Here is a 56,466-nt window from a genome sequence, read left to right on the forward strand (position 1 = left end):
GAACGGGCATTGCGCGCGGGAAATCAGGCTGATCTCGCGCATTACGAAAAATCACCCCCGGTTCATCTGGCACAGGACGCAGGGAAGGGGTTTTGCAGACCTTCCTTAGCCGTACCCACTCCCACCCTTGCGGCAACTCAAACGGCTTTTCCTTGTCGGTGATGGGAGGCAGGGGCTTGTCGCGTCTGATCTGGCCGATGGCGATGAGACGGTCTTTCTCGGCGCGAATTTTTTGCAGCAGGGCGCTGGCGGGTTCGTCGGTGGGGTCTTGGGGCACGAGCAGGCCGCGCACGGCCAGTTGCAGCAGGGTTTGCTCCAGGGCGTCGATGGCTTCGGGGCGGTCCAGCAGCAGGTCAAAGTGCTGGGCCACGCGCTGCCAGTTGTCGGTCAGTTCTTCGGGCGTGGTGCTGGCGGTGAGCGTGCCCAGCAGGGTGCTGACCAGTTGGGCGTGTTGCGCGGCCTCCAGCTGGTCCTTGGCCTCCAGCGCATCGCACAGGCGCCTGAGGGCTTCGACGCGGGTGACGATGCGGGATTGTTCGGCGAGGGGTGGGAGCGCAATAACGATGCTGTTGAGTTTCGCCTGGTTCATCTTAGGCTGCGCTGTACCCGTGACATACGGCTCAAGCGAAATCGCGTTGATGAACAGCGCCAAATAGGTCATCAACTCTGGATGCGTCGTATCGATAACGTGCGCATGGTTGTTGACCCAGTACTTACCGTGCGCCAAAAACGCAATTGGAGTTGAACGGTTAATAAGGTTTGCACCGTCTTCCCCAATCAACAGCAATGTCTTATCGAATAGGAATCCATCGATCTTGTCGATCACGCCAGAGGCACCGTAGTAGTCATAGACTTTTGCTCGGTTCTCACGCTCCGATGATGAGACAGGAATACGCTCACCGTCTCGGTTGATTGAGGCATCGCCAAACCTCACCCACGCCCATCCCTGCGGCAACTCAAACGACTTTTCCTCTTCCGCAATCTCCGCCAGCGGCTTGTCCCGCTTGATCTTGCCCTCGGCCATCAGCCGATCCTTCTCCGTCCGAATCTTTTGCAGCAGCACACTCGCCGGTTCATCGGCTGGATCTTGGGGTACCAGCTTGCCTCGCACAGCCAGTGTGAGGATGAGTTCGCGCAGCTTGGCGACGCCACCAGGGGCGGTGGCGAGTAGCTCCATATTTGATAGCAGCATGCGCTTGTTCCTCAGGCGCTGGCGGCTGTTTTAGCTGTTAATGACTGGGCGAGGATGCCCTTGAGTTCGTCGCGCAGGGCCTGGGCTTCGGCCTGCAGGCGGGCGTAGTCGGCCAGCAGCGCGTCGGGGTCGTGGCTTTGCTGTTCGCCGACGTGGGGGTTCTTTTGGTCCAGGTTGTAGCCTGCGGCCTTGATCTGGTCGATGCCGACCTTCCAGGCCCGGTCGTTTTCCACGCGCGCGGCAAAGCCGTCGGCCTCGGTGCCCCACCAGGCTTTTTCGGCATCGAACTCGTCGATGCGGATGGGTTTGGTTTTGTTGTAGGTTTTGACGCCCTGCGGGTAGGGGTGCTCGTAGTACCAGATGTGCTGCGTGGGCTGGCCTTTGGTGAAGAACAGCAGGTTGGTCTTGATGCCGGTGTAGGGTGCGAACACGCCATTGGGCAGGCGCACGATGGTGTGCAGGTTGCAGTGCTGCAGCAGTTGTTCTTTGATGCGGGCCTTGACACCTTCACCGAACAAAAAGCCATCGGGCAGCACCACGGCAGCACGGCCATGGGGTTTGAGCAGGTGCTGGATGAGCACGAGGAAAAGATCGGCGGTTTCCTTGGTGCGCACGTCGGCGGGAAAGCCCGCCTCGATGCCCGGCTCTTCGATGCCGCCGAAGGGCGGGTTGGTGAGGATGACGTTGACACGGTCTTCCGGGCGATAGTCGCGCAGCGGGCGGGCCAGGGTGTTGTCGTGCACGATCTGGCTGGGTACTTCAATGCCGTGCAGCAGCAGGTTGGTGACGCATAGCATGTGCGGCAGCTGCTTTTTCTCGACACCGCGAATGCTGTTTTGCAGCACGGCTTCTTGTTCTGCGTTGTGCACCTGTTTGCGCAGGTGCTCGATGGCGCAGACGAGGAAGCCGCCGGTGCCGGTGGCCGGGTCCATAACGCTCTCACCCAACTGGGGGTTGGTCATGTCCACCATGAACTGGGTGACGGCGCGGGGGGTGTAGAACTCGCCCGCGTTGCCTGCGCTTTGCAGGTCCCGCAATATCTTCTCGTACAGGTCGTTGAACTGGTGGCGCTCGGCCTGACGGTTGAAGTCGATCGCGTTCAGCTTGTTGACCACCTGGCGCAGCAGGTGGCCACTTTTCATGTAGTTGTAGGCGTCTTCGAACACGCCGCGCACCACGTAGCCCCGCGGGTTGCGCTGTGGGTCAGCGCTCAGGCCCTTGAGGGCAGGGAATAGCTGCTTGTCCACGAAGTCGAGCAGTGCGTCGCCCGTCATGCCCTCGGCATTGGCTGCCCAGTTGCGCCAGCGCAGGTGCTCGGCCATGGGGCTTTGATAGTCGTCGCGGGTGAGTTCGAGTTCCTCTTCCAGCGCGTCAAACACCTTGAGGAACAGCAGCCAGGTGAGCTGGCTGATGCGTTGGGCGTCGCCATCCACGCCAGAGTCCTGGCGCATGATGTCTTGAATGGATTTGATAACGGGGGTGAGGTTGGACATCTAGGGTTAACGATCCAGAATCTTCTTTTTTTCGGAGGCGAATTCTTCTTCGGTCAGGACACCATTGACCTTGAGTTCATGGAGCTTGTTCAGCTCTTCAAATTTGTCGACCCCCGCTTTGTCGGTGGCGATGACGTCGATCACCGGGGGCGGCTGAAGGATAGGCTCATGCACCGGCCTCTCAGCCCGTCGCTCGCTGGGCCGCATGATGTTCTTGTAAACACCCAGCCCTGCGCCAATGACCGCACCCGCCATGGGCCCGATGAGCGGCACGGGGACGGCGATCACCGCGCCGATGGCGGCACCGGCGGCGGCATCTTTGGCCATGTCCGACTTCAATACGTCCTTGCCCAAGCGACCTACTTCCCCTGCGACCTTGCCCGCAGTGTCTATCGCCACGTCCGCTGACCGTTTGATGTCGGCAGCTTCGGGGCGCAGGTCGCGGGAGAGCTGGCCTGCTTTTGCTTTGGCCTTGTTCAGCATGTCTTTCATGTCATGTCACGTCACGTTGGTTGAGCCCGCATCCTGGGCCGAGAAGTACAACTCCCGCTCCAGGGTTTTCAGAGCGTTCACATATTGCGGCCGGCCGCCAAAGCTGCGCACCAGCTCCACGGGGCTGCCCAGGTCGGTGAAGGGCTGGAGTTTGAAGACTTCATTGCTTTCGATGGTGGCGATGCCTTCGTCGGCGTACTTGTCGAGCAGGGCGTCGAGCACCTTGCGGGCCACAGGGCCGTATTGGGTGAAGACGTTGCGCTTCTTGACGCGCTGGGCGCGCTCGCGGCGGGTAAGCGGCGGCTGGTCGTAGGCGACGTGCAGCAGCAGGTCGAAAGGGTCGAGGTCTTTGTCGACTTCAGCGGCCAAGGCGTCGATGAGCACGCCTTCCGCCTGCAGCTCGGCCAACAGGGCAGCCTTGCGGTCGGCCTGCTGCCAGGTTTGCAGGAAGTGGTCGAGCGAGTCGTATTTTTTGAGCAGGTTGATGCGGGTGTAGTCACGCAGGCTTTCGGTGATGAGCCTGCCGTCTGCGTTGAGGTATTGCACCCGCTCGCGCGCGACGGCCACGGTGACGTTTTGGCCCAGGGTGTATTTGCGGGGTTCGTCGGCGCCTGCGCCGGCCTCGCCCGGGCCTGCGGTGGTGGGTGGCCAGGCATCAGGACCCGTCTCAGCGGGCTGAGCAGTGGTGGATAAGTCCACCGGCGGGGGCGGGGCCATGGGCTCGCCGGGCTGGGGCTCGTACACCTGCACGGGTTCGCCGTCGAAGTCTTTGTCGGCAAAGAGTTCGGTAGCGCGCTTGAAGTCCAGGATGGTGAACCAGTTTTTGCCCAGGTCCTCGCGCAGGCGGGTGCCCCGCCCGATGATCTGCTTGAACAGCGTCATGGACTTGATGGTCTGGTCCAGCACGATGAGTTTGCAGGTCTGCGCGTCCACCCCTGTGCTCATGAGCTTGGAGGTGACGGCGATGATGGGGTAAGGCTTTTCGGGATCGATGAAGTTGTCCAGCTCGCGCTTGCCTTCGGTGTTGTCGCCAGTGATCTGAACCACGTACTTGGGCTGGCTGGCGCACAGATCGGCATTGGCGTTGCTGAGCGCCTTGCGCATGCGCTCAGCGTGCTCGATGTCTTCGCAAAAGACGATGGTCTTGGCGTAGCGGTCGGTAGCCTTCAAATACTCAGTGACCTTGGCGGCCACCACGGCATCGCGCTGCTCCAGAACGAGCCTGCGGTTCATGTCGGCGCCGGTGTAGATGCGGTCTTCGATGAGATGGCCGAACTTGTCGCGCTGGCCCTCGGTGGGGCGCCAGCCGAAGGTGTCTTTGTCGAGGTCCACGCGCACCACTTTGTAGGGCGCGAGGTAGCCGTCTTCAATGCCTTGCTTCAAGCTGTAGGTGTAGAGCGGCTCACCGAAGTAGTCGATGTTCGAGACGTCTTCCGTCTCCTTGGGCGTGGCCGTGAGGCCGATCTGTGTGGCGCTGGCAAAGTAAGTGAGGATGTCGCGCCATGCGGAGTCTTCGGCCGCGCTGCCCCGATGGCATTCGTCCACCACGATGAGGTCGAAGAAGTCGGGGCTGAACTGCTTGTAGATGTTGCGCTCTTCTTGCGTGCCGGTGACGGCCTGGTAGAGCGAGAGGTAGATCTCGTAGCTTTTATCGACGACCTTGGTGATCTTGTTCACGGCCAGATCCACGTCTTCCACGGTGACTTGGCCTTGGGCGTCTACCCGCTCCACGCCCTTGGCGTGGGGGCTGAGCTTGGCCATCGCGCCCTTGAAGGGGCGGAAGTCGTTGACCATGGTCTGGTCGATGAGGATGTTGCGGTCAGCCAAAAACAGGATGCGCTTCTTGGCCCCGCTTTTCCACAGCCTCCAGATGATCTGGAACGCGGTGTAGGTTTTTCCGGTGCCCGTGGCCATGACAAGCAGCACGCGGTTTTGGCCTGCGGCAATGGCCTCCACGGTGCGGTTGATGGCACCGAGCTGGTAGTAGCGCGGGGTTTTGCTGGGAGCGTAGTCAGTAGCGGCAATGTGCTCGACCGCAGGCGTCCAGCCCTTCCACGCGCAGTACTTGGCCCACAACTCGGCAGGGGTGGGGAATTGGTCCAGCGTGAGGTCGCGCTCCAGGACGCCATCCACCAGAGTGGCATCGCGGAACACGAAGCCGTCGCCATTGCTGGCAAAGCTAAAAGGCACGCCCAGCAGCTCGGCGTATTGAATGGCCTGGGGCATGCCCGCGCCGACGGAGTGCTTGGCGTCTTTGGCCTCCACTACCGCCAGCGGCACGTTGGGCTTGTGGAACAGCACGTAGTCGGCCCGCAGCATGGAAGCCTTGTCGCGGTGCGATGCCTGGCCGCGCACCACGACGCGGCCGGGGCGCAGCGTGTATTCGCGCAACATCTGCTCCATGGCGTTCCAGCCGGCACGGACGATGGCGGGCGTGATCCGCTTGTCGCAGATGTCGCTTTCACTCCAAAGATGCTTCTCCATCGCCTTGCCCTTTCCGCCATGGACATTGGCGGTACAGAAGGGCCCTCCCAAACGGGGATTATCGAAGAGATGCCCGAGGGCTCAGCTGCTGGGCGGCGGGACTTCCGCCACGATTCGCGCCTCCCCCACCGGCGCCAGCACCAGATGCTCGTCGTTGCTCACATACGGCACAAAGCCCAACTGCCCCCGCACCTTGTGGAACGGCGTGGCGAACTTGTCCACAAGCGGCGCGGTCACGCGGTCGAAGAAGGCGGTGTGGGGTCCACTGACGGCGTAGAGGGCTTCCGTGCGGCCCCAGCGCACCTTCCACTGGTTGCGGCTGCGCTGCACGCCCACGCGGATGTGCTCGTCCAGGCAGTGGCCCGTTTCCTTAAAGAACAGCGTCAGGCCGAAGTACAGAAAACCATCGTCGCCGACCTGCAGCCGGGGCGATAGCGTGGTGCCTTCCGAAGGCACGCGCTCCAGCCGCTCGTCGAGCACGTGGAACTCCAGATCAGTCGATCGGGCGCCCAGGTAGGTGAGGTAGTCCACCCGCAGCTGTTCGCCGAACACCTTGCACGCCTCCTTGTACTGGGCGAAGTCACGGCACCAGGCCATGGCCTTGGCGTGCAGGTCCTGGTAGAGGGTGGCGGTGGCGGCAGGGCTGGCAGACATGGAGGGATGGGACGTCTGAAGGAATTCCGACGAAGAGCCAAAACCTCGGCAGCAGGCGGGAAACGCCCGCCGGCCTGCGGCCGCATAGAGCGTGGGCGCGCCATGCAGCGGCGGCACCGGGTGCCAAGGCACTTGGCGGCGGGCGTTGAGGGCAGCAGGAAGCCGCCCGCGAAGGCGCCTGCGGCCTTGACCGTTACTCCTGCTTCGTCTGCTTCCAGATGCGGTCGGCGCGTTCCCACGCAGCCTTGGCGGCAGGTTCTGCGTCTTTCCAGTTCAGGCGGCTGGATTCGCGGTGATCGGTGTCCCAGCGGCGCTCCAGATCGGCGCGGGCTTCGTTCCAGTCGCGGCCACCGTCGATGACGTTCTGGTAGCCCGAGCGATAGGCAGGCGCGTAATCGTCGTAGTTGTAGGCCTCGGTGTAATAGGGCTCGCGGGCGTGGGCATCGCGCCAATAGGCGTCCTCGGCGGTGGGGTTGACGGCTTCGGCGGCGCCGTTGCCCGCCAGGCCTCCGACGACTGCGCCCACCACGGCCCCCACGGCCGTGCCAACCGGCCCACCGATGGAGCCGGCTGCTGCACCGGTGACGGCACCGCCCGCCACGCCGACGCCTGTGCCGATGGGATGGGCCTTGGCCGCGTCAGTGACGGACTCGGCGGTGCTGCGATCTGAATTCGGAAGGGTCATGGCGTGCTCCTCGGATGGGTTGAAAGTGAAACGGGGGTGCATTCACTGCCGTTTCATGGTGCACAGGCAGGGCCGCACGCGGCGTAGGTCAAGCGCGCTTGGGCTCGCCGGTCGAGGCAAGCGATCCGCACACGGCGATGGCGTTCTGGGCTGAAGACTTCACAGCGCGCCCATCGCGGCCGGCGGGCACAATCGCTGCGCCATGCGCTCTCCCATTTCCATCGTCAACATCGACAACCCCGCCACCTGGACGCGCTACCGCGCAGGCCTGTGCGACACCTGTGCGGCCAACTGCTGCACCATGCCGCTGGAGGTGCAACTGTCCGACCTGGTGCGGCTGGGTTTGGTGGATGCATTCGAGGCCGAGCATGAAGAGCCCCGCCGCATCGCCAAGCGGCTGGAAAAGGCCCGGCTGATCGACCACTTCAACCACAAGAACGTGGTCTTCACGATGGCCCGGCGGGCCAGTGGCGACTGCCATTTTCTGGATGCGGTCACGCGGCGCTGCACGGTGTACGAGCAGCGCCCCGAGACCTGCCGGCTGCACCCCCGCACGAAGAGCCCGAAGCCGGGGTTCTGCGCGTATGGGGCGGTGGCCATGGGGGTGGGTGCCCGGCGCTGAAGGTCTGGCGTGGCCGGACGGGAAGATCCCACAGGTCCCACCACCCGCCAGTGGGGCTGAGCCCGTCGGAGCCCGGGCCTCATGCGCAGGGCGAAGTCGCTGCCATGGTGAGTGCAGCGACTTCCGCTGCGCACAGCGGCCGGCTGCCAGCTGCCTCAACGGTCGTTCTTGTGGCTTTGGCTGCCGGCGCGGGCGTGCTGCTCGCTGCTGCCGCCACGGGTGCCCGACGAGCCGGTGTTGCCGCCGCCGTTACCGCCGCCATTGCCGCCGCCGTTGCCGCCGCTGGACGCATTGCCCTGGCCGCTGTGGCTCCTGGAGCCGGCGGCACGGGCTTCCTGCGAATTGAATTCGTGCGCGTTGCCCGAGGCATGGGCGGCGCGGCCGCCTTCGGCGGCGATCTCGCGCTGGCGTTGCGGGTCCATCGAGGCAAAGCCGCGGCCTGACGACTGGCCGCCCTGGTTGCTGTTGCCGCCATTGCTGCTGCTGTTGCTGCTGTTGCTGCTGTTGCTGCTGTTGCTGCTGTTGCTGCTGCCTTGGCTGCCACCCTGGTTGGAGGTGTGCTGGTTGCGGCCTTGGGGATTGTTGCTGGGCATGTGAACGCTCCTGAAGATGGAAGAAAGAGAGGGACAAAACACACGGTGGTCACCGTGTGCACATCCACCTTGCCGGGCGCGAAAAATCACTTCAGGTAGGCGCTGTCCGACGCAGCGGTAGGAGGGGGTCGCCCTCGGGTAAGCACTTGTTCGTCGCTCCAGGCGCCGCGAAACACCTGCTTTCGCCACGGATGAGTTGGGCGGCTGAAACGGCGCCTGTCATGCCGGCTCCACCCGGCAGGGCAGCGGAGCCTGCCAGGGTGCCGCGCCTGCTCCGCCTGTTCCGCCAGCCCCGCCCCTGCGTTCAACCCGGATCGGTGAAAGTGAAACCGCTGCGCCGGCCATCGACCAGCAACGGCTCGATGCGGTGGCCGTCCAGCCGCAGATCGATGGTGTCGTCCACCTCGGACAGCCCCATGTGCAGCGTGGCGCCTGAGGGGGCGGCGGCGAAGATGTCGTGGGCCGTCTTCCAGTCCAGCACCACGCGGGTCACCAGCCCGATCCGCCGCGAGGAGCGCCAGAAGATGTTGAATTCCTGCGGCACGGCCCGCTCCGCCGGCGCCGGATGGGCGATCCAGGGGCGCAGCAGCATTTCCTTCTCGCCGTTGAAGTACGTAATCGACGCCTTGTAGAGCTTCTTGTCGTCGGTGGGCAGCACGATGCGCGGCACCCAGCGGTAGCGCATCTGGTAGTTCTGCCAGGTGCGGGCGGAGGCCCGAGGGTTGAAATGGCGCGCGCGCATTTCCTCCCGGGTCACGGAGATGCCGGCGAAAAACTGCCGTGCGTATTCCGCGTCGTCCTGGATGCGCTCGGCGCGGAACTCCCCGATCTGGATGGACGTGAAGCCGAAGCAGAACCACACCACCACCATGCCCTCTGGCGCGAAGCCGAATACCACCTGCGACAGTGGCCGGTAGCTGGGCCCGAACCGGTTGTATTCGGCCTGGTAGCCGGGTTGGGCCGCCGTCTCGATGTAGGGTTGCAGCGGCTTCGTGGACGATTCGGAGTCGGAATCCGCATAGGCCCGGCCGACCAGTTCCTTCACGCGCTCGATCGGGAACCCGGCTTTCAGCCGATAGAAGACGTCTTCGTAGGGCGAGTAGTAGACGATGTTCGCGCCGACGGGCGTGCCGCGCTGCTCGGACCACCATTTGCCTGAGGCGCCCCACGTGCCCGAGGTGCTGCCGTACGGAAGAATCACGGGCGGCCCTTCCAGCGTGGGGAGGTCGCCCCCCAGCGGCGTGACCCGATACGCATTGGCCGGGTGCGACAGCTCCACGTTATAGACCGGCACCTTGCCGGGGCGGGCCGCCCACGCGGGCGGGCGCAGCAACAGCAGCCCCAGCGGCAGGCCGCCCAGGGCCAGCACGGCACGGCGATGGAGATTCAGGCGCATGGACGACGTCCTTTCACACATGTACGTTGCAATGACCGGATTCACCGGGTCGCGGCGAAAGAGCGTACCAGCGCGACGCATCGGCGCGGCAGCGTCCCACAGCCTGCGCGGCCCGTGGATGGTGTGATGCGGGGCGAGCGCGTAGGGCGCGCTCGTCACACCCTCCCTGGTCCTCGAACCCCATTCATCACCCCGACTTTTTCGAAGGAGAAACGATTCCATGGCCGCTGAAAAATCCGCATCCGTACATTGGGAAGGCGCTGGCAAATCTGGCGTGGGCCAGATCAGCACCGAGACCGGCGCGCTCAAGCAGGTGCCCTACGGCTTCGCCAGCCGCTTCGGCGACGACACGAAGAACAGCAACCCGGAAGAGATCGTGGGCGCTGCGCACGCGGCCTGCTTCACCATGGCTTTCTCTTTCGCCTGCGAAAAGGCCGGCATCTCGACCGAAACGCTGGACACCACCGCCAAGGTGCGCCTGGCCAAGGAAGGCGACGGCTTCAAGATCGACCGCATCGCGCTGACGCTGAACGCCAAGGTACCGGGCATCGACGAAGCCCAGTTCCAGAAAATCGCGAACGAAGCCAAGGCCAGCTGCCCGCTGTCCAAGGCGCTGGCGGGCGTGCCTGAAATCACGCTGACGGCGACGCTGCAGTCCTGATCTTCGCTGGTGCGGGCAGCCCGGTTCGGGTCGGGTCGGGCTGCCGACCTCTTGGCATCGAATCCCGGAGCTATCGTTGATGTAGCGACCGGACGGCTGCCGACATCGCACGGTACGCGCAGCCGTGGGTACTCCGCTGGTTCCATCGGCTCCCCAGCCATCCTCGCCTGATGAACTGTCAACAATGGAAAACCGCCGCGACCTGGAAAGGCCCGGCGGTTTTCTTGGCTGCTGCGATCAGAGGGCACGTCACGGTGCGGCTACGCCCTCCATACCGAGAAGCGCCCTATGCAGCACGGGGCGTCACTACTTCTGCTTTTGATAGGCGTCGTGCGCGGGCTTGCCGCGGTCGGTGTCCTGCAGGCCGCGCTCCACGTCACGGAAGGCCTGCTGCACGTTCTCATCGGGCGCGCCATCCGTCATGCCGACGGATTGGTCGCGCTCATGGGGCATCAGTGGTGCGGAGCCGTCCTCACCCTGGGTGGAGGCGTTGGGCGGAATCTCCTTGCGCGTCGTGTCCACCGACCGCTGGACCGAGGTGCCGGTGGCATCGGGCGGGGTCTTCGATTCCGGATCCTGCGGGGCCGGGCGCTGTGCTGGGGAGTCGGTAGGTTTCATGTCGGGGGCCTTTCCAGTGGGCATGCGTGATCGTAGGGGCGCCTTCCTGCCCGGAATGTAGGCAAGCGCGCAGGCCCGCTGCCCGGCGCGCGCCTGCGTGGGCGCGGCCGATGGAACGTGACGTTTCGCGCCGCGAGCGGTGCATGCGCTGGCGGCGCCATCCGGCCCCGGACATGTCACACTACTGTATGTCTCAACAGGAGTGGGCCGCCAAGGCCCTGCAGTCTTTCGATGCGGTGGTGTCGGCCACCGGGGGTTTCCGCAGCCGCGCGGGGCAGCGCCGCATGGCCGAGCAGGTGGCGCACACGTTCTCGCAGGCGCAGCTGGGCAAGGCGGAGGACGCCGATGCCGACGCGGCCGAATCGCCGCCCCCGCCAGCCCGCGCCATCGCGGTGGTGCAGGCAGGCACGGGGGTGGGCAAGTCGCTGGCGTACAGCGTGCCCGCCATCGCCATGGCGCTGGAGCGCGGCACGCGCGTGCTGATCTCCACCGCCACCGTGGCGCTGCAGGAACAACTGGTCAACAAGGATCTGCCGGCGCTGGCCGAGCGCATGGAACAGCCCTTTCGCTTCGCCCTGGCCAAGGGGCGCGGGCGCTACGTGTGCAAGCTCAAGCTGGAGCGGCTGGCGGGGGGCGGCGCAGCCGGCGGGGACGGGGCCGACGGGCATGACGACGACCTCTTCGCCGACGAGGAGGCCGAGGCCAACGCCCGCCGTCCGCGCCAGGAATCGGAGGCGCGCATGCAGTTCTACGCCAGCATGGCCGACGCGCTCGCCACCAGCGAATGGGACGGCGACCGCGACACGCTGCAGGCACCCCCCGAGCCCGAGGTCTGGAGCCCGGTGGCGGCCGAATCCAGCTCCTGCACCGGCAAGCACTGCCCGGTGTTCAGCCAGTGCACGTATTACGACCGGCGCAAGGCGCTGGTGGCCGCGCAGGTCATCGTCGCCAACCACGACCTGCTGCTGTCTTCCATCGGCGCGCGGCTGCTGCCCGAGCTGGACAACTGCCTGCTGGTGCTGGACGAGGCCCACCACCTGCCCGCCACCGCGCTGCAGCAGTTCGCCTGCGAGGCCGACCTGAGCCGCCTGAACTGGATCGACAAGCTCGCGAGCCGCGCCCTGCGCATCGGCGCGCTGGTCGAGGTGGAGGAAATAGCCGACGTGCCCGCCCACGCCGCCCGCCTGCGCGCCGCGCTGCAGGACGCGGCCCGGCTGGCCATGGAGGTCTACGGCGACGAGCTGCGCGCCCCGCGCCCGGCCTGGGGCGGCCGCGCCCGCACGCCGGCGCCCGGCATTCCGACCCGCGCCCGGGTGGCGGGCGGCGTGCTGCCGCCGGAACTGGTCGAGCCGCTGGCCCAGGCCGCGCACCATGCGGAAGGCTTCCTGGACGCCCTGCGCGCCATCTCCAAGGCCCTGCGCGCAGAGATTCGCGACAAGCCCGACGAAGCGCGGCGCCTGTCCACGCTGTACGCACAGCTGGGCGCGCTGGCCCCCCGGCTGGAGGCCGTCCACGAAACCGCCCAGCTGCTGCTGCAGGACACACCCGAGGGCGCGGTGCCCGCCGCCAAGTGGTTCACGCTGCAGGTCGACGGCGACTACATCGTCGTCAAGGCGCATGCCAGTCCGGTGCTGCCGGGCAACACGCTGCGGCACAACCTCTGGTCGGCCGTGCGCGGCGCGGTGCTGACCTCGGCCACGCTCACCAGCTGCGGGCAGTTCGATTTCTTCCTGCGCGAAGCAGGCCTCTTCGGCGATGCCGCCGTGACCACGCTGGAAGTGCCCAGCCCCTTCGACTACGCACTGCAGGGCACGCTGATCGCCACCGAAACCACGGCCGACCCGCGCGAGGCGCAGGCCTTCACGGCCGAGATGGTCGATGCGCTGCTGAGCGACCTGGCGATGGTCGAATCCGGCGCGCTGGTGCTGTTCACCTCGCGCGATCAGATGCGCCAGGCCGTCGATGCGCTGCCCACCGCCATGCGCGCCAGCGTGCTGGTGCAGACCGCCCTGCCCCGGCCGCAGTTGCTGGCACGGCACCGCGAGCGGGTGGCGAACGGCGAGCCGTCGATCATCTTCGGCATGCAGTCGTTCGGCGAAGGGCTGGACCTGCCGGGCGCGCTGTGCGAATCGCTCTTCATCACCAAGCTGCCCTTCGCCCCGCCCGACGACCCGGTGGGCGAGGCGCGCGCCGAATGGCTGCGCGCGGCGGGTCGCGACCCGTTCAGCGAACTGGTGGTGCCGGCCACCGCCATCCGCCTGGCGCAGTGGGTGGGCCGTGCCATCCGCACCGAGGAAGACCGTGCCCACATCTATTGCTACGACAAGCGGCTGGTGCGCACGTCTTACGGGCAGCGGCTGCTCAAGGGACTGCCGCCCTTCACGCTGGAGCGGCGGGTGTCTGCCTGAGGCAGCGCGACTGCAGCAGCAGTCACAGAGGCCGCGGCCACAGCCGCCGCCACACCAGCCGCCGCTGCCGTGCAGCGCCGCAGGTGCATACTCCCCCGCTTTTTGCGCCCGCCCAGGGCGCCAAAGGCTTTGCCCACCATGCCCCACACCACCCCTGCCTGCCCCCAGTGCGGCCTGGAGAACACCTACCCCGACGCCGGTCTGATCATCTGCCTCGATTGCGGCCACGAAGGGCCCCAGGCTGCGGACGCGGCGCAGAGCGATGACGCCTCCGAAGCTGGCGAGCGCATGGTGCGCGACGCGAACGGCAACCCGCTGGCGGACGGCGACGCCGTGATCTTGGTGAAGGACCTGAAGGTGAAGGGCGCAGGTGCCACGCTCAAGAAGGGCACCAAGATCAAGGGCATTCGCCTGGTGGATGGCGCCGACGGCCACAACGTCGACTGCAGGACCGATCTGGGCAGCCTGCTGCTGAAATCCGAGTTCCTGAAAAAAGCTTGAGCCACGGCCCGCGCAGGGGACCTGTCGGACGTGCCCCACAGCCTGCGGGGCCGCCCACCGACCCCTGCGCCATGCCGCGCGGCCTACAGTGAATGAACCCGATGCGCCCACCGAAATCCACGGCGTGGCGACCATCGATCCACCCGATCCATCCATTCACTCACGGGAGACTGCGCACATGAGCGACAACAAAGACACGCCCCACGCCACGCTGTGGAAGCTGATCAAGGACATCCGCTTCGGCATGTTCACGCACCGCCATGACAATGGCCAGCTGCATGCGCACCCGCTGACCACGCAGAACAAGGACATCGACGAGCAGTCGCAGCTGTACTTCTTCATTCCGAAGGACGGCGAGATCTACGCCCGCGTGCAGCGGGACAACCAGGTCAACGTGAACTACGCCGACCCTGGCGACGACAGCTACGTCTCGCTGTCCGGCAAGGCTGGGTTCATCGAAGACATGGCCAAGAAGGAAGCGCTGTGGTCGCCCATGGCCAAGGCCTGGTTCCCTGCCGGCGTCACCGACCCCAATCTGGCCCTGATGGCCGTGCACATCGATCACGCCGAGTACTGGGACGTGAAGGAAAACAAGATGCTGCAGCTGTTCAAGATGGCCACCGCCGCGATCACGGGCAAGCCGCCCACCGGCATGGGCGAGCACAAGGAACTCTCGCTGGGCTGACACCCATGGGATGAGCGCAGGCCGCTCTTCTTTTCTTCATTGCTTTCTTTTCCAAGGAGACATGCATGGCTGACCACGACAAGCAGGAACCCGGGACAGGCAAGGTCGAGAACGATCACAACCGCCAGGGCGATCAGGACGCGACGCAGAAGAACGAGGGGCGCCGCACGCCCGAGAGCCGCCATGACCGCGATGCGCACATCGGCAGCGGCAACCAGGTGCAGTCGCGCCAGGGCGGCGGCGGACCATCGACCGGTGGCGGCGGGCGCGGAGCGGGCTGAAAGCCGCAGGGAGTGCCCCTGAGGCATCGCAACTGTCCCAGGGCATTCCAAGGCGCTGACCCGGAGACCCCGCACCGCCACCTGGTGCATTGATTACGCACGCACGACCCCGCCCCATCGGCGCGTCCTCCAGGCGCCGATGGGGCGGGGTCTTTACCGCGTGCCGAACCGGCGTCGCGGCGAGGCGGGGACAATGGCGGCCATGTCGCAGCCTCCCACCATCGCCGTCATCGACTTTGAAACCACGGGCATGACGCCCGCCCAGGGCGCGCGTGCCACCGAGATCGCCATCGTGCTGCTGGAAGGGGGCCAGGTGGTGGACCGGTTCCAGAGCCTGATGCGCACGGGGGTGTGGATCCCTTCGTTCATCACGCAACTGACCGGCATCACCAATGCCATGGTGGCCGCGGCACCCGATGCGGAGGGCGTGATGCGCGACGCGGCGCGTTTCGTGGGCCAGTCGCCCATGGTGGCGCACAACGCCTCGTTCGACAGCAAGTTCTGGAGCGCCGAGTTGGCCCGCGCCGATCTGCCCGCACCCCATGCCTTCGCCTGCACGGTGCTGCTGTCGCGCCGGCTCTATCCGGAATCGCCCAGCCACAAGCTCGGCTCCATCGTGGACCACCTGGGCCTGCCGCGTGCCGGCCGCGCCCACCGGGCGCTGGCCGATGCCGAGATGGCGGCCGCCCTGCTGGCCCGCATGCAGCACGACCTGCGCCACCGCTGGCAAGTGCGCGAACCCTGCCACGCCATGCTGAGCACCCTGCAGCGCTGCGCCCGGCCCAAGGTGGGCGCGATGCTGGCGGGCTACGCCAGCACGCTGGCCGCCTGACCGGCAGCGGTACCGGCAGACGCGGCGCTGTCGGCGGCAGCAGTCGGCATGCACTCCACCGCAGCTGCCGCATCCAGAATGCTACATTTTTTATAGCATATCGTGCCCTATCAGCAAGCGCCCGAGGCTCTTTTGGCCTTGAAATTGCTGCAATCTGTGCGTGGGCTTCGTGGCGTTTGAGGGCAGCGCCCGGCAGATGCCCGGCGGCGCCGAACCTCCAGGGGCACGGGCCTGCGCCCCGTGAGTCCCCCACGGGAGCCGCACACCACCGGGTTTTCTCTGCGTCCGGCAGGCGGCATTTCCCCGCCCGTCGGGCTTGCACCACACCGCAGGGCAGGGTGCAAATGGTTACCGCGCTGCCACGGGGCGGTGACTAGCATCCCCGCAGAGGAATATCTGCTACATGAATGAACAACCGCATGCGCCACCCCGGCTCGCGCGCATCCCGCTGCAGGCCGACGACCAGGCACATGCGCTGCTCATCGTGCAGGGCGAACGGGCCATCGAACCCACCGGCGGGCTGTGTGCAGTGCTGCGTTTCGTGCCGGGGGCGTCGGGTGGCTGGATAGCCGCAGCCCAGGCCGGCGACCAGCGCTGGGGTTACATCGATGCCGAAGGTGCCTGGATCGTCGAGCCGACCCTGCGCCAGGCGCGCAGCTTCTCGCGCGACGGCATCGCGCGGTTCTGCGATGCGCAAGGCCTCTGGGGCTATCTCGACACTGCAGGCCGCGTGGTCGTCGCCGCGCGGTTTGCCGATGCGCGGCCCATGCGCGCAGGGCTGGCAGCCGTCAAGACCGAGGACGGCGCCTGGCGCATCCTGCGGCTGGGCGGGGACTTCGCCTGCGATGCCGCTTTCGAAGACCTCGGCCCCTTCGGCGCTCCGGGCCTCGCACGCGCCACCCACCAGGGGGCGACGGGCTATGTGAACGCACACGGGCAGTGGGTCATCGCGCCCCAGCTGCGACACGGACGCGACTTCGAGGAACAGAGCGTCGTGCCCGCTTCGCCCGATGGCCGCAACTACGGCCTGCTGGACGCCACGGGCCACTGGGTGCTGTCGCCCCGCTATCCACGCCTGGAAGCGTTCAACGAAGAGGGCCTGGCGTTCTTCGCCGAACCCGACGCCTGGACCGCAGGACATGGCTACATCGACACGCAAGGCCGCGTCGTGCTGCGGGGCGGCGTGCATCTGTCGCGCCACATGGCCTGCGGCCTGGCGGCCGACCACAGTGACGACGAAGGCACGCGCTACCGCAGCGCGCGCGCGGCGACCCGGTCCGGCGGGGTGGCCGGCGATGTGCCGCTGGGCGATGCGGCCTGGGACGATCCCCACGCCAACGTGCACTGGGGCTATGGCACCGCCTTTCGCACCGCCGGCTGCCTGGCCGTGGTACGGCGTGCGCCGCAGCCCGTGCAGGACGAAAGCGAGCGGGGCATGGGCCTTGCCACGCAGGGCGCCAGCCAGGGCGCCTGGGGACTGCTGCATGCCGACGGCCGGTTCGTCCCCGCGCCGGCCGGCCTGCTGGAACCCTTGACCCGCGCCGACGGCTGGCTGCCACAGCCCCAGCCGGATACGGCCCTGGTGGCCTTTCACACCCACGACGGCCAGCTGGCCTGGATGGACGGTGAAGGCGCCGTGGCCTGGCGGGCGCATTACGACGGCCAGCAGGCCGCGCTGCTGGACGCCCAGGGCCGCCTGCTCTGGCACAGCGCCACGCGTGAGCACTGCTGGCCGCCCCGGCCGTTCTTCCATGCGCCGCTGGTCGATCTGCTGGAGGGGCTGAACGGCGTGGACCAGATTGCCACGCTGGCCGTGACGCTGGCCGCCAGCGCCGAACGCCGGCTGCATGCCCTGGCGGCCGGCCAGAGGGCGGAGGCCGATGCCGGCGTGCTGCAAGGCGCGCCCGCGGTTGCAGCGCCCGACCGCGAGGAGGCCGACCGCCGTGCCACCGCTGCGGCGCGCCGCGTGCTGCGCACCACGCTGGGCGCCGCGCACCAGGCCACCTATGGCTTTCTGGCGCCCGAGCGGGAACGCATGCTGCGCGAAGGCCGCCGCGTGCTGGCCCAGCACCTGGGCCAGCGCCACGGCACACCCGACCAGCAGCCCGACCATGTCGCGCCGCAGGGCTGCGAGGGCGACGGTCTGCTGGCCTGGGCAGTGCCGCTGGCGCAGCCGGTGGCGGGCAGCGAAGCCCTGCTGGGCGTGCCGGATGGAACGCCCCATCTGTGGATATCTCTCTACGCCCGGCGCAGCCTGCCGGCGGGTGGCGGCGAGTCCGTCGCCGCACTGCCCGAAACCCATCGCAGCGTTGCCGAGGCCGATACCGATCAGGCCAGCGGCCACTGGCCGACCGACCGCATCGACGATGCCTGGTGGGAGCTGTGGCTGATGGCCGCCCCCAGCCTGGCTGCGCTGCGTGCGGCACAGGCCGTGCGCGACGAGTGGGCCGCGCTGGCCGCCAGCGACACGGTGGAACAGCCAGCCTCCGCGAGCGCCCACGCGCCGCCGACCGACGCATCGCACGCCAACCGCCTGCCCGACCCGGCCCTGCGCCCGGCCCGGTCACGCGCCGAAACGCCCTTGCCAGAGCCGGTCGCAGCGGGCGCTGCCATGGGGGCTCCGGCGGTGCCGCACACCTTGCCGCATGTCGTGCTGCCGCCGCTATCTCCGCCGCTGCTGGGCGACGCCGAGCCGGCCGCCAGCGCCCCCTTTCATGCACGGCCTGCCCGGCCTGCGGGTCCCGCGCCCGCCTTCCACGCCATGGCCGCCCAGCTGTCGCACAGGCCGGCGCGCACGCCGATGCCGCAGGCGCCGCAGTCCCGGCGCATCACGCCCGCCATGGCCTTGATGGCTCACTTCGTGCTGAGCGTGATGGCACTGGCCTGCCATGCCAGCGTGGCCCTGGCCGCCTGGCGTGCCGAGGGCCTGTGGGCCGGCCTCGGCACATTGGTGTTCATGGGGTTCGCCGAGCTGTACTGGGCGTGGCGCTTCGTGTTCCAGACGCCGGAGAGCCTGGCGCTCGCGGCGGCCGCGATGGGCGTGGTGCTCTACCTCTTCGTCTGGTGCGTCGTCTACCGGCGCATGGGCCAGACCTTTTCAGCGCACGGGGCGACGGCCTGAGGGTGTGGCATCCACCTTTTCTTCCTCGGGCACCCTGTGCTACGATCTTTCCCATGCAACGCCATCTGCGCCGCCCCCAACCAACGCTAAGCCTACTAGTGCTCGGCCGGGGTCTGCCTGCGTTCGCCTCTCTCGTTGCCTGATTCAAGCGCAACACCGACTTCTCCCCTGACCCCGGCCCGCGAACCAGCCTTCACTGAACGTGAAGGGCTGCAGGGAGACAGTCGGCCGCCGTTTCCCTGTCCAGTTGTCATCCTGCGCCAGCGCGGCCTTCACCGCCGCCAGTGCCTGTTTCGCGGAGCCCACTATGATCGCCCAGCCTTCCACCAAGTACCAGGCCTTTCCCCCCATCGCGTTGAACGACCGTACCTGGCCGTCCAACACCCTCACCCGCGCGCCCATCTGGCTGTCCACCGATCTGCGTGACGGCAACCAGGCGCTCTTCGAGCCGATGAACGGCGAGCGCAAGATGAAGCTCTTCCACGAGCTGGTGCGCATCGGCTTCAAGGAGATCGAGGTGGGCTTTCCCGCCGCGTCGCAGACCGACTACGACTTCGTTCGCCGCCTGATCGACGAGAACCTGGTGCCGGACGACGTCACGCTGATGGTGATGACGCAGTCGCGCGCCGACCTCATCGAGCGCACGGTCGAGGCCGTGAAGGGCGCGCCGCGCGCCATCGTGCACCTCTACAACGCCACGGCACCGGTCTGGCGCCGCGTCGTGTTCGGCATGGACGTGCCCCAGGTGATGGATTTCATCACCGAACACGTCTCGCACCTCAAGCGCCTGACCGATGCCCAGCCCGGCACGCAGTGGACGCTGCAGTACTCGCCCGAATGCTTCAGCGCGACCGAACTGGAGGTGTCGCTGCAGGCCTGCCAGACCGCCATCGCCGCCTGGGGCACGGGCCCGGGGCGCCAGATCATCATCAATCTTCCGACCACCGTGGAGAACGCCACGCCGAACGTGTTCGCCGACCAGATCGAGTGGATGCACCGCCACCTGAGCCCGCGCGAGCACATCGTGCTCTCCGTGCACCCGCACAACGATCGGGGCACGGGCGTGGCCGCCGCCGAGCTGGCGATGATGGCCGGTGCGCAGCGCGTGGAAGGCTGCCTCTTCGGCAACGGCGAGCGCTGCGGCAACCTCGACGTGGTGACGGTGGCGCTCAACCTCTACACCCAGGGCGTCCACCCCGGCCTCGACTTCTCCGACATCAACGCCATCGCCCGCGTGGCCGAGGAATGCACCGCCCTGCCCATCCATCCGCGCCACCCGTACGCGGGCGACCTGGTGTTCACCTCGTTTTCCGGCTCGCACCAGGATGCGATCAAGAAAGGCTTCGCCGCGCAGGAGAAGCAGGAACTCTGGCAAGTGCCCTACCTGCCGATCGACCCCGCCGACCTGGGCCGCACCTACGACAGCGTGATCCGCGTGAACAGCCAGTCGGGCAAGGGCGGCATCGCCTTCCTGCTGGAGCGCGAACGCGGCGTGGTGATGCCGCGCCGCATGCAGGTGGAGTTCAGCGCCGTGGTGCAGCGCCACACCGACACCAGCGATGGCGAGATGACCGGCGCAGCGCTCTGGGACCTGTTCCAGGCCACCTACCTGCGCATGCCGGCGCAGGCTCCGGGCGCGATGCACTACCACGCGCACCGGTTGGCGGGCGACGGCCAGAGCATCGAGATCGACGTGACCATCGACGGCACCCGGCAGACGCTGCAGGGCCAGGGCAACGGCCCGATCGATGCCACCGTGGACGCGCTCGGCCTGCCGCTGCGGGTGCACGGCTATGAGGAACGCGCCACCGGCGCCGGCGCGAACGCCCAGGCGCTGGCGCTCGTCGAAGCGGGCCTGGACGGCCAGCCCGGCGCGACCTTCGGCGTCGGCCTGCACCACAACATCGTCACCGCATCGATCCAGGCGGTGGTGAGCGCGGCGAACCGCCTGATCGCGCGGCAGGGCCAGGGCAGCACCTCGTCCGCGGCGGCCTGAACGAGCGCCGCCGCACGGCCCATCCGGCCGACCGCCGGACAGGAACCGTTGCGCTGCCGCAGCCAGCCGCTGCGGCAGCGCCCGGGTCGCAGGCATCGCCTACCCTTCGATGCCCCCGCGACCCGTGCGGCGGCCCCCTCGCGTTACATCCCATCCGGGCGCTTCCGGTACCCTCACGGGCCATGCATGAAGCTGCCGTCGCCTCTCGCCGTGCTGCCGTTGTCCGTGTCGGTCTGCTGCTGGCTGCGTCGCCCGCCTGGCTGCTGGCGGGCTGCGGCTCCGCGCCGGCGCGGCGCGCGCCGCGCACCATCGCCTATTCGCGGCTCACGCCCGAGCAGTCCAGCGACATCGCCATCCACGCGCTGGGCCTGGTGGGCACGCCCTACCGCTATGGCGGCAACACGCCCGAAGGCGGTTTCGACTGCAGCGGCCTGATCGGCTACGTGTACACCAGCCGCGCCGGCGTGGCACCGCCGCGCACGGTGGCCCAGCTCAGCGATTTCGGCGAGCGGGTGGATGCCGACGAGCTGCGCACCGGCGACCTGGTGGTGTTCGGCGCGGGCCGGCCTTCGCATGCCGGCATCTATGTGGGCGAGGGCCGCTTCGTGCACGCGCCTTCGAGCGGCGGCACGGTGCGGCTGGACCGCATCACCGCAGGCTACTGGTCGCGCCAGCCCACCGCCTTCCGCCGTCCCTGACCTGCGGCAAAGCGCCACGCGCGCCCACCACGCGACAATCGTGGGCTATGACGACCCACGCCCACCGCACCGCCACGCCGCTTTCCACCCACGATACGACCCGCATCGACGACACGCGCATCGGCGCCGTGCGTCCGCTGCTCACGCCCGCCCTGCTGCAGGAATGGCTGCCCACGCCCGATGCGGCGCTGGCGCTGGTGGAATCCAGCCGCGCCGCGATTTCGCGCGTGCTGCACGGCGAGGACGACCGGCTGATCGTGGTGGTCGGCCCCTGCTCCATCCACGACCACGGCCAGGCCCTGGACTACGCGCGCCAGCTCAAGGTGCAGGCCGATGCGCTGCAGGCCGACCTGCTGGTGGTGATGCGCGTCTACTTCGAGAAGCCGCGCACCACGGTGGGCTGGAAGGGCTACATCAACGACCCGCACATGGACGGCAGCTTCGCCATCAACGAAGGGCTGGAGATGGCCCGCGCCCTGCTGCTGGACGTGCTGGCGCTGGGCCTGCCGGTCGGCACGGAGTTCCTCGACCTGCTGTCGCCGCAGTTCATCAGCGACCTGGTGAGCTGGGGTGCCATCGGCGCGCGCACCACGGAGAGCCAGAGCCACCGGCAGCTGGCCAGCGGCCTGTCCTGCCCGGTGGGTTTCAAGAACGGCACCGACGGCGGCGTGAAGGTGGCGAGCGATGCCATCCTGGCGGCGCAGGCGCCGCATGCCTTCATGGGCATGACCAAGATGGGACAGGCGGCGATCTTCGAGACGCGCGGCAACAACGACTGCCATGTGATTCTGCGCGGCGGCAAGCAGCCCAACTACGGCGCGGCCGATGTGCAGGCGGCCTGTTCCCTGCTGCAGTCCGCCGGCCTGCGCGAGCAGGTGATGATCGACGTGTCGCATGCCAACAGCAGCAAGCAGCACCGCCGCCAGATCGACGTGGCGGCCGAAGTGGCGGCGCAGATCGCGGCGGGCGATGCGCGCATCACCGGCCTGATGATCGAAAGCCATTTGCAGGAAGGCCGCCAGGACATCATGCCGGGCCAGCCCCTGGCACCCGGCGTGTCGGTGACCGACGCCTGCATCAGCATGGCGCAGACGGTGCCGGTGCTGCAGGGCCTGGCAGCGGCGGTGCGGTCGCGGCGCGGCGGCGGTCTGGCGTAAAAGCCCTACAACGCTTTGTAAAAAAACGTTGCAAGGTGCCTTCCTCTAGGAATGAGCCTGCACCGGGCAGCGGTGTAGCATTGAGTAACCGATTGTGTTCACAGTGACGCCCGCCTTGCCCCTGTCTGGTTTCCCGCCCGATCCACTGTCCGCTCTATGGCTCCCGGGCCTGTTGCGGGTTGGGGATCGCGCCGCGTCGCCGCGCCATTGACCATGCGCATGCCGCCCGTTCCCACGCAGCCTGCGTGGCCCGAGCGGCCTGTCGATCCGGGCATTCCCGACACTTCTGACGATCCGGCATTCGATCAGCTGGCCCGGCTCGCGGCGCGTGTCTGCGGCATGCCGATGGCGGCCATCGTTTTTCACCGCCCTCCGGCGGCGGGCCATGACAGCGAAGGCGGCATCGGCAGCGGCATCGAATGGTGCAAGTCCGCACACGGCCTGCCGCGCTCCGCACTGGAAGGCCCGCCCGCGCTCTGGGCGCTCGCCCGCAGTGCCGCAGGTCGCGCCGAAGCGCGGGCCGCGCCCCATGCCCGGATCGCCGGGGTGCCCAACGCCCGCGCCCACCGCACGCTGGCGTGCCATGCCATCGCGCAGCCCCCCTGGCAGGTGCGGGCCGTCGCCTGCGTGCCGCTCTGGTCGGCCGATGGCACGGCGGTGATCGGCGCGCTGGCGGTGATGGACACGCTGGAACGCGGGCTGCAGGCGCCGCAGCGCGAATCGCTGCGGACCGTGGCGGATCAGCTGATGCTGCTGCTGGAACTGCGCCGCGCGCACCATGCCGAGGCCCGCCAGGCGGCGGAACGCGACCGTCTGTTGGCACAGCTGCAGATGCAGAGCGAGGTCATGCGCAACGTGGCGCGCGTGGCGCGGGTCGGCGGCTGGCAGGTGGACCTGGCCAGCCGGGTGCTGTCGTGGTCGCCCGAGGTGGCCGCCGCCTACGAACTGCCCCTGCTGCAGGCCCCGCTGGAAGCCAGCCTGGCCATCTACCCGGAAGCGGAGCGGGCCACGGTGCGCTCTGCGTTCGAGGCCTGTGCGCAGCACGGCACCCCCATCGACCTGCAGATGCCGGTGACCATGCCCAACGGCCGCAGCTACCGCGTGCGCCTGGTGGCCCATGCGGTCCGCGACGGGCGCGGCGAGATCACCCAGGTGCAGGGCACCTTCCTGGACGTGAGCGACAGCCATGCGGCCAAGGCCGCACGGGCCACCAGCGACGAACGCTTCCGCCTCGTGGCCCGTGCCACCACCGACGCGGTCTGGGACTGGGACCTGCTGACCGACGCGCTGTGGTGGAGCGAAGGCATAGAAACCCTGTTCGGCGTGCCGCGCCACCTGCTGGCGCCCGACATCACCTCCTGGACGGACCGACTGCATCCGCAAGAGCGCGCGGACGTGCTGCGGCGCATCCGCGCGGTGCAGGCCGGCACCGGCAATGCCTGGGCCGACGAATACCGCTTCCGCCGCTACGACGGCAGCTATGCCTGGGTCAGCGACCGCGGCTTCGTCATCCGCGAGGGCGAGCAGCAACGCGCCGTGCGCATGGTGGGCGGCATGTCCGACATCAGCGAGCGGCGGCAGGCGGCGCTGCAGGCACAGCACGAAGCGCGCGCCCATGCGGAGCTGGTGCGGGTGCAGCAGCGAATGGCCTCGCTGGAGGTCCCCACCGCCGAGGTGCTGCAGCTCACCGCGGACGCCGCGATGGCGCTCACGCAGGCCGATGCCGCCGTGGTGGATCTGCGCGACGGCCAGCGGCTGCGCACCTGCGTTCGCGCCCAAGGCAGCGTGCCTGGCCTGGGGCCGGCGATGGGCGACACGGCGGAGCTGGAAACCGGGCCGGCCAGCGGCGCGTGCTGGCTCGCCGTGCCCGTGCGGGCGGGCGAGGAGGTACCGGGCCGGCTCCGGGTGCTGGCCCGGCGCGAGGGCACGTTCACTCCGCGCCATGCCGGCCTGCTGCAGACGCTCGCCGACTCGCTGGCCAGCACGCTGCAGCTGCGCGACGTCGAGTCGCGGCTGCGCGCCTCGGAGCAGCAGTACCGCGCGCTGTTCGCCGACCATCCGCAGCCGATGTGGGTGTACGAATGCGGCACGCTGCGCATCCTTGCCGCGAACCACGCCATGGTGCGGCACTACGGTTATGCGGAGAGCGAGCTGCGGTCGATGACGATGCTGGACCTGGCCGTGCCCGAGGAGCGCGAAGCCATGGCGACCCTGCTGCGCGGCATCGCCCCCGACGCCCGCACCTTCGCCGCGCACCGCCGCCATGTGCGGCGCGACGGCACGCTGCTGGACATGGAGGTGTATGCCGGGGGCACGCACTTCGCCGGGCGCCTGGCGCGCCAGGTGCTGGGCAACGACGTGACCGGCCGGCTGCGCGCCGAACGTGAACTGGCGCGCGTGGGCCGCGCCCAGCGGCTGCTGAGCGCCGTCAACGAGACCCTGGTGCGCGCCACTGCCGAGTCGGAAGTGCTGCATGCCGTCTGCCGCGTGGCGGTGGACATCGGCGGCTACCGCATGGGCTGGGTGGGCATGGCGCGCGACGATGCCGCCCAGTCGATCGAGATCGTGACCCACGCCGGCCACAACGATCAGTTCGTCGAGCAGCTGGACCTGAGCTGGAACGGGGAGACGCCGGGCGGCTTCGGCCCGGCGGGCGTGTGCATCCGCAGCGGCCGCACGGTGATCGTGCGCGACGTGCGCCGCGCCCCCATCTTCACCGGCTGGTTCGAACGCATGCACGCGCACGGCTTCCACGCCGTGGTGTGCCTGCCGCTCAGCGATGCGCAGCGCACCTTCGGCGTGCTGTATCTCTATGCGCCCGAGGTGCTGCACCTGGGCGCGGAGGAAACGCAGCTGCTGGAGTCGCTCGCCAACGACGTGGCCTTCGGCATCACGAGCCTGCGCGCCCGCAGCGAGCAGCAGCATCTGCAGGACATGGTGCTCAAGGTGGCGTCGGCCGTGTCGGCCGGCACCGGCGAGCAGTTCTTCCAGCAGCTGGCGCGCAACATGGCCGACGTGCTGGGCGCGCAGGTCGCCTGCGTGGCGCGCCTGCTGCCGCCCGCGCCCGGCGAGCCGGCGCGCGTGCGCACGCTGGCGCTGGTGCAGGACGGGGTGGTGCAGCCGGCATTCGAGTACCTGATCGCCGGCACGCCGTGCGAGCCGTTGCTGACGCAGCGCCACCACATCGTGCCGGCGCAGGCCGCGCAGCTGTATGCGGCGGTGCCGGCATTCGCCGCCCTGCAGGCGCAAAGCTATGTGGGCTACCAGCTGACCGGCAACGCCGGGCAGGTGGCGGGCCTGGTGTTCGTGACGTTCCGCGAACCGCTGGCACGGCCCGAGGTGGTGCTGCACACCCTGCAGATCTTCGCCGCGCGCGCGGCGGCCGAGATCGAGCGGCAGAGCTCGGACACGCGCATCCGCCAGCAGGCCTCGCTGCTGGACAAGGCGCGCGACGCGATCATCGTGCGCGACCTGAACCACTGCATCACGTTCTGGAACCAGGGCGCGGAGCGCATGTACGGCTGGACCCAGCAGGAAGTGCTGGGACGCTCCATCGAAAGCCTGCTCTACCAGGACACGCAGGATTTCCGCCATGCCACGCAGTCGACGCTGGAGCATGGCGAGTGGACGGGCGAGATCCTGCAATACGACCGCGACGGCACCGCGCTGGAGGTGGAAGGCCGCTGGACGCTGGTGTGCGACGAGCAGGGAGCGCCCGAGTCGGTGCTGGCCATCAACAGCGACATCCGCCAGCGCAAGGCGACCGAGCGCGAGATCCAGCGGCTGGCGTTCTACGACCCGCTCACCGGCCTGCCCAACCGCATGCTGCTGATGGACCGCATCGACCACGCCCTGGCGATGGCGCAGCGCCGGAACATGGCGGGTGCGGTGCTGTTCATCGACCTGGACAACTTCAAGACGCTGAACGACACGCTGGGCCACGACAAGGGCGACCTGTTGCTGCAGCAGGTCGCCCAGCGGCTCACCACCTGCGTGCGCGGCGTGGACACGGTGGCGCGCCTGGGCGGCGACGAGTTCGTGGTGATGGTGGAAGAACTCAGCGCCGAGCCGGACGAACTGGCCCGGCACGCCCGCCAGGTCGGCGAGAAGGTGCTGTCGGTGCTGGCCGCGCCCTATGCGCTGGCCGGCTACCAGTACAGCAGCACGCCCAGCATCGGCATCGCGCCCTTCACCGGCGCGCACACCAGCGTCGGCGAAGTGCTGAAGCAGGCCGACCTGGCCATGTACCAGGCCAAGACGGCGGGCCGCAACACGCTGCGCTTCTTCGACCCCGGCATGCAGGCGGTGGTGAGCGCCCGCGCCACGCTGGAGTCCGACCTGCGCACCGCACTGGCACAGGAAGAATTCCTGCTGCACTACCAGCCCCAGGTGGACCACCACGGCCATGTGGTGGGCGTGGAGGCGCTGCTGCGCTGGGGCCAGCCCGCGCGCGGCATGGTGCCGCCCCATGAATTCATTCCGCTGGCGGAGGAAACCGGGCTGATCCTGCCGCTGGGCCGCTGGGTGCTGCACACCGCCTGCAAGATGCTGGCGAGCTGGCGCGACGAGCCCGACCTGGCGCACCTGACCATGGCCGTGAACGTGAGCTCGCGCCAGTTCCGCCACGCCGGCTTCGTGGACGACGTGGCACGGGTGCTGGCCATCACGGGCGCGCCGTCCGCCCAGCTGAAGCTGGAACTGACCGAAACCCTGCTGGTGGAAGACATGGAAACCACCATCGCCACCATGTCTGCCCTGCGCAGCTACGGGGTGCGGTTCTCGCTCGACGACTTCGGCACTGGCTACTCCTCGCTCAGCTATCTCAAGCGCATGCCGCTGGACCAGCTGAAGATCGACCGCAGCTTCGTGGCCGACCTGCTGACCGATCCGAACGACGCCGCCATCGTGGACACCATCATCGCGCTGTCGCGCAGCCTGGGCCTGCAGGTGATCGCAGAAGGTGTCGAGACGCGCGAACAGCGCGACCGTCTGGCGCAGGCGGGCTGCCGGTTCTATCAGGGCTACTTCTTCAGCCGGCCCCTGGCGGCCGATGCTCTCGATCGCTTGCTCCACCCCGACCGGGATATTTGAGCCCCTTCCCGGGGCTTTGAGAGGCCTTCCTGAGCCTCTCCAGATCCAAAAACCCTCCAGCCTTTTCGGAGCCGTCAGGTTCATTCCTGGGCGCTATTTCCTGCAAGGCCGTCCTGGACTGCGGACTTTCTCCCTGGTATTCCTTCTTTTCTTTCTATAAATCCATAGTGGTAGTAGTAAGGACCGGCCAGTTCTGTGGATAACCCGGCTTTATCCAATCGCCACCGCAACTTGCCGGCCCGATAACGGTGTGGGCCGACCGGCCCTGCTGCCGTACCTCCAACGGGGATAAACCGCAGGCGCGCGCTTTTTCTGTGGATAACCGCCGAGTTGTGCCAGAACTGTCCCCAGCCTTGTCCGCCATTCCTGTCTGACGCGGCGGTTTTGGACGGATCGAGCGGGGCTCGGCGCACGCGAGTCCACCTCGGCGCGTTTTGGGCCGCCTGTGCGCGCCGGCAGATCTGGCGATGCGGCTGATACGGCTGATGCGGCGCCGCAGCTTACGCGCGGGCTGTTCCGTTGACCGGCACTCCGATGGGCGCGCGCTGATCGGGGTGCAGAGTGCCGATGCAGCGCGTTTTCCGGACCGGGCGCTTGCTCCATCTGGGCGGAAAGCTATGAAAAAAATAGCAATCCCCCTTTTTTCTTTTGCGGGCCGCCCCGAACGGGTCGCGTTGTTTTCCCGCCCGCCCTTTCTCGGCCGCCGCTCCCATCGGCCTGCGGAACCGGCGCGGCCTTGAAGTTCGGTTGTTCTTCTAAAGGCTTTATAAATAGATAGCAGTAGTAGTAGAGCAGCCGTTTTTTTGTGGACAAGGCGCATTTGTCCAATGGCGACAGGGCTTTGCGTGGCCGCCAACCCTGTGGCCCCAACCCGGGAGTGGCAGCGGTCTGGGCGATAACAACTTCGGCGCACCGCCATCTTCTGTGGATAAGTGCCCGGTTGTTCGGAAATAATCCCCATGGTTGTCCATAGGTCGTTCAGGCGGGTGCAAAAAAGGCGAACGAAAAAAAAGGCTCCTTGCGGAGCCTTGGGCGCTGTGCGGGGGGCGGCTGGACAGCCGCTGCCCTCAGAAGTGGTAGCCGTAGCGCAGCTGCACCAGGTTCTCGCCGGGGTTGGGATGCTTGATGCCGGCGTTCGACAGATGCTGCACCCGCAGCGATACCTCGTGACGGCGCTGCTCGCCGAAGTTCACGCCGAAGCCGACATGCGAGGCGAAATTGAAGCGGGTGCTGAATTCCTTGCGGTCGGTGACGAAGCGCTTGCTGGCCACCGTCGCGCCGATGCCGCCTTCGAAGAACCAGGCCGAGCGGCCCTGGTCCGGCCGCAGCCGCAGGGTGGGCGTGACGCCCAGCAGGTAGGAATGGCTGTAGCTGCCGGGCTCGCCGTCGAACGACCAGCGGCTGGCGTAGACGTCCCAGTGGCCACGGACTTCGCTGCCCCAGAGGTCGGTGCGCCAGGAATTCCACGGCAGGGTGGCGCCGAGGGTGATGGCGTCGGTGCCGTGTTCGCCCCGGCTGCCTTGCAGGTAGACGGAGGGGTTGTGGACGGCGTCGTTGGAAGCCGCGGTTTGCGCTGCGGCGCGCAGCGGCGCGGCCAGGGCCAGCAGGGCCAGTACGGGGGCGAACCGCTGAACCGGCAGGCGGCGAAGGGAAGTGAACATGGTGCGATGGGCGGTGAAGTACACAAATTGTGTAACTCACTGTAGGCGGGCACCGTTCCGCCCGGTGTAGGTGGGAATCGCCAGCGGGAACGCCGCCCGGGGGGCGGCGCTCACGGGGACCTCCGGTTGCTTACTGGGGCGCGGGGGTGGCGGAGGGCGCGCCGGGAGCCGTGGGTGCGCCGGTCATCGGCTTGCCATGGCGTGGGCCGTGGCGTGGGTCACCCCGGCCATCGGGGCCCGGGCCCTTGCCGCCCATCGGGCCGCCCATGTGGTGGCGGGCGGTTTCAGCGTCGAACACCTTTTGCTGGGCGGGCGTCAGCGCGGCGTAGAACGTCTTGGTCGCGTCGCCACGGCGGTCGGCTTCGGCGGCATGCTGGGCGCGCAGCGCCTTCATGCGGTCGATGCGCTCGGGCGTGGTCAGCTTTTCCAGGCTGCCGGGAGCCGGGCGGTCGGGGCCGGCGGCGGGCGGCTGCATGGCGGCGGTGTAGGTCGTCCAGGCCGATTCCTGCGCGGCCGTGAGCTGCAGCTTCTGCTTGAGCGCTGCCGCGTGGCGGGCCATGCGGTCCTTGCGTTCTTCGGGCGAGGGGGCACGGCGCTCCTGCAGGCGGGGTGCGGGCTTGGCGGCGTCGGCCGGTGCGGCGGCGGTCGGCGCGGTCACGGGCGCTGGAGCGGCGGGCGCTGCGGGCTGGGCGAAGGCGGGTGCCGCCAGGGCTGCTAGCAGGGCCGTGGCCAGCGTGGTGGATGCGAGGCGTTGTTGGAAGGTGGTGGTTGCCATGATGCGGGTCCTTTCGGGGGGCGTCGTCTTGACGGGAGGGAGCGTTTCAGCGCCGGGGGTTGGAGGGGTGGTGTTCCCGGCGCCTGGAAGCCAGTGTCTGCCCGGCATGTATCGCCGGCGTGGCCGGATGATGTGGCTGTGTAAAGTTGTGCCAACGGCAGGTAGCGCACGCACCAGTGCCACCCTGGCCGCGCCGCCGGCCGAACCGTGCCGGACGGCCTGATCCGCCCCTGGCGCCCGCCCCGCCTGCATCTCCTGCTATCGATTCCGATGCAGAACATCACGACCGTGGCCGGTAACCGGGCGTAGCACGCCACAGCGGCCGCCCGGCAGCGCCGACAATGGCGGCCGTTGAAGTCGATATCGCTGAAAAGGGTTTGAATCCGTGTTCAAGAACATGATCGTGTACCGCATTGCCCCCGAATGGCAGGCGGAACTGACGCAGGTGGACGAGGCGCTCGCCAAGCTGCCTTTCGCCGAGTGCGGCGCCACGCAGGAAAAGTCCATCGGCTGGGTGCCGCCGCGCGGCGAGGCGCACGGCCCCATGGCCGAATCGGTCGGCGGGCACTGGGTGCTGCGCTTCATGGTGGAAACCAAGGTGCTGCCCGGCTCGGTGCTGGCGCGCAAGGTGAAAGACAAGGCGGCCCGCATCGAGCAGGAGACCGGCCGCAAGCCCGGCAAGAAGGAATCGAAGGAGTTGAAGGAAGAGGCCAAGCTCGACCTGCTGCCCATGGCCTTCACCAAGCAGGGCTCGATGTGGGTGTGGATCGACCCGAAGGCGCATTTCCTGGTGCTGGACACGTCCTCCCAGGGCCGCGCCGACGAGGTGACGAGCCTGCTGGTCGAGGCGCTGCCCGGCCTGTCGGTGTCGCTGCTGGACACGCAGGCCAGCCCTCAGGCCGCCATGTCGCACTGGCTCAAGGAGCAGGAGCCGCCCGCCGGTTTCAGCGTGGACCGCGAGTGCGAGCTGAAAAGCGCCGACGAGACCAAGGCCGTGGTGCGCTATTCGCGCCACCCGCTCGACATCGAGGAAGTGCAGGCGCACATCGACGCCGGCAAGCTGCCCACCAAGCTGGCGCTGACCTGGAACGACCGCGTGTCCTTTTTGCTGACCGAGGGGCTGCAGCTCAAGAAGGTGTCGTTCCTCGACACGGTGTTCGAAGGCCAGGGCTCGGGCAAGGACGACGGCGGCTTCGACACCGACGTGGCCATCGCCACGGGCGAGCTGTCGCAACTGATCCCCGACCTGATCGAGGCGCTGGGCGGCGAGGGCCGCACGGGGTTGGGCGGCGAGGGCCGCACGGGGTTGGGCGACGGCGCGCCGGCCGCGTCGGCGGCGCCCGCCCCGGCGGGCGAGAACGACGACGCACCGTTCTGAGCCGGTGAGCCCGGCGTGGCCCACGCCGGCCGGCGGCAGCGCGCCAATAGCCATGATGCCGCCCATGCCTTGCACGCGGGTGGGCGGCGGCGGCTCTATAGTCCCTGCCCGATAGCCAGATCACTTGCCCTTCTTCGTCAGGTGCGGTCCAGCGAGACGACACCAACGACATCGAGGGGCTGGCATGGGCCACATCATTTCGCAGTCGGGCAGCTTCGCTGCCCCGCGCGCCCACGGCGCGCTTCGTTTTCCACTTTCGCGTTGTGCGTCGGCGGCCGCGCTGGCCTGCGGCTGTGCGTTCGGCATCGGACTGCCCGGCACCGCGCTGGCCCAGTCGCCGGCACCGCAGAACCCGCCGCCGGTGCAGGCAACGCCTGCGCCACCACCCGTGCGCGTGCTGCCGGAAGTGCACGTGCGAGGCGAGGCGCAGCGGCCCGAGGCCGGCACGCGCACGGTCCTCACCCAGGACGACATCGAGAACACCGGCGCCACCGGCATGGGCGACGTCATGCGCTACCAGCCGCTGGTGGAGGCGCCCGGCAGCGTGACCGGCGCCACACGCGGCGCGAGCCGTTACGACCGGGGCGGCACCACGGGTTTCAACATCCGCGGGGTGGAGGGCAACCGCGTGGGGCTGGACGTGGACGGCATCGAGATGCCCGACGCCGTGGGCCGCGCGCCGATGAGCAACCGGGCGCAGGAAGGCAGCTTCGGCATGGGGCGCGACTTCATCGACCCCGACATGTACTCGTCGGTGGAGATTCTCTCGGGCACCACCAACGCGCAGCGCACGGCCGGCGGCATCGGCGGCGCGGTGAGCTTTCGCAGCCTGTCGCCCGACGCGTTCGTGAGCGCGCAAAAACCGTTCTACGCCGGCGCCAAGCTGGGCTACAGCAGTGCCAGCGACACGTGGAGCAAGGGCGCGACCGCCGCCGGCCTCGCGGGCGATGTGAGCGCGCTGGTGCGCTATGCGCGCCGCGACGGCCACGAGACCGGGAACCACGGCGGCAGCGGCACGGACAGTTTTCCACAGGACTGGCATTCCGACGCCCTGCTGCTCAAGGGCGTGTGGCGCGCATCGCCGCAGCACCGGCTGGAGCTGGCCGCCGACCTCTACCGCAAGCAGAACGATTCGGCCTTCGACGCCTGGAACCAGGCCGCCACGGCGGTGAGCGGGCGCGCTCGGCAGGACGCCGACACGGCGCGCAACACCGTCTACGCCGACCACACCTGGACGCCCGCCGGCAGCCCCGTGCTGGATCAGCTCAACACCCGCGTCTTCTTCCAGAACACCGACATGGAAGACCTGACCCGCACCACGGCGTTGGCGGACGGCAAGGTGGACACCGACCTGTCGCGCAACACCACGCATGCGGCGGGCTTTTCCAGCGTGGCGGACAAGCGCTTTGGCGCGCACCAGGTCAAGCTGGGCCTCAACCATTCGCGCACCGGGAACGATCACCCGTTCGAGTCCACCAGTGATTCGGCCACGCGCCAGCCGTTTCCCGACACGCTGACGCAGCGCACCGGCGTGTTCGTGGAAGACACCGCCGATGTCACCGTGGGCGGCCGGCGGCCGGCGGCTGGCGCTGGTGCCTGGGCTGCGGGTGGACCGCATCGACGCGCGCATCCGCAACGCGTCCGGCTTCGGCAACACGCGCATCACCCCGGCCGAGCTGGAGGCGATGTACGGCAACGCTCCGGCGCACACCATCGTCAGCCCCAGCTTCGCCGTGCTGTACGACCTGCAGCCGGGCTTCACCGCCTATGCCCAGTGGAAGCGCAGCGGGCGCGAGCCCAGCAACGCGGAGCGCTTCGGCTACTGGAACGGCGGCGGCGGCAGCTACGCGCTGCTGGGCGACCGCGATCTGAAGAAGGAAACCAGCAACGCCTTCGACGTCGGCGTGAAAGGCACGCCGGCCCCAGGCGTGACGCTGACGGCCTCGGCCTTCTACACGCGCTATCAGGACTTCATCGCCTACACCCGCTACACGCGCGCCAACAACCCGGAGAAGTTCGTCAACATCCAGCGCAGCCTGAACATCCTCTACCAGGCCAGCAACCGCGACGCGGCCACCATCTACGGCACCGAGCTGAGCGCGCGGCTGGAGCACGGCACCTGGGCGCCCGCCGCGCGCGGCCTCTACAGCACCTGGGCGCTGGGCTGGAGCCGCGGCACCTCGCGCTCGGGCTATGCGGGCGACGGCGACGTGGCGCTCGACACGGTGCAGCCGGCCAAGGCCGTCGTGGGGGTGGGCTATGACGCGCCGCAGCGCGCCTGGGGCCTGAACCTGACCGGCACGCTGGTGCGCGGCAAACAGGCCGAGGCCACCAACCGCAACGCCTTCAGCAACAACCCCGGCGCCACGCTGGCCCCCGCCACCACCGAACTCTTCCGCGTGCCGGGCTTCGCGCGCTGGGACCTGGCAGGCTACTGGCGCATCTCGCGGCATGCCCGCTGGTTCGCGGGCATCTACAACCTGGGCGACAAGCGCTACTGGTCGTATTCCAACAGCCGCAGCCTGCAACCGGCCTCCGCGCAGGACCGCCAGCAGATCGCGCTGTCCACCGCGCCGGGACGCACCTATGCCGTGGGGCTGAGCGTGGATTTCTGATCCCCATCCACGGCTCCTTTCGCCACTCATCCAATCTTGTCATCCACAACGTTCGAGGAAAACAGCGCCATGTTTCTGATCCGCCCCACCGCCCTGCTCTGCACGGCCGCCGCCGCGACGGCCTTGCTGACCGCCTGCGCCACCGGCCCGGCACCCTCCTCTCCTGGCAGCAGCAGCAGCAGCAGCAGCAGCAGCAGCGCTGCTGCCGCGCCGCTGGCCGGCCAGCCCGCGCGCCCCGCGGGCGGCCACGGCATTGACGCCTTCCTGGGCAGCTTCGACGCCGACCGCGACGGCCGCGTCACCCGCGCCGAGTACGACGCGATCCGCGCGCAGCGCTTTCGCGCCGCCGACACCAATGGCGACGGCGGGCTGAGCGAGGACGAGTACGTGGCCGAATACGAAGCGCGGCTGAAGCAGCAGTACTTCGATGACGGGCGCCAGCCCGATGCGGCCTATGCCAGCCAGATCAAGCAGGCGCACGTGCGCTATCGCATCGTGAACCGCGCGCGGGATGGCCGCTACACGCCCGAGGAAGACCGCGCCGTCGCCAGCCGCACTTTCAAGGGCATGGACACCAACGGCGACGGCGTCGTCTCCGCCGCCGATCCGCAGCGCCCGCCGCCGCCCCGCGCGGCAGACGGCCAGGCCGCCGACTGACGCGGGCGCCCGCCCGGGCGGGGCCGCTACCATCGCGAGCCATGGTGCTCAACTGGCTCTGGATCGGGTTCTTCACGGTGGCGTTCGCCACGGCCGCCGTGCGCTGGCTGCTGGGCGAGCACGCCATCTTCCAGGCGCTGATGACCGCCCTGTTCGACGGCGCGCGCTCGGGCTTCGAGATCTCGCTGGGCCTGGCCGGCGTGATGGCGCTCTGGCTGGGCCTCATGCGCGTGGGCGAGCGGGCCGGCGTGATCGCGCTGCTGGCGCGTGCGGCCGGGCCGCTGCTGCGGCGGCTCTTTCCCGGCGTGCCCGACGGCCATCCGGCGCAGGGCGCGATGACCATGAACGTGTCGGCCAACCTGCTGGGGCTGGACAACGCGGCCACCCCGCTGGGCCTGGCGGCCATGCGCGAGCTGCAGTCCATCAACCCGCGCGCGCCCGATGAAGCGGCCAGCGACGCGCAGATCATGTTCGTGGTGATGAACACGGCCGGGCTGACGCTGATTCCCACCTCGGTCATCGCCATCCGCCAGAGCGTGGCGCTGCAGCAGGGCCTGGGCGCGGGCTTCAACGCGGCCGACATTTTTCTGCCCACGCTGATCGTCACCTTCATCTCGCTGCTGGCCGGCGTGCTGGCGGTGGCCGTGGCGCAGCGGCTGCCGCTCTGGCGCCCGCGCCTGCTGCTGCCGGTGCTGGCCGTGGGCGGGCTGATGGCGGCGGCGGTCGCGGCGCTCTCGCGCCTGCCTGCCGAACAGGCTGCGCGCGTGGCCGGCGCCACGGGCGCCGGCGTGATCCTGGGCGTGGTGATGCTCTTCGTGCTGGCCGCCGCGTGGCGGCGGGTGAATGCCTACGAGGCCTTCATCGACGGCGCCAAGGAAGGCTTCGGCGTGGCGGTGCAGATCGTGCCCTACCTCATCGCCATCCTGATCGCGGTGGGCGTGTTCCGCGCGGCGGGCTGCATGGACTTTGTGCTCTCGGGCATCGGCGCGGGCGTGTCGGCGCTGGGCTGGAACACCGACTTCCTGCCCGCCCTGCCCGTGGGGCTGATGAAGGTGCTCTCGGGCGCGGGCGCGCGGGGCCTGATGATCGACGTGATGCAGGCCCACGGCGTGGATTCCTTCGCCGGGCGGCTCGCGGCCATCGTGCAGGGCTCCACCGAAACCACGTTCTACGTGCTGGCCGTGTATTTCGGCAGCGTGGGCGTGAAGCACACCCGCCATGCGCTGGCCTGCGCGCTGTTCGCCGACGCGGTGGGGCTGGTGGCGGCCATCGGCGTGGGCTACGCGCTGCTGCGCTGAAGGCGCGGCAGGGCTGTGGCATCGGAGAGTTATCCACATCATTTCCAAATTACTGGAAATGTCGTAGCATCGCCGCATGGATGAAACCGAAGCTTCCGCCACGCTGGGCGCCCTCTCCCACCCCATGCGCCTGCGCATCTTCCGGGCCCTGGTCGTGGCCGGGCCGGACGGGCTGACGCCGGGCGTGATGGGCGAGGCGCTGGGCCTGGCCAATGCCACGCTGTCGTTCCACCTGAAGGAGCTGGCCCAGGCGGGACTGGTGTCGCAGGAGCGCGCCAGCCGCCACCTCATCTACCGTGCCAGCTTCGACCGCATGGACAGCCTGCTGGGCTTTCTCACCGACAACTGCTGTGCCGGCGTGCCGTGCAGCGCCAGCCTGTCGGGCGCTGCCGCCTGCGCTCCTTCGTTCTCTTCTTCCCGCAAAAACTGAGCCACCCATGATCGCCGCCCTCTGCATCTTCCTCGCCACGCTGACGCTGGTCATCTGGCAGCCCCGCGGCCTGGGCATTGGCTGGAGCGCATCGGCCGGCGCGCTGGCCGCGCTGGCGCTGGGCGTGGTCCACCTGGCCGACGTGCCGGTGGTCTGGGGCATCGTGTGGAACGCGACCGCGACCTTCGTGGCGCTGATCGCCATCAGCCTGCTGCTGGACGAAGCGGGCTTCTTCGAATGGGCCGCGCTGCACGTGGCCCGCTGGGGCCGCGGCCGCGGCCGCGGCGCGCGGCTCTTCGGCCTCACGGTGCTGCTGGGCGCGGCGGTGTCGGCGCTGTTCGCCAACGACGGCGCGGCGCTGATCCTCACGCCCATCGTCATGTCGATGCTGCTGGCGCTGGGTTTCTCGCCTGCCGCGACCCTGGCCTTCGTGATGACGGCGGGCTTCATCGCCGACACGGCCAGCCTGCCGCTGGTGGTCTCCAACCTGGTGAACATCGTCACGGCGGATTTCTTCCAGCTGAGCTTCAGCGACTACGTGGCGGTGATGGTGCCAGTGAATCTCGCCTCCGTCGCCGCCAGCCTGGCCGTGCTCTACCTCTTCTACCGCCGCGACCTGCCCGCGGCCTACGACCTGCGCCAGCTGAAGGCACCGGCCGAGGCGGTGCGCGATGTGGCCACCTTCCGCGCCGGCTGGGTGGTGCTGGCCCTGCTGCTGCTGGGCTGCTTCGCGCTGGAGCCGCTGGGCGTGCCGATCAGCGCCGTGGCCGCGGTCTGCGCGGCGCTGCTGCTGGCCGTGGCCTGGCGCGGCCATGCCATCGGCGTGGGCCGGGTGCTGCGCGGCGCGCCCTGGCAGATCGTGGTCTTCTCGCTGGGCATGTACCTGGTGGTCTATGGCCTGCGCAACGCGGGGCTGACCTCGTACCTGGCCGGCGTGCTCGACGGCTTTGCGCGCGGCGGCGTCTGGGGCGCGGCCTTCGGCACGGGCTTCCTCGCGGCGGGGCTGTCTTCGGTGATGAACAACATGCCCACGGTGCTGGTGGGCGCGCTGTCCATCGACCAGTCCTCGGCCGCCGGGTCGGTAAAGGAGGCCATGGTCTATGCCAACGTCATCGGCTGCGACCTGGGCCCGAAGATCACGCCCATCGGCAGCCTGGCGACGCTGCTGTGGCTGCATGTGCTGGCCCGCAAGGGCACGACCATCACCTGGGGCTACTACCTGCGCGTGGGCGCGGTGCTGACGCTGCCGGTGCTGGCCGTGGCGCTGGCCGCGCTGGCGCTGCGCCTCAGCCTCTTTGCGTGAACCCGTTCCACCCCGATCCTTCTTCTCTGCCTCGCACCATGGCCGCTTCCATCACGATCTATCACAACCCTGCTTGCGGCACCTCGCGCAACACGCTGGCGCTGATCCGCAATTCGGGCGAAGAGCCCACCGTCGTCGAATACCTGAAGACCCCGCCCGACCGCGCCACGCTGGAGGCGCTGATCGCCGCCATGGGCCTGCCGGTGCGCGAGGTGATGCGCCGCAAGGGCACGCCCTACGACGAACTGGGCCTGGACGATGCGACGTGGAGCGACGAGGCGCTGATCGGCTTCATGCTGGAGCACCCCATCCTCATCAACCGGCCCATCGTCGCCACGCCGCTGGGCACGCGGCTGTGCCGGCCTTCGGAGCGGGTGCTGGACATCCTGCCCCAGCCGCAGCGCGGCGCCTTCGCCAAGGAAGACGGCGAGCCGGTGGTCGATGCCCAGGGCCGGCGCGTGGCGCCGGAAAAAACTAAGTAGCAGCCGCCGTAGCAGCAGCCCGCTGCTGCGCCGCCCGTGCTGCCACGCCCACGCCCACCACGCCGGCGGATGCCACGCCCAGCACCAGGGCGGCGGCCGAGCCGTAGAAGATGCCCGAAGTCATGCCTGCATCGAGCATGGCGCCGAACACCGGGGCGGCGGTGCAAAAGCCCAGGTCCAGCCCCGAATACACCGTGCCATAGACGCGGCCGGTGGCGCCGGGAGGCGCGGCGCGCTTGATGAGCATGTCGCGCGAGGGGCCTGCCAGGCCCGTGCCCACGCCGGCCAGCGCCACCAGCACCATCGTGCCCATGCCCGGCAGCCAGCCGGTGCCGGCCACCACCAGCATGGCGGCGGTGGTCAGCATGCAGACGGTGATGGTGCGTTCCAGCCGCGCCACGCGGCCGGCCAGGAAGCCGCCCACCACCATGCCGGCGGCGCCGCACAGCATGTAGCCGGTGACGACCAGGGAGGTGACCGACAGCGGCAGGCCGTACATCTTCTGCAGCGTGGGGCTGGCGAAGCTCTGGATCACGCTGAGCGAGCAGGTGGTCCAGAAGAAGAACGAGAAGCACAGCCACACCGAGGGCAGCTTGAGGAAGGCCATGGGGTGCTCGGCCGTGGCGCCGGGCGCGGGCTTGGCGCCGGCCTGCGCACCGGCGGTGCCGCGCCGGTCGTCCAGCGCGTCGCGGTTGATGACCATCACCGTGAGCACCAGGGCCGCGAGCACGCCGCCGCACAGGCATGCCGTGCGCCAGGAGCCGGTGGCGGCGGTGATGCCGGCCATGAAGATGGGCGCCGTCGCCCAGCCCAGGTTGCCCGAGATGCCGTGCACCGAGAAGCCGTGCCCCAGCCGCTGGGCCGACACGCGCTTGTTGAGGATGGTGAAGTCCACCGGATGGAAGGGCGCGTTGCCCAGCCCCGCCAGCGCGGCGGCGGCCATCAGGCCGAAGTAGCCGGTGGCGAGGCTGGCCACCACCCCGGCCGCCGTGAAGCACGAGAGCGCGAAGAACATCACCGGCCGCGCGCCGACCCGGTCCACGATGAAGCCCGAGAGCGCCTGGCCCACGCCGGAGATGACGAAGAACACCGACACCAGCAGGCCCAGCTCGGAATAGCTGAAGCCGAATTCCTTGATGAGAAAGGGAAAGAGCGGCGGCAGCAGCAGGTGGAAGAAGTGCGAGGAGCCGTGCGCCAAGCCGATCAGGCCGATGGTGCGGGCGTCTTCGCGCAGCGTGGCGGTGGCTTCGGCGGTGGGTGGGTTGATCGATGTCATGGCGGCGATCTTAGGCAGGGGGGCCGCGTCCGAATTACGATAGCCGGCCAAACTCTGTCGAGAAAATGCCAAACACCGCCCTGCTGCTGCGCCCACCCGCCGCCCGGCCGCGCGCGCGGCCCCTGTCCTACGTCGATTCGCTCACGCCACACCTCTTCGTGCCGAGCGCGGCGCGGCCGGTGCGGGCCAAGGTGCGCGCGCTGAGCGCCGACACGCAGGTGATGCCGCACAGCCATCCCTGGGCGCAGGTGGCGATCTCGACCCAGGGCGTGATCCGGCTGACGGTGGCAGGCGGCACCTACATCGTGCCGCCCTCGCGCGCGGTGTGGATTCCGCCTGGCGTGGAGCATGCGGTGACCATGGTGGAGGACGCCGATCTGCGCACGCTCTACTTCCACCAGCCGCGCGGCCGCTGCGGCCCCGGCGTGGCGCGGGCCGACGAGGCGCCCTGGCGCCAGTGCCGCGTGCTGGAGATGTCCGAGCTGCTGCGAGCCCTGGTCTGCGAGATGCCCGCCGAGAACGACGACGCCCCGCCCTTGCCGCTCGAGGCGCTGCGCCGAGAGCGCCACCTGAGCGCGCTGATCCTCGAAGAACTGCGCCGCGCCAGCGCCGTGCGCCTGGGCGTGCCGCTGCCGCGCGACAAGCGCCTGCGCCATCTGTGCGAGGCGGTGCTGGCCGATCCGACCCGCCACGAGGCGCTGGCCGAATGGGCGCGCGACACCGGCGCCAGCCCGCGCACGGTGGCGCGGCTTTTCCGGCAGGAGTTATCCACAACCTTCACGCAATGGCGCCAGCAGGTGCTGCTGGCCCAGGCGGTGGCGCTGGCCGCGGGGCGCAAGCCCGTCAACCAGATCGCGGCCGAGCTGGGCTACGCCAGCCCCAGCGCCTTCAGCGCCATGGTGCGGCGCGCGGTGGGCATGCCGCCGGCGCGCTTCCTGGGGCTGCAGCAGTGAGGTGAATTTTTGAGGCGTTTTCGGGCTGTAGCGCTTGTCTGGACTGCGCATTGCGCTATCGAAAGATGAGCGAACGGGTTCTCAGCCCGTCTGCGGCTCAGACACCATTTCGCGGATCAGCGCGATGGTGGCCTGCTGCGCCAGCGTGGCCGCTCGCCGCGCCGAGGTGACCAGATGCACCTGCCCCACCACGCGCGGCGCGTCGATGGGGTGCAGCAGGTAGCGCTGCGGATGGGCCGAGGCGCGCACCGCGTGCCCGGGCAGCACGGCATAGCCCACGCCTTCGGAGACCAGGTCGAGGATGGCCGAGACGCCGTCGATCTCCATGGCGATGCGCGGCGTGCAGCCGATGTCGGCCATGCGCCGCTCCAGCAGCATGCGCAGGGCGTTGGGCCGGCTGGGCACGACCAGCGGGTGCGTGGCCAGAGTGGCCAGGGGCATGGGCGACTCGGTGCCGCCGCTGCCTGTGCCGGGGCGGGTGTCCGGGCGCGGGGCGATGGCGAAGAGTTCCTCGTCCATCAGGTGCTCGGCGGCCAACTCGGGCGAGGTGGGCGGGTTGTAGAGCAGCGCCACGTCCAGCCGGCCGGTCTGCAGCCATTCCTGCATCTGCACCGACAGGCCTTCGCTGATCGACAGCGCCGCATCGGGCAGGCGCTGGCGGAAGGCGCGCGAGAGCGGCACCGTGAGCCGCCGCGCCAGGCTGGGCGGCAGGCCGATGCTCACGCGCCCGGTGAGCGCGCCGCGTGCGCGGCCCAGGTCTTCGCGGGCGCGCTCCACCTGGTGCAGGATGCCCCGGCCGTGCTCCAGCATCAGCTGGCCGGCGTCGGTCAGCGTCACGCCCCGGCCGTTGCGCAGCAGCAGGTTCTGGCGCAGTTCCACCTCCAGCAGGCGGATCTGGCGGCTCAGCGCGGGCTGGGCCACCGCCAGCGCCAGCGCGGCGCGGGTGAAGCTGCCCAGCTCGGCCACACGCACGAAGTATTCGATTTGCTTGAGATCCATGGATGAAAAAAGGGGCAGCCCGCCCCGGCGTGCTCCAAATCCTGGGGTTAACCCTGAAAAGTCATATAACTGCCTCCATGTTATGCCGGTTTGCTCTAGCTGATAGCGGGCCATGCCAGTGTGCAGGGGCCGGAGGGCGCGCAAGAATGCGCCAACGCCTGCAGTGCCGGGCTGCCTGGCTCCCGAGCCCAGGCCAGCCGGCTTGACGCCGTGCCGGGTGACTGCCCTCGCTTCGACCCTTCGACAAGCTCAGGGCAGGCCCAGCTCGGCCCGAACGGACTGGAATGAGCGGGCAGGCAGACCTGCACAGGCCCGGTCCATGACAACAAACACTCGCACGGAGACACGCCTCAACATGTCCACCCCCCCGGTTCTTCGCGGTATTTCATCCATGGCCACCCGGGCCTTGCTGGCCGAGCTGATCGCCGCATGGCAGCAGCAATCGGGTGGCGAGGCCGCCATCGAATCGGTGGGCGGCGTGGATGCCGCCCGGCGCGTGCGCGAAGGCGGCGAGCCCTTCGACGTGGTGGTGCTGGCTTCCGACGCCATCGCCAAGCTGGAGGCCGCCGGCCGCATCGTGCCCGGCAGCGTGACGCCGCTGGTGCGCTCCGGCGTGGCCGTGGCGGTGCCGGCCGGCGCGCCGCACCCGGCCATCGGCACCGAGGCCCAGCTGCGCGAGGCCGTGCTGGCCGCGCCCACCATCGGCTATTCCACCGGCCCGAGCGGCGTGGCGCTGCAGCAGCTGTTCGAGCGCTGGGGCATCGCGGACGTGGTGAAGGACCGCACCGTGCAGGCGCCGGCCGGCACGCCCGTGGGTACCCTGGTGGCGCGCGGCGAGGTGGCGCTGGGCTTTCAGCAGCTGAGCGAACTGCTGCACCTGGAAGGCATCGACGTGGTCGGCCCGCTGCCCGACGCGGTGCAGATCACCACCGTCTTCAGCGCCGCCGTGGTGGCCGGCGCCGCGCAGGAGGCGGCCGCGCGCGACCTGCTGGCCTTCCTGGCCTCGCCCGCCACGGCCGACGCCAAGCGCCGCCAGGGCATGGACCCGGCCTGACCCTCGGCCACCCCCTTTTTCCCTTGTCTTTCTTTCCCATTCCCACGGAGCGCCCCGCACCATGATCATCGACTGCCACGGCCACTACACCACCGCGCCCAAGGCGCTGGAGAACTGGCGCAATGCCCAGATCGCGGGCATCCAGGACCCGTCCGCCCGGCCCCGCCCGTCCGACCTGAAGATCAGCGACGACGAGCTGCGCGAGTCCATCGAAAGCAACCAGCTGCGCCTGATGAAGGAACGCGGCAGCGACCTGACCATCTTCAGCCCGCGCGCGAGCTTCATGGCCCACCACATCGGCGACTTCGAGGTTTCCAGCACCTGGGCCGCCATCTGCAACGAGCTCTGCCATCGCGTCGCGCAGCTGTTTCCCGACCACTTCGTGCCCGCCGCCATGCTGCCGCAGTCGCCCGGCGTCGATCCCAGGACCTGCATCCCCGAGCTGGTCAAGTGCGTGGAGCAGTACGGCAACGTGGGCATCAACCTGAACCCCGACCCGAGCGGCGGCCACTGGACCAGCCCGCCCCTGACCGACCGCCACTGGTACCCCATCTACGAGAAGATGGTGGAGTACGACATCCCCGCCATGATCCACGTGAGCACCAGCTGCAACGCGTGCTTCCACACCACCGGCGCGCACTATCTGAACGCCGACACCACGGCCGTGATGCAGTGCATCCTGGGCGATCTGTTCAAGGACTTCCCCACGCTGAAGTTCGTCATTCCGCACGGCGGCGGCGCCGTGCCCTACCACTGGGGCCGCTTCCGCGGCCTGGCGCAGGAGATGAAGAAGCCGCTGCTGGAAGAGCACCTGCTGAACAACATCTTCTTCGACACCTGCGTCTACCACCAGCCGGGCATCGACCTGCTGACCAAGGTGATCCCGGTCAAGAACATCCTCTTTGCCAGCGAAATGATCGGCGCCGTGCGCGGCATCGACCCGCAGACCGGCCACTACTACGACGACACCAAGCGCTACGTGAACGCCACCGCCAACCTGAGCGACGAGGAGCGCTACCAGGTCTTCGAAGGCAACGCGCGCCGCGTTTTCCCGCGCCTGGACGCGCAGCTGAAGGCCAAGGGCCTCTGAGCCCTTCGAGTCCCGGACTGCCCCCGCCAACGAAAACGGAGAAACCAGCCATGTACGAACTCGGAGTCGTCTATCGCAACATCCAGCGCGCCGACCGCGCCGCCGCCGACGGCCTGGCCGCGCTCGGCTCTGCCACGGTGCACGAGGCCATGGGCCGCGTGGGCCTGCTCAAGCCCTACATGCGCCCGATCTACCCCGGCGCGCAGGTGTCGGGCACGGCCGTGACGGTGCTGCTGCACCCGGGCGACAACTGGATGCTGCACGTCGCGGCCGAACAGATCCAGCCCGGCGACATCGTGGTGGCGGCCATCACCGCCGAATGCACCGACGGCTACTTCGGCGACCTGCTGGCGACCAGCTTCCAGGCGCGGGGCGCGCGGGCGCTGGTGATCGACGCCGGCGTGCGCGACGTGAAGACGCTCAAGGAGATGGACTTTCCCGTCTGGAGCCGATGCGTCAGCAGCAAGGGCTGCATCAAGGCCACCATCGGCTCGGTGAACATCCCGGTGGTGTGCGCCGGCATGCTGGTCACGCCCGGCGACGTGATCGTGGCCGACGACGACGGCGTGGTCTGCGTACCTGCCGCCCGGGCCGTGGAAACGCTGGCCGCCGCGCAGAAGCGCGAATCCTTCGAGGGCGAAAAGCGCGCCAAGCTGGCCTCGGGCGTGCTGGGCCTCGATATGTACAAGATGCGCGAGCCGCTCGCGGCGGCGGGCCTGAAGTACATCGACTGAGGTCCATCGACTGACGGTGGCGAAACCCGCCGCGTTCCCCTTTCCCTGGCCTTTCCTATTCATTCCCATAAAGAGAGACAAAAAGCCATGAAGAACCGCCCGACCTCCCTCGCCCGCCGCACGCTGCTGGCCTTTGCCGCCACCGCCGCCTGCGCGCTGCCCCTGGCCAGCCAGGCGCAGGCCCCGGCCGCCTGGCCCACCAAGCCGGTGCGCATCATCACGCCCTTCCCGGTGGGCGGCGGGCCCGACGGCGTGGCGCGGCTGGTGGCCGATCGCCTCTCGCGCACCTGGGGCCAGCCGGTGACGGTGGACAACCGCCCGGGCGGCAACGGCTTCATCGCCATCGACGCCTTCAAGCGCGGCGCCAAGGACGGCAGCGACATGATCGTGCTGGACAACGTCCACCTGGCCGCCTACCCCAGCCTGTTCAAGAAGCTGCCCTACGACCCGGTGAAGGACTTCGACCCGCTGCTGCCGCTCTTCAAGGCCTACTTCTTCTTCACCGTGGGCACCACCAGCCGCTACCAGTCGGTGGCGGACCTGATCGCCGATGCGAAGGCCCAGCCGGGCAAGCTGAACTACGGCTCCTGGTCGGTCGGCAACCCGGTGCACCTGGGCTCGGAGCTGTTCGAGTCGATCACCGGCACGCAGATGGAGCACGTGGTCTACAAGGAAACCACCCAGCTCTACAGCGCGGTGTCCACGGGCGACCTGGCCTTCGCGCTGGGCACCGCCGCCACCGCCGGGCCGCTGCAGCGCGGCGGCAAGCTGCGCTTCCTGGCCATCGCCGCGCCGCAGCGCTCGGCCTCGTATCCGGACGTGCCCACGGTGGCCGAATCGGGCGGGCCGAAGGGCTTCGAGGTCACGGGCTGGAACGCGCTGGCCGTGCCCCCGGGCCTGCCGGCAACCGTCACCGACAAGATCCGCCGCGACGTGGAGGAAGCGCTGAAGGCGCCCGAGGTGCAGGAGAAGTTCAAGAGCTTCGCCTACGAGCCCTTCCCCACCACGCGGCCGCAGTTCACGCAGTTCATCCAGGCGGAGAGCCAGCGCTTCGGCGACGTGATCCGCAAGGCCAACGTGTCGCTCGATTGAGGCCGCCATGACGATGCCTGCCGCTTCCCATCGCTCCGCGCCCTTCCGCTCACGCCGCCACTGGCTGGCCGGACTGTCCGCCCTGGGCGCCGCTGGCGTGCTGGCGGCCCTGCCCCGGCCCGCCCGCGCGCAATCCGGCTACCCGGCCCGGCCGGTGCGGCTCATCGTCGGCTATTCGGCCGGCGGCGCGGTCGATGCGGTGGCGCGCAGCGTGGGCCAGGCGCTGTCGGCCAGCCTGGGCCAGCCCTTCGTGGTGGAGAACAAGCCGGGCGCGGGCACCAACATCGCCGTCAAGGCCACCATCGACGCGCCGGCCGACGGCTACACGCTGATGGTGACGGCCAACGCGCTGGCCGCCAACATGGCGCTCTACCAGCCCGCGCCGTTCGACGCCGAGCGCGACCTGGTGGCGGTGTCGCTGATCGGCCGCGTGCCGGTGGTGATCGCGGCGAACGCCGACACGCCCTACGCCGGCATCCGCGATCTCATCGCCGCCGCGAAGGCGCAGCCGCGCGGCATCGCCTTCGCCTCGCCGGGCAACGGCTCCACGCCGCACATGGCGGTGGAATTCTTCGAGCGGGCCGCCGGCATCGAGCTGCAGCACGTGCCCTACCGCGGCGGCGCGCAGGCGCTCACCGACGTGATCGGCGGGCAGCTGCCGCTGATCGCCGTGAACGCGCTGGAAGTGCAGCCGCACGTCAAGAGCGGCAAGCTCAAGGTGCTGGCAGTGCTGAGCCCGCAGCGCAGCGCCGTGTTTCCCGACGTGCCCACCATCGCCGAATCGGGCTTTCCCGGCTTCGAGGCCTCGGTCTGGTATGGCGTGGTGGCGCCTGCGGCCACCCCGATGCCGCTGGTCGAGCGCCTGCATGCCGAAGTGCAGAAGGCGCTGCAGACGCCGGCCGTGCGCGAACGCATGGCCCAGGTGGGCGGCGAGGTGCTGCCCGGCCCGCGCGATGCGTTCGTGCAGCTGATCCGCTCGGAACGCGCGCGCTACGACAAGCTGGTGCGCGACGCGCAGATCAAGCCCGACTGACGCCGCTGCGCCACCGCCCGACCCCCTTCGATCCCTTCCGATCCCCTTCCGTTTGTCCCACCGATCCGCACCACCATGAGCAAACCGACTTCCGGCCCCTTCGAGAAAACCCCTGGCTGGCTGGACTGGTACACCGGCCCGTCCCAACCCCGCTTCCAGGTGCCCGCGGGCAGCGTGGACGCCCACTGCCACGTGTTCGGCCCCGGCGCCGAATTCCCCTATGCGCCCGAGCGCAAGTACACGCCCTGCGACGCCAGCAAGGCGCAGCTCTTCGCCCTGCGCGACCAGCTGGGCTTTTCGCGCAACGTGATCGTGCAGGCCACCTGCCACGGCGCCGACAACCGCGCCATGGTCGATGCCTGCCAGGCGGCGGGCGGCAAGGCGCGTGGCGTGGCCACGGTGCGCCGCAGCATCAGCGATGCCGAGCTGCAGGCGCTGCACGATGCCGGCGTGCGCGGCGTGCGCTTCAACTTCGTCAAGCGGCTGGTGGACTTCACGCCCAAGGACGAGCTGATGGAGATCGCCGGCCGCATCGCCCAGCTGGGCTGGCATGTGGTGATCTACTTCGAGGCGGTGGACCTGCCCGAGCTGTGGGACTTCTTCACCCAGCTGCCGACCACCGTCGTAGTGGACCACATGGGCCGGCCCGACGTGACGAAACCCGTCGACGGCCCCGAGTTCGAGCTGTTCCTGAAGTTCATGCGCCAGCACCCGAACGTGTGGAGCAAGGTCAGCTGCCCCGAGCGCCTGTCCACCGCCGGCCCCGAGGCGCTGCATGGCGAGCAGAACGCCTACCGCGACGTGGTGCCGTTCGCCCGCCGCGTGGTGGAGGAGTTCCCCGACCGCGTGCTCTGGGGCACCGACTGGCCCCACCCCAACCTGAAGGGCCACATGCCCGACGACGGCCTGCTGGTGGACTTCATCCCGCACATCGCGCCCACGGCCGAGCTGCAGAGGAAGCTGCTGGTGGACAACCCCATGCGCCTCTACTGGCCCGAGGAGCAATGACCCCCACGCTCCGCCGCTTGGCGGGCCGCTGCCCCCCGAGGGGCCGCGAATCGCCTTGCGGCGGCCCGGCGGCGATTCATCAGTAAGGAGGAACCACCATGGCACTCGACAAACCCTACATGGACGTGCCCGGCACGATCATCTTCGACGCCGAGCAGAGCCGCAAAGGCTACTGGCTCAACCAGTTCTGCATGAGCCTGATGAAGGCCGAGAACCGCGAACGCTTCAAGGCCGACGAACGCGCCTACCTGGACGCATGGCCGATGACCGAGGAGCAGAAGCAGGCCGTGCTGGCGCGCGACCTGAACTGGTGCATGCGCACGGGCGGCAACATCTACTTCCTGGCCAAGATCGGCGCCACCGACGGCCGCAGCTTCCAGCAGATGGCCGGCAGCATGACCGGCATGACCGAGCAGGAATACCGCGACATGATGATCGGCGGCGGCCGCAGCGTGGAAGGCAACCGCTACCTGGGCGAGGACGGCACCGCGCAGCCGCACCGCCAGCCGCAGGGCGCATCGCACCCCGCCGCCGCACCGCAGCAGCCACCCGCCACCAGCAAGGGAGCCTGAACCATGGCCCGCATCACCGCATCCGTCTTCACATCGCACGTACCGGCCATCGGCGCCGCGCTGGACCTGGGAAGAACCCAGGAGCCGTACTGGCAGCCGCTCTTCGCAGGGTATGACTTCTCCAAGCAATGGATGAAGGACAACCAACCCGACGTGGTCTTCCTGGTCTTCAACGACCATGCCACGGCCTTCAGCCTGGACATGATCCCGACCTTCGCCATCGGCACCGCCGCCGAGTACCTGCCCGCCGACGAGGGCTGGGGCCCGCGCCCGGTGCCCAAGGTGGTGGGCCACCCCGAACTGGCCAGCCACATCGCGCAGAGCGTGATCCAGCAGGACTTCGACCTCACCATCGTCAACAAGATGGACGTGGACCACGGCCTGACGGTGCCGCTGTCGCTGATGTGCGGCGAAAAAGACCCGCACCGGGACGCCTGGCCCTGCCCCGTCATCCCCTTCGCCGTGAACGTGGTGCAGTACCCCGCGCCCAGCGGCCAGCGCTGCTTCAACCTGGGCCGTGCCATCCGCCGCGCCGTCGAATCGTTCGACGAAGACCTGAATGTGCACATCTGGGGCACGGGCGGCATGAGCCACCAGCTGCAGGGCGCGCGCGCCGGCCTCATCAACGCCGAGTGGGACAACCGCTTCATGGACCGCCTGATCGCCGAGCCCGCCGCGCTGGCGCAGGTGCCGCACATCGAATACGTGCGCGAAGCCGGCTCCGAAGGCATCGAGCTGGTGATGTGGCTGATAGCCCGCGGCGCCATGGCCGACGTGAACGACGCCGGCCCCGCGCCGCGCGTGGCGCACCGGTTCTTCCATGTGCCGGCGTCGAACACGGCCGTGGGCCACCTGATCCTCGAAGAGGCCCCGGCCGGCCGCTGAGGCGCACCGGCTGGAGCCCTACACCCCGCTCAACCTCCATCGCTCACAAGGAACCCACCGCATGACCATCAAAGTCGCACTCGCCGGCGCCGGCGCCTTCGGCATCAAGCACCTGGACGGCATCCAGAACATCGAGGGCGTCGAAGTCGTCTCCCTCATCAGCCGCGACCTGGACAAGACCCGCGAAGTGGCCGAGAAGTACGGTATCGCGCACGTCACCACCGACCTGGCCGACAGCCTGGCCATCAAGGAAGTGGACGCCGTGATCCTCTGCACCCCCACGCAGATGCACGCCGCCCAGACCCGCGCCTGCCTGCAGGCCGGCAAGCACGTGCAGGTCGAGATCCCGCTGTGCGACGTGCTCAAGGAAGGCCAGGAAGTGCTGGCGCTGCAGCAGCAGACCGGCAAGGTCGCCATGGTGGGCCACACCCGCCGCTTCAACCCCAGCCACCAGTACGTGCACCGAAAGATCCAGGCCGGCGAATTCAACATCCAGCAGATGGACGTGCAGACGTATTTCTTCCGCCGCACGAACATGAACGCCCTGGGCCAGCCCCGCAGCTGGACCGACCACCTGCTGTGGCACCACGCCGCCCACACGGTCGATCTGTTCGCCTACCAGGCCGGCAGCCCCATCGTGCGCGCCAACGCCATCCAGGGCCCGATCCACAAGGACCTGGGCATCGCCATGGACATGAGCATCCAGCTGCAGGCCGCCAACGGCGCCATCTGCACGCTGTCCTTGAGCTTCAACAACGACGGCCCGCTGGGCACCTTCTTCCGCTACATCGGGGACACCGCGACCTACATCGCGCGCTACGACGACCTGGTGCAGTCGCACAGCAAGGGCGCGGAAGAGGCCGTGGACGTGAGCCGCGTGGACGTGTCGATGAACGGCATCGAGCTGCAGGACCGCGAATTCTTCGCCGCCATCCGCGAAGGGCGGGAGCCGAACAGCAGCATCGCGCAGGTGCTGCCGTGCTATGAGGTGCTGCACCAGCTGGAGCAGCAGCTGAACAGCTGATCCGGGCGCCCATCGCGAGCCGGATAAGATCGCGGGTAGGTGCTGAGGGGCGCCTACCCGCACAAGAGGCACTCACCCTCCTCACCTTTCTCCCTGATGGACAGACCAAGGTCATCGTTCGAGCCCCACGCGGGACCGGCTCGCATTCGATGGCCTGGAGTACTGCCATGACCGATTCCCTTTCCCCGCAGGCGCGCCGCGAACTCACGCGCCAGTACAAGCAAGCCTTTCCCTGCATGGGCGTCTATGCCGTGCGCTGCGAGGCCGCAGGCCTGCTGCGCCTGGGCCGAAGCCGCAATGCCGAGGGCATGCTCAACCGGGTGCGGTTCGAGCTTGCGCGCGGCGGCCACCACGACAAGGCCGTCCAGGCGGCCTGGAATGCGCACGGCGCCGAGGCCTTCCGTTTCGAGGTGATCGATCGCTTGAGGGAGCGCGATGACCCCGCTTACGACTACGACGCCGAGCTGGAGGCGATGCTGATCCTGTGGACGGCTGAGCTGCAGCCCTCAATGCCACCCGCGGCCTCGCAGGCCCCCCGGCAGAACGGCGGTGCAGCGTGAGGCCCGCCCGCTGCGAAGAAGCGCTCCATCTGGGCCTGGCTCTGGCGCATGCCCATGCCCGCCAGAAGCAATGCCTGGACGAACGCCTGGGCCTGTGGCATGGCCTGGACATGGCCGACCTGTTGCTGCTGCAGGTGCTGGCGCAAGCGCCGGAGGGCCGGCTCGCCACGATGCCGCTGGCCCGGGCCCTGTCGCTGGCGCCGTCGGCACTCGTACGGCAGTCGCTGCCGTTGGAGAAAACCGGGTGGCTTGCCCGCGAGGCCGGAGCCATCCGGCTCAAGCCTGCCGGCAGGCAGTTGCATGGCGAGGCGATGCAGACGTTCGGGGCGGCCTGTGCCCAGGCGTGGCGCAGCGTCCCCTTGACCGATGACCTCATCGCCGCATTGCACGCGCAGCTCGACGCGGTGGCCTGCAGCGCAGCGGCTGCGACGCCTTCGGCGCCTTCGGCTTCACCCAGGAGCGAACGATGACGGTGCAGGCCCCGGTGGAGGAGCTCAAGGTCCGTGCGCGCGTGCGGTTGAATCGTGCCCGCCGCGAAGATCCCGGCACTGCGCAGACCCTGGGCGCGCACTTGCAGACGGTGGCACGCGAAGTCGGCTTCCTGCATTGGGAGCATGCCCGCCGCGTGCTGGGCGGAGCGGCTGCACCGGACACCGACATGGGCGATTTCTGGCACGTACCCCGCACGGGGTTGCTGCTGCACAGCTGGTTCGCCCGCCATGGCGAAGCGGCGGCGGCGCTTACCGGTCAGCCGGACGGGTTCCTGCTGCCCTACCGCCGCCAGTGTTTCATCGTGAGTGCGCCTTTCATCGAGGCCCTTGGCCTCGCAGCCGCCGATCCCGCGTGGCAGGCGCTGGGTCGCGACATGGTGGCAGGCTACGGAACCCCCGCCTGGCGGCACCTGGCCTGGCAGAGAATCCGCGCACCGCTGCCTACGTTTCAACCCCGACCAAGCTCTTTCCATGCTCACACGACGTATCGCGAACTTTGAAGTCTCGGCCATCGGCCTGGGCTGCATGAACCTCTCCCACGCCTACGGCGCGCCGGTCTCCCCCGAACAGGGCGAGCGCGTGCTGCTCACCGCGCTGGATGCCGGCGTGACGCTGTTCGACACCGCCGCGCTCTACGGCTTCGGCGCCAACGAGACGCTGGTGGGCCGCGTGATGAAGCCGCACCGCCACCGCTTCACGCTGGCCAGCAAGTGCGGCATGCAGGGCGTGGACGTGAACGGCGACGGCAAGCCGGTGCGCGTGATCGATGGGCGGCCCGAGACGCTGCGGCAGACCTGCGAGGACAGCCTGCGCCGGCTGCAGACCGACGTGATCGACCTCTACTACCTGCACCGCTGGGACCAGCGTGTGCCCATCGAGGACAGCGTGGGCGCGCTGGCCGACCTGGTGCGGGCGGGCAAGATCCGCAGCATCGGCCTGTCGGAGGTGTCGGCCGCCACGCTGCGCCGCGCGGCTGCGGTGCATCCCATCGCCGCGCTGCAGACCGAGTATTCGCTGTGGACGCGCAACCCCGAGATCGCCGTGCTGGACGCCTGCCGCGAGCTGGGCACCGCCTTCGTGGCGTTCAGCCCGGTGGCGCGGGGCTTTCTGTGCGGGCCGATGGATGTGAATGCGCTGGACGCCAAGGACATCCGCCGCGCCATGCCGCGCTTTTCGCCCGACCACTACGCCGCCAATGCGCGCCTGCTGCCCGCCTACCAGGCGCTGGCGGCCGAGGCCGGCTGCACGCCCGCGCAGCTGGCGATCGCCTGGCTGCTGCAGCGCGGCGAGCACATCATTCCCATCCCGGGCACGACGAGCGTCGATCACCTGCTGGAAGACCTGGGTGCTGCCAAGGTGCAGCTTTCGGCCGATGTGGTGGCGCGGGTGGAGGCGCTGATCAACCAGCAGACGGTGAGCGGCCCGCGCTACAACCCACAGGGCACGGGCGAGGTCGATACCGAATCGTTCTGAACGTTCGGGCCGCGCGCGGCGCCTGGTGCACCCGCACGGCCATGTGCTGGGTGCCGCGTTGGATTTGCTATTGATTGCATAGCAAGGTGCGCAGACCAATCAAGGGCTGCAGGGCAAAAAGGCATTGAAACGGAGGGAAGGCATGGCGCATGGGCCGCGCCGTTTCCCCTGCTTCCTGCTCTCCCTGTGTTCGTCCTGCGATCCCTTTGCGCTCACAGCATGGGCCGCAGCTCCCGCGCTGCGTCCTGCAGCAGCGGCAGCAGGTCGCGTTTCAGGCGCTCGGGCGATAGCCGGTCCGGCGCGGTGACCACGTTCAGCGCGGCCACCGCGTGGCCCTGCAGGTCGCGCAGCGGCACGGCCAGGGCCAGCACGCCCAGTTCGTGCTCTTCGCTGGCAAGGCAGCAGTCGTCGGCGCGGGCCTGGTCGATGGCGGCGCGCAGCGCGGGGGCGTCGGTCTGCGTGTAGGCCGTCAGGCGCGGCAGGGGGTGGCCGCGCAGCCAGTCGCGCACGGCGCTCTTGGGGCGGGTGGCCAGCAGCATGCGGCCGGTGGAGGTGGCGTGCGCGGGCAGCCGGCTGCCCAGGTGCAGGCCGTAGGCCAGCACGCGGTCGGCAGACGCGCCCTGGCCGCTGCTGTAGCGGCCCGGGCCGCGCACCGCATCGCCCTGCGGCGTGGCGGCGCTGCGCGCCACGATGACCACCTCGCGCCCTTCCAGCACCACGGCGGAGAACGGCAGCTGCGTCTGCGCGGCCAGGCGGTTGAGCGTGGGCTGCACCACGCGCGGCAGCCGGGCCGACGCCAGGTAGCTGCCCGCCAGCCGCAGCACCTTGGGCGCCAGCCAGAAGTACTGGCCATCGCTTTCCAGATAGCCCAGATAAGCCAGCGTGAGCAGATGGCGCCGCGCCGCCGCGCGCGTGAGGCCGGCACGCTCGGCCGCCAGCGTGGCGTTGAGTCGCTGGCGCTCGGTGTCGAAGCTTTCCAGCACGGCCAGGCCCTTGGCCATGCCGGCGATGAAGTCGGCATGGGCGATGCCGGCGGGCGCCGTTGACCTGGTGGCTGCTGCTGGTTTTGTCGTTGCTGTTGATGTCGCTGTAGCTCTAGCGGTTGCCGTGGCTGTTGCCTTGCGGGCGTCGGCCCGGCTTGCTGTGCGTGATGCCATGAAGGGCGCCTGATCGGATGGATGTGCGTTCGCGGGCGCGGGTGTGCGGGTGCGCCGGCCAGATTCTTTCTTGCGCGATGATCGCATCATTTGCGCGGTGATCGCGCAACGCTTGCAGGCGGGCCCTGGCGGGCTGGGAGCGGCGCTTCTACGCTGCGGGCATCGGTGGCGTTCTGACCCACGTCGACCACCGCAAGCCACACAGCAGACCGCCGCATGCCGGCGGCAGGAGACACGCCGCCATGACCGCCAGCACCGCATCCGCAGCGCCCATTCCCGCCACCACCCAGGTCGCCATCATCGGCGCGGGCCCCTCGGGGCTGCTGCTGGGCCAGTTGCTGCACAAGGCGGGCATCGACGCGGTCATCATCGAGCGCCAGTCGCCCGACTACGTGCTCGGCCGCATCCGGGCTGGCGTGCTGGAGCAGGTCACCATCGACCTGCTGGATGAGGCCGGCGTGGGCGCGCGCATGCACCAGGAAGGCCTGGTGCATGGCGGGTTCGACTTGCTGCTGGACGGCCAGCGCCACCGCATCGATCTGGAGGCACTGGCGGGCGGCAAGCATGTGATGGTCTATGGCCAGACCGAGGTGACACGCGACCTGATGGATGCGCGCGCCGCCGCCGGCCTGCCCACGGTGTACAGCGCGGCCCACGTGCAGGTGCAGGGCTTCGACACCGCCCACCCCAGCGTCACCTTCGAGAAGGACGGCGCCACGCACACGCTGCAGTGCGACTTCATCGCCGGCTGCGACGGCTTCCACGGCGTGTGCCGCGCCAGCGTGCCGCAGGGCGCGCTGCGCAACTACGAGAAGGTCTACCCGTTCGGCTGGCTGGGCCTCCTGTCGGACACGCCGCCCGTGCACCACGAGCTGATCTACGCCAACACGCCGCGTGGCTTCGCGCTCTGCTCGCAGCGCAGCGCCACGCGCAGCCGCTACTACCTGCAGGTGCCGCTGACCGACAAGGTGGAGGCCTGGAGCGACGAGGCCTTCTGGGACGAGCTGCGCCTGCGGCTGGACCCCGAGGCGCGCGAGCATCTGGTGACCGGCCCCAGCCTCGAAAAGAGCATCGCCCCGCTGCGCAGCTTCGTCACCGAGCCGCTGCGCTTCGGGCGCATGTTCCTGGCCGGCGACGCGGGCCACATCGTGCCGCCCACGGGCGCCAAGGGGCTGAACCTGGCGGCGACGGACGTGAAGTTCCTCTCCTCCGCGCTGATCGAGTTCTATGCCGAGCGCAGCGAGGCCGGCATCGACGGCTATTCGGCACGGTGCTTGAAGCGCATCTGGCGCGCCGAGCGCTTCTCGTGGTGGTTCACGCAGCTCATGCACAACTTCCCCGGCGACGACGCGGCCATCGCCGCCAGGTTCCAGGCGGCGGAGATCGACTACCTGCTGCATTCCGAGGCGGGCTCGCGCACCATCGCCGAGAACTACGTGGGCCTGCCGCTGGACTTCGGGCAGTGAAAGGCGGCGAATGGCGGTGAATGGCAGCGATGGCGCCGGCGGCGGTTTGCCGGTGGATGCATTCCCCAGGCCAGGCGTCGCACCACGTTCTGCATGAAATGAGCCGTTTGCGCCCTATGTATAAGGACTTTTAGCTATTTATTTGATAGCAATTGCAGGCCTGCGCCAATGCCGGTATGGTGCCTTCGCATGAACGCAACCAACTCACCTTCCACCGGCGTGGGCAACGACGACGCCCGTTTCCACAGCTACCAGCCGCGCCAGGGCCACGGCCTGCCGCACGATCCCTTCAACGCCATCGTGGGGCCGCGCCCCATCGGCTGGATCAGCACGCAGAACGCGGCGGGCGCGCTCAACCTGGCGCCCTACAGCTTCTTCAACGCCTTCAACTACGTGCCGCCCATCGTGGGCTTCGCGAGCATCGGCGCCAAGGACACGCTGGCCAACGTGCAGGCCACCGGCGAATTCGTGTGGAACCTGGCCACCCGCGATATGGCCGAGGCCATGAACCAGACCTGCGCGGCCGTGCCGCCCGAGGTGGACGAATTCACGCTCGCGGGCCTCACGCCCCTGGCCTCGTCGCTGGTGGCCCCGCCCCGCGTGGCCGAGAGCCCCGTGGGCTTCGAGTGCCGCTGCACGCAGATCCTGCAGCTGCAGGGCGCCGACGGCGTGCAGGTGCCGACCTGGCTGGTGCTGGGCGAGGTGGTCGCCATCCACATCGACCGGGCGCAGCTCAAGGACGGCATCTACGACACCGCCGGCGCCGGCCACATCCTGCGCGCGGGCGGCCCGGCCGACTACTTCACGGTGGGGCCGGAACAGCTGTTCAAGATGTTCCGCCCGCGTTGACGCGGCGCGCCCACCGCACCGGCCGCATCGCCCACGCTGCCGCCACGGCGGCCAGCAAGGCGATGGCGGCGCCCACGAACGCCACGCTGCCCACGCCCCACAGGGGAATGCTGGCGCCACCCAGCACGGCGCCCAGCGCAATCCCGCCGTTGGCCGCCGACACGTTGATGGTCCCCGCCAGCGCCTGCGCCTGTGGCGCCGATTGCATCACGCGGATCTGGCAGACGGGATAGAGCGCCGTGTTGGCCACGCCCCAGACCGCCAGCGCCGCAGCGAGGCCGAGCGTCCAAGGCGCCAGCAGGACCGACGCCACCATGCCGGCCGCCAGCAGTGCGCTGAACCCCGCCGTGGCCGCCAGCGGCCTGCGGTCCACCCAGCGGCCGCCCAGCCAGTTGCCCAGCAGGCCGACCGCACCGAAGCCCATCAGCCACCAGCCGACGTGCGCGGGCGGAATGAGCGCCACCCGCTCCAGCAACTCGGCCAGGTAGGTG

At 69.0% G+C, this 56,466-nt stretch carries 51 protein-coding genes and 1 pseudogene (1 of these 52 only partly in view); 36 read left to right on the forward strand and 16 right to left on the reverse strand.

Annotated features, from left to right (window positions below):
• The 6 genes from ASF94_RS05985 to ASF94_RS06010 all read right to left on the reverse strand — a co-directional run.
• Positions 1–1,192, reverse strand: a 1,192-nt coding sequence (locus ASF94_RS05985; RefSeq protein WP_156382436.1) for a restriction endonuclease subunit S, incomplete at its 3' end; no start/stop codon positions are given.
• Positions 1,193–1,203: 11 nt separating this feature from the next.
• A complete protein-coding gene (locus tag ASF94_RS05990; protein WP_056663070.1) occupies positions 1,204–2,685 on the reverse strand; it encodes a class I SAM-dependent DNA methyltransferase in 1,482 nt (493 codons plus the stop codon).
• 6 nt (positions 2,686–2,691) lie between these two features.
• Positions 2,692–3,177, reverse strand: a complete 486-nt coding sequence (locus ASF94_RS21550) for an SHOCT domain-containing protein (RefSeq protein ID WP_056663072.1) — start codon at positions 3,175–3,177, stop codon at positions 2,692–2,694.
• Between the two features lie 6 nt (positions 3,178–3,183).
• Positions 3,184–5,661, reverse strand: a complete 2,478-nt coding sequence (gene hsdR, locus ASF94_RS06000) for an EcoAI/FtnUII family type I restriction enzme subunit R (protein ID WP_056663074.1) — start codon at positions 5,659–5,661, stop codon at positions 3,184–3,186.
• Positions 5,662–5,742: 81 nt separating this feature from the next.
• Complete coding sequence (locus ASF94_RS06005; protein ID WP_056663077.1) at positions 5,743–6,315, reverse strand: hypothetical protein; 573 nt, start codon at positions 6,313–6,315, stop codon at positions 5,743–5,745.
• Between the two features lie 193 nt (positions 6,316–6,508).
• Positions 6,509–7,000, reverse strand: coding sequence for a hypothetical protein (locus ASF94_RS06010; protein ID WP_056663080.1), 492 nt, complete (start codon positions 6,998–7,000; stop codon positions 6,509–6,511).
• Positions 7,001–7,202: 202 nt separating this feature from the next.
• On the opposite strand from ASF94_RS06010, the gene ASF94_RS06015 reads away from it, so the two are divergent.
• Positions 7,203–7,622 (forward strand): YkgJ family cysteine cluster protein, encoded by a 420-nt coding sequence (locus ASF94_RS06015; protein ID WP_056663084.1) that lies wholly within the window; start codon positions 7,203–7,205, stop codon positions 7,620–7,622.
• Between the two features lie 155 nt (positions 7,623–7,777).
• Here the strand turns inward: ASF94_RS06015 and ASF94_RS06020 are convergent, their stop codons facing one another.
• Positions 7,778–8,215, reverse strand: a complete 438-nt coding sequence (locus ASF94_RS06020) for a KGG domain-containing protein (protein ID WP_056663087.1) — start codon at positions 8,213–8,215, stop codon at positions 7,778–7,780.
• Between the two features lie 304 nt (positions 8,216–8,519).
• Positions 8,520–9,611: a DUF2931 family protein gene (locus tag ASF94_RS06025; RefSeq protein WP_056663090.1), complete on the reverse strand. Its 1,092-nt coding sequence runs from the start codon at positions 9,609–9,611 to the stop codon at positions 8,520–8,522.
• Positions 9,612–9,831: 220 nt separating this feature from the next.
• Here ASF94_RS06025 and ASF94_RS06030 point away from each other — a divergent pair, with 220 nt between their 5' ends.
• Positions 9,832–10,272, forward strand: coding sequence for an OsmC family protein (locus tag ASF94_RS06030; RefSeq protein WP_056663093.1), 441 nt, complete (start codon positions 9,832–9,834; stop codon positions 10,270–10,272).
• A 306-nt stretch (positions 10,273–10,578) separates the two neighbouring features.
• On the opposite strand, the gene ASF94_RS06035 is transcribed toward ASF94_RS06030, so the two are convergent.
• Positions 10,579–10,890, reverse strand: coding sequence for a hypothetical protein (locus ASF94_RS06035; RefSeq protein WP_156382438.1), 312 nt, complete (start codon positions 10,888–10,890; stop codon positions 10,579–10,581).
• Positions 10,891–11,078: 188 nt separating this feature from the next.
• On the opposite strand from ASF94_RS06035, the gene dinG reads away from it, so the two are divergent.
• The 10 genes from dinG to ASF94_RS06085 all read left to right on the forward strand — a co-directional run bounded on the left by dinG (position 11,079) and on the right by ASF94_RS06085 (position 27,660).
• Complete coding sequence (gene dinG / locus ASF94_RS06040) at positions 11,079–13,298, forward strand: ATP-dependent DNA helicase DinG (protein ID WP_056663096.1); 2,220 nt, start codon at positions 11,079–11,081, stop codon at positions 13,296–13,298.
• Positions 13,299–13,436: 138 nt separating this feature from the next.
• On the forward strand, positions 13,437–13,799 hold the full coding sequence (locus tag ASF94_RS06045) for a zinc ribbon domain-containing protein YjdM (RefSeq protein ID WP_056663224.1): 363 nt from the start codon (positions 13,437–13,439) through the stop codon (positions 13,797–13,799).
• Positions 13,800–13,977: 178 nt separating this feature from the next.
• Entirely contained in the window at positions 13,978–14,484 is a 507-nt protein-coding gene (locus ASF94_RS06050) for a pyridoxamine 5'-phosphate oxidase family protein (RefSeq protein WP_056663098.1), read from the forward strand.
• Between the two features lie 65 nt (positions 14,485–14,549).
• Positions 14,550–14,765 (forward strand): hypothetical protein, encoded by a 216-nt coding sequence (locus ASF94_RS06055; protein WP_056663101.1) that lies wholly within the window; start codon positions 14,550–14,552, stop codon positions 14,763–14,765.
• Between the two features lie 202 nt (positions 14,766–14,967).
• A complete protein-coding gene (locus ASF94_RS06060) occupies positions 14,968–15,597 on the forward strand; it encodes a PolC-type DNA polymerase III (protein ID WP_056663103.1) in 630 nt (209 codons plus the stop codon).
• 403 nt (positions 15,598–16,000) lie between these two features.
• Complete coding sequence (locus tag ASF94_RS06065; protein ID WP_056663106.1) at positions 16,001–18,718, forward strand: WG repeat-containing protein; 2,718 nt, start codon at positions 16,001–16,003, stop codon at positions 18,716–18,718.
• Positions 18,719–19,025: 307 nt separating this feature from the next.
• Entirely contained in the window at positions 19,026–20,714 is a 1,689-nt protein-coding gene (gene leuA / locus ASF94_RS06070) for a 2-isopropylmalate synthase (protein WP_056663108.1), read from the forward strand.
• A 182-nt stretch (positions 20,715–20,896) separates the two neighbouring features.
• Entirely contained in the window at positions 20,897–21,412 is a 516-nt protein-coding gene (locus tag ASF94_RS06075; RefSeq protein ID WP_056663111.1) for a C40 family peptidase, read from the forward strand.
• Positions 21,413–21,459: 47 nt separating this feature from the next.
• Entirely contained in the window at positions 21,460–22,569 is a 1,110-nt protein-coding gene (locus ASF94_RS06080) for a 3-deoxy-7-phosphoheptulonate synthase (RefSeq protein WP_056663114.1), read from the forward strand.
• A gap of 219 nt (positions 22,570–22,788) precedes the next feature.
• On the forward strand, positions 22,789–27,660 hold the full coding sequence (locus tag ASF94_RS06085) for an EAL domain-containing protein (RefSeq protein WP_200933031.1): 4,872 nt from the start codon (positions 22,789–22,791) through the stop codon (positions 27,658–27,660).
• A 1,067-nt stretch (positions 27,661–28,727) separates the two neighbouring features.
• Here the strand turns inward: ASF94_RS06085 and ASF94_RS06090 are convergent.
• Both ASF94_RS06090 and ASF94_RS06095 read right to left on the reverse strand, forming a co-directional pair.
• Complete coding sequence (locus ASF94_RS06090; protein WP_056663230.1) at positions 28,728–29,321, reverse strand: acyloxyacyl hydrolase; 594 nt, start codon at positions 29,319–29,321, stop codon at positions 28,728–28,730.
• Positions 29,322–29,451: 130 nt separating this feature from the next.
• A complete protein-coding gene (locus tag ASF94_RS06095) occupies positions 29,452–30,096 on the reverse strand; it encodes a Spy/CpxP family protein refolding chaperone (protein ID WP_056663117.1) in 645 nt (214 codons plus the stop codon).
• A 385-nt stretch (positions 30,097–30,481) separates the two neighbouring features.
• On the opposite strand from ASF94_RS06095, the gene ASF94_RS06100 reads away from it, so the two are divergent.
• Together ASF94_RS06100 and ASF94_RS21730 are read left to right on the forward strand one after the other, a co-directional pair.
• The gene (locus tag ASF94_RS06100) at positions 30,482–31,474 is read left to right on the forward strand and encodes a recombination-associated protein RdgC (RefSeq protein ID WP_056663120.1); all 993 of its coding nucleotides are present in this window, start codon (positions 30,482–30,484) and stop codon (positions 31,472–31,474) included.
• Between the two features lie 496 nt (positions 31,475–31,970).
• Positions 31,971–32,228, forward strand: a pseudogene (locus ASF94_RS21730) (TonB-dependent receptor plug domain-containing protein); the annotation flags it as partial.
• A gap of 506 nt (positions 32,229–32,734) precedes the next feature.
• Here ASF94_RS21730 and ASF94_RS21735 read toward each other — a convergent pair.
• Positions 32,735–32,875, reverse strand: coding sequence for a hypothetical protein (locus ASF94_RS21735; RefSeq protein ID WP_235505282.1), 141 nt, complete (start codon positions 32,873–32,875; stop codon positions 32,735–32,737).
• Positions 32,876–33,027: 152 nt separating this feature from the next.
• Here ASF94_RS21735 and ASF94_RS21740 point away from each other — a divergent pair, with 152 nt between their 5' ends.
• The 6 genes from ASF94_RS21740 to arsC all read left to right on the forward strand — a co-directional run bounded on the left by ASF94_RS21740 (position 33,028) and on the right by arsC (position 38,259).
• Positions 33,028–34,089, forward strand: a complete 1,062-nt coding sequence (locus ASF94_RS21740; RefSeq protein ID WP_056663125.1) for a TonB-dependent receptor domain-containing protein — start codon at positions 33,028–33,030, stop codon at positions 34,087–34,089.
• 69 nt (positions 34,090–34,158) lie between these two features.
• The gene (locus ASF94_RS06115) at positions 34,159–34,746 is read left to right on the forward strand and encodes an EF-hand domain-containing protein (protein ID WP_056663127.1); all 588 of its coding nucleotides are present in this window, start codon (positions 34,159–34,161) and stop codon (positions 34,744–34,746) included.
• A gap of 41 nt (positions 34,747–34,787) precedes the next feature.
• Positions 34,788–36,044: a nucleoside recognition domain-containing protein gene (locus ASF94_RS06120; protein WP_056663130.1), complete on the forward strand. Its 1,257-nt coding sequence runs from the start codon at positions 34,788–34,790 to the stop codon at positions 36,042–36,044.
• Positions 36,045–36,120: 76 nt separating this feature from the next.
• Positions 36,121–36,474 carry a helix-turn-helix transcriptional regulator gene (locus tag ASF94_RS06125; RefSeq protein ID WP_056663132.1) on the forward strand — a complete coding sequence of 118 codons (354 nt, stop codon included), beginning with the start codon at positions 36,121–36,123 and terminating at the stop codon, positions 36,472–36,474.
• A 7-nt stretch (positions 36,475–36,481) separates the two neighbouring features.
• Positions 36,482–37,777: an arsenic transporter gene (locus ASF94_RS06130; protein ID WP_056663134.1), complete on the forward strand. Its 1,296-nt coding sequence runs from the start codon at positions 36,482–36,484 to the stop codon at positions 37,775–37,777.
• 38 nt (positions 37,778–37,815) lie between these two features.
• Positions 37,816–38,259, forward strand: coding sequence for an arsenate reductase (glutaredoxin) (gene arsC / locus ASF94_RS06135; protein ID WP_056663136.1), 444 nt, complete (start codon positions 37,816–37,818; stop codon positions 38,257–38,259).
• Here the strand turns inward: arsC and ASF94_RS06140 are convergent.
• A complete protein-coding gene (locus ASF94_RS06140) occupies positions 38,252–39,535 on the reverse strand; it encodes an MFS transporter (protein ID WP_056663138.1) in 1,284 nt (427 codons plus the stop codon). The two genes, arsC and ASF94_RS06140, sit on opposite strands and share 8 nt — an antisense overlap.
• 65 nt (positions 39,536–39,600) lie before the next feature.
• Here ASF94_RS06140 and ASF94_RS06145 point away from each other — a divergent pair, with 65 nt between their 5' ends.
• Positions 39,601–40,488, forward strand: coding sequence for a helix-turn-helix domain-containing protein (locus ASF94_RS06145; RefSeq protein WP_056663142.1), 888 nt, complete (start codon positions 39,601–39,603; stop codon positions 40,486–40,488).
• 81 nt (positions 40,489–40,569) lie between these two features.
• Here ASF94_RS06145 and ASF94_RS06150 read toward each other — a convergent pair whose 3' ends face one another.
• Positions 40,570–41,487, reverse strand: coding sequence for a LysR family transcriptional regulator (locus ASF94_RS06150; RefSeq protein WP_056663144.1), 918 nt, complete (start codon positions 41,485–41,487; stop codon positions 40,570–40,572).
• Between the two features lie 391 nt (positions 41,488–41,878).
• Here ASF94_RS06150 and ASF94_RS06155 point away from each other — a divergent pair, with 391 nt between their 5' ends.
• The 13 genes from ASF94_RS06155 (at position 41,879) to ASF94_RS06210 (ending at position 52,503) form a co-directional block, all read left to right on the forward strand.
• A complete protein-coding gene (locus ASF94_RS06155) occupies positions 41,879–42,541 on the forward strand; it encodes an extracellular solute-binding protein (protein WP_056663146.1) in 663 nt (220 codons plus the stop codon).
• Positions 42,542–42,602: 61 nt separating this feature from the next.
• The gene (locus tag ASF94_RS06160) at positions 42,603–43,631 is read left to right on the forward strand and encodes an amidohydrolase family protein (RefSeq protein WP_056663148.1); all 1,029 of its coding nucleotides are present in this window, start codon (positions 42,603–42,605) and stop codon (positions 43,629–43,631) included.
• A 50-nt stretch (positions 43,632–43,681) separates the two neighbouring features.
• A complete protein-coding gene (gene ligK, locus ASF94_RS06165) occupies positions 43,682–44,365 on the forward strand; it encodes a 4-carboxy-4-hydroxy-2-oxoadipate aldolase/oxaloacetate decarboxylase (protein ID WP_056663149.1) in 684 nt (227 codons plus the stop codon).
• A gap of 87 nt (positions 44,366–44,452) precedes the next feature.
• Positions 44,453–45,457, forward strand: coding sequence for a tripartite tricarboxylate transporter substrate binding protein (locus ASF94_RS06170; RefSeq protein ID WP_056663152.1), 1,005 nt, complete (start codon positions 44,453–44,455; stop codon positions 45,455–45,457).
• A 7-nt stretch (positions 45,458–45,464) separates the two neighbouring features.
• The gene (locus ASF94_RS06175) at positions 45,465–46,490 is read left to right on the forward strand and encodes a tripartite tricarboxylate transporter substrate binding protein (protein ID WP_235505283.1); all 1,026 of its coding nucleotides are present in this window, start codon (positions 45,465–45,467) and stop codon (positions 46,488–46,490) included.
• A gap of 75 nt (positions 46,491–46,565) precedes the next feature.
• The gene (locus ASF94_RS06180; protein WP_056663156.1) at positions 46,566–47,498 is read left to right on the forward strand and encodes an amidohydrolase family protein; all 933 of its coding nucleotides are present in this window, start codon (positions 46,566–46,568) and stop codon (positions 47,496–47,498) included.
• Positions 47,499–47,596: 98 nt separating this feature from the next.
• The gene (gene ligA, locus ASF94_RS06185) at positions 47,597–48,070 is read left to right on the forward strand and encodes a protocatechuate 4,5-dioxygenase subunit alpha (RefSeq protein WP_056663159.1); all 474 of its coding nucleotides are present in this window, start codon (positions 47,597–47,599) and stop codon (positions 48,068–48,070) included.
• A 3-nt stretch (positions 48,071–48,073) separates the two neighbouring features.
• Complete coding sequence (locus ASF94_RS06190; protein WP_056663160.1) at positions 48,074–48,955, forward strand: class III extradiol dioxygenase subunit beta; 882 nt, start codon at positions 48,074–48,076, stop codon at positions 48,953–48,955.
• 61 nt (positions 48,956–49,016) lie between these two features.
• Positions 49,017–49,979, forward strand: coding sequence for a Gfo/Idh/MocA family oxidoreductase (locus ASF94_RS06195; protein ID WP_056663163.1), 963 nt, complete (start codon positions 49,017–49,019; stop codon positions 49,977–49,979).
• A gap of 167 nt (positions 49,980–50,146) precedes the next feature.
• Positions 50,147–50,539 carry a GIY-YIG nuclease family protein gene (locus ASF94_RS06200; protein ID WP_056663166.1) on the forward strand — a complete coding sequence of 131 codons (393 nt, stop codon included), beginning with the start codon at positions 50,147–50,149 and terminating at the stop codon, positions 50,537–50,539.
• A 110-nt stretch (positions 50,540–50,649) separates the two neighbouring features.
• A complete protein-coding gene (locus ASF94_RS21745; protein WP_235505284.1) occupies positions 50,650–51,009 on the forward strand; it encodes a hypothetical protein in 360 nt (119 codons plus the stop codon).
• On the forward strand, positions 51,006–51,530 hold the full coding sequence (locus tag ASF94_RS06205) for a hypothetical protein (RefSeq protein ID WP_235505285.1): 525 nt from the start codon (positions 51,006–51,008) through the stop codon (positions 51,528–51,530). Before ASF94_RS21745 ends, ASF94_RS06205 begins: the two co-directional genes overlap by 4 nt.
• On the forward strand, positions 51,502–52,503 hold the full coding sequence (locus ASF94_RS06210) for an aldo/keto reductase (protein ID WP_056663167.1): 1,002 nt from the start codon (positions 51,502–51,504) through the stop codon (positions 52,501–52,503). The genes ASF94_RS06205 and ASF94_RS06210 overlap by 29 nt, the downstream gene beginning before the upstream one ends.
• 212 nt (positions 52,504–52,715) lie before the next feature.
• Here the strand turns inward: ASF94_RS06210 and ASF94_RS06215 are convergent, their stop codons facing one another.
• A complete protein-coding gene (locus ASF94_RS06215; RefSeq protein WP_056663170.1) occupies positions 52,716–53,504 on the reverse strand; it encodes an IclR family transcriptional regulator C-terminal domain-containing protein in 789 nt (262 codons plus the stop codon).
• Positions 53,505–53,902: 398 nt separating this feature from the next.
• Between ASF94_RS06215 and pobA the strand changes: the two genes are divergently transcribed.
• Together pobA and ASF94_RS06225 are read left to right on the forward strand one after the other, a co-directional pair.
• Positions 53,903–55,126 (forward strand): 4-hydroxybenzoate 3-monooxygenase, encoded by a 1,224-nt coding sequence (gene pobA, locus ASF94_RS06220; protein ID WP_056663173.1) that lies wholly within the window; start codon positions 53,903–53,905, stop codon positions 55,124–55,126.
• Positions 55,127–55,315: 189 nt separating this feature from the next.
• Positions 55,316–55,975, forward strand: a complete 660-nt coding sequence (locus tag ASF94_RS06225; RefSeq protein ID WP_200933029.1) for a flavin reductase family protein — start codon at positions 55,316–55,318, stop codon at positions 55,973–55,975.
• Here the strand turns inward: ASF94_RS06225 and ASF94_RS06230 are convergent.
• On the reverse strand, positions 55,953–56,466 hold the 3' end of the coding sequence (locus ASF94_RS06230; RefSeq protein ID WP_056663179.1) for an MFS transporter. The gene runs 722 nt beyond the window's last position; only the last 514 of its 1,236 coding nucleotides appear in the window; its start codon lies beyond the right edge, outside the window; the stop codon is at positions 55,953–55,955. The genes ASF94_RS06225 and ASF94_RS06230 overlap by 23 nt on opposite strands.

This window comes from Acidovorax sp. Leaf160, from assembly GCF_001424265.1.
Lineage (GTDB): Bacteria > Pseudomonadota > Gammaproteobacteria > Burkholderiales > Burkholderiaceae_C > Paracidovorax.

Excerpts from the sequence above, each read along its gene's own strand:
- ASF94_RS05990 (WP_056663070.1), bottom strand. The coding sequence starts at position 2,685 with ATGTCCAACCTCACCCCCGTTATCAAATCCATTCAAGACATCATGCGC.
- ASF94_RS21550 (WP_056663072.1), bottom strand. The coding sequence starts at position 3,177 with ATGAAAGACATGCTGAACAAGGCCAAAGCAAAAGCAGGCCAGCTCTCC.
- hsdR (WP_056663074.1), bottom strand. The coding sequence starts at position 5,661 with ATGGAGAAGCATCTTTGGAGTGAAAGCGACATCTGCGACAAGCGGATC.
- ASF94_RS06005 (WP_056663077.1), bottom strand. The coding sequence starts at position 6,315 with ATGTCTGCCAGCCCTGCCGCCACCGCCACCCTCTACCAGGACCTGCAC.
- ASF94_RS06010 (WP_056663080.1), bottom strand. The coding sequence starts at position 7,000 with ATGACCCTTCCGAATTCAGATCGCAGCACCGCCGAGTCCGTCACTGAC.
- ASF94_RS06015 (WP_056663084.1), top strand. The coding sequence starts at position 7,203 with ATGCGCTCTCCCATTTCCATCGTCAACATCGACAACCCCGCCACCTGG.
- ASF94_RS06020 (WP_056663087.1), bottom strand. The coding sequence starts at position 8,215 with ATGCCCAGCAACAATCCCCAAGGCCGCAACCAGCACACCTCCAACCAG.
- ASF94_RS06025 (WP_056663090.1), bottom strand. The coding sequence starts at position 9,611 with ATGCGCCTGAATCTCCATCGCCGTGCCGTGCTGGCCCTGGGCGGCCTG.
- ASF94_RS06030 (WP_056663093.1), top strand. The coding sequence starts at position 9,832 with ATGGCCGCTGAAAAATCCGCATCCGTACATTGGGAAGGCGCTGGCAAA.
- ASF94_RS06035 (WP_156382438.1), bottom strand. The coding sequence starts at position 10,890 with ATGAAACCTACCGACTCCCCAGCACAGCGCCCGGCCCCGCAGGATCCG.
- dinG (WP_056663096.1), top strand. The coding sequence starts at position 11,079 with ATGTCTCAACAGGAGTGGGCCGCCAAGGCCCTGCAGTCTTTCGATGCG.
- ASF94_RS06045 (WP_056663224.1), top strand. The coding sequence starts at position 13,437 with ATGCCCCACACCACCCCTGCCTGCCCCCAGTGCGGCCTGGAGAACACC.
- ASF94_RS06050 (WP_056663098.1), top strand. The coding sequence starts at position 13,978 with ATGAGCGACAACAAAGACACGCCCCACGCCACGCTGTGGAAGCTGATC.
- ASF94_RS06055 (WP_056663101.1), top strand. The coding sequence starts at position 14,550 with ATGGCTGACCACGACAAGCAGGAACCCGGGACAGGCAAGGTCGAGAAC.
- ASF94_RS06060 (WP_056663103.1), top strand. The coding sequence starts at position 14,968 with ATGTCGCAGCCTCCCACCATCGCCGTCATCGACTTTGAAACCACGGGC.
- ASF94_RS06065 (WP_056663106.1), top strand. The coding sequence starts at position 16,001 with ATGAATGAACAACCGCATGCGCCACCCCGGCTCGCGCGCATCCCGCTG.
- leuA (WP_056663108.1), top strand. The coding sequence starts at position 19,026 with ATGATCGCCCAGCCTTCCACCAAGTACCAGGCCTTTCCCCCCATCGCG.
- ASF94_RS06075 (WP_056663111.1), top strand. The coding sequence starts at position 20,897 with ATGCATGAAGCTGCCGTCGCCTCTCGCCGTGCTGCCGTTGTCCGTGTC.
- ASF94_RS06080 (WP_056663114.1), top strand. The coding sequence starts at position 21,460 with ATGACGACCCACGCCCACCGCACCGCCACGCCGCTTTCCACCCACGAT.
- ASF94_RS06085 (WP_200933031.1), top strand. The coding sequence starts at position 22,789 with ATGCCGCCCGTTCCCACGCAGCCTGCGTGGCCCGAGCGGCCTGTCGAT.
- ASF94_RS06090 (WP_056663230.1), bottom strand. The coding sequence starts at position 29,321 with ATGTTCACTTCCCTTCGCCGCCTGCCGGTTCAGCGGTTCGCCCCCGTA.
- ASF94_RS06095 (WP_056663117.1), bottom strand. The coding sequence starts at position 30,096 with ATGGCAACCACCACCTTCCAACAACGCCTCGCATCCACCACGCTGGCC.
- ASF94_RS21740 (WP_056663125.1), top strand. The coding sequence starts at position 33,028 with ATGTCACCGTGGGCGGCCGGCGGCCGGCGGCTGGCGCTGGTGCCTGGG.
- ASF94_RS06115 (WP_056663127.1), top strand. The coding sequence starts at position 34,159 with ATGTTTCTGATCCGCCCCACCGCCCTGCTCTGCACGGCCGCCGCCGCG.
- ASF94_RS06120 (WP_056663130.1), top strand. The coding sequence starts at position 34,788 with ATGGTGCTCAACTGGCTCTGGATCGGGTTCTTCACGGTGGCGTTCGCC.
- ASF94_RS06125 (WP_056663132.1), top strand. The coding sequence starts at position 36,121 with ATGGATGAAACCGAAGCTTCCGCCACGCTGGGCGCCCTCTCCCACCCC.
- ASF94_RS06130 (WP_056663134.1), top strand. The coding sequence starts at position 36,482 with ATGATCGCCGCCCTCTGCATCTTCCTCGCCACGCTGACGCTGGTCATC.
- arsC (WP_056663136.1), top strand. The coding sequence starts at position 37,816 with ATGGCCGCTTCCATCACGATCTATCACAACCCTGCTTGCGGCACCTCG.
- ASF94_RS06140 (WP_056663138.1), bottom strand. The coding sequence starts at position 39,535 with ATGACATCGATCAACCCACCCACCGCCGAAGCCACCGCCACGCTGCGC.
- ASF94_RS06145 (WP_056663142.1), top strand. The coding sequence starts at position 39,601 with ATGCCAAACACCGCCCTGCTGCTGCGCCCACCCGCCGCCCGGCCGCGC.
- ASF94_RS06150 (WP_056663144.1), bottom strand. The coding sequence starts at position 41,487 with ATGGATCTCAAGCAAATCGAATACTTCGTGCGTGTGGCCGAGCTGGGC.
- ASF94_RS06155 (WP_056663146.1), top strand. The coding sequence starts at position 41,879 with ATGGCCACCCGGGCCTTGCTGGCCGAGCTGATCGCCGCATGGCAGCAG.
- ASF94_RS06160 (WP_056663148.1), top strand. The coding sequence starts at position 42,603 with ATGATCATCGACTGCCACGGCCACTACACCACCGCGCCCAAGGCGCTG.
- ligK (WP_056663149.1), top strand. The coding sequence starts at position 43,682 with ATGTACGAACTCGGAGTCGTCTATCGCAACATCCAGCGCGCCGACCGC.
- ASF94_RS06170 (WP_056663152.1), top strand. The coding sequence starts at position 44,453 with ATGAAGAACCGCCCGACCTCCCTCGCCCGCCGCACGCTGCTGGCCTTT.
- ASF94_RS06175 (WP_235505283.1), top strand. The coding sequence starts at position 45,465 with ATGACGATGCCTGCCGCTTCCCATCGCTCCGCGCCCTTCCGCTCACGC.
- ASF94_RS06180 (WP_056663156.1), top strand. The coding sequence starts at position 46,566 with ATGAGCAAACCGACTTCCGGCCCCTTCGAGAAAACCCCTGGCTGGCTG.
- ligA (WP_056663159.1), top strand. The coding sequence starts at position 47,597 with ATGGCACTCGACAAACCCTACATGGACGTGCCCGGCACGATCATCTTC.
- ASF94_RS06190 (WP_056663160.1), top strand. The coding sequence starts at position 48,074 with ATGGCCCGCATCACCGCATCCGTCTTCACATCGCACGTACCGGCCATC.
- ASF94_RS06195 (WP_056663163.1), top strand. The coding sequence starts at position 49,017 with ATGACCATCAAAGTCGCACTCGCCGGCGCCGGCGCCTTCGGCATCAAG.
- ASF94_RS06200 (WP_056663166.1), top strand. The coding sequence starts at position 50,147 with ATGACCGATTCCCTTTCCCCGCAGGCGCGCCGCGAACTCACGCGCCAG.
- ASF94_RS21745 (WP_235505284.1), top strand. The coding sequence starts at position 50,650 with ATGGCCGACCTGTTGCTGCTGCAGGTGCTGGCGCAAGCGCCGGAGGGC.
- ASF94_RS06205 (WP_235505285.1), top strand. The coding sequence starts at position 51,006 with ATGACGGTGCAGGCCCCGGTGGAGGAGCTCAAGGTCCGTGCGCGCGTG.
- ASF94_RS06210 (WP_056663167.1), top strand. The coding sequence starts at position 51,502 with ATGCTCACACGACGTATCGCGAACTTTGAAGTCTCGGCCATCGGCCTG.
- ASF94_RS06215 (WP_056663170.1), bottom strand. The coding sequence starts at position 53,504 with ATGGCCAAGGGCCTGGCCGTGCTGGAAAGCTTCGACACCGAGCGCCAG.
- pobA (WP_056663173.1), top strand. The coding sequence starts at position 53,903 with ATGACCGCCAGCACCGCATCCGCAGCGCCCATTCCCGCCACCACCCAG.
- ASF94_RS06225 (WP_200933029.1), top strand. The coding sequence starts at position 55,316 with ATGAACGCAACCAACTCACCTTCCACCGGCGTGGGCAACGACGACGCC.